At 68.9% G+C, this 55,895-nt stretch carries 57 protein-coding genes (2 of these 57 cut by a window edge); 11 read left to right on the top strand and 46 right to left on the bottom strand.

Going from position 1 to position 55,895, the window contains the following annotated elements:
* A protein-coding gene (locus tag DNK54_RS03220; protein ID WP_110205475.1) for a class I SAM-dependent methyltransferase crosses the window boundary here: on the bottom strand, positions 1-743 show its 5' portion. 7 nt of this gene lie to the left of the window's left edge; the window shows 743 of its 750 coding nt (coding positions 1-743); it begins with the start codon at positions 741-743; the stop codon falls past the left edge of the window.
* Positions 744-759: 16 nt separating this feature from the next.
* A complete protein-coding gene (locus DNK54_RS03215; protein ID WP_110205474.1) occupies positions 760-2,010 on the bottom strand; it encodes a glycosyltransferase family 4 protein in 1,251 nt (416 codons plus the stop codon).
* A 195-nt stretch (positions 2,011-2,205) separates the two neighbouring features.
* Here DNK54_RS03215 and DNK54_RS03210 point away from each other — a divergent pair, with 195 nt between their 5' ends.
* A complete protein-coding gene (locus DNK54_RS03210) occupies positions 2,206-2,808 on the top strand; it encodes a TetR family transcriptional regulator (protein ID WP_110205473.1) in 603 nt (200 codons plus the stop codon).
* A 60-nt stretch (positions 2,809-2,868) separates the two neighbouring features.
* On the opposite strand, the gene DNK54_RS03205 is transcribed toward DNK54_RS03210, so the two are convergent.
* The 15 genes from DNK54_RS03205 to uvrB all read right to left on the bottom strand — a co-directional run bounded on the left by DNK54_RS03205 (position 2,869) and on the right by uvrB (position 18,407).
* A complete protein-coding gene (locus tag DNK54_RS03205) occupies positions 2,869-3,624 on the bottom strand; it encodes a glucose 1-dehydrogenase (RefSeq protein ID WP_110205472.1) in 756 nt (251 codons plus the stop codon).
* Between the two features lie 9 nt (positions 3,625-3,633).
* Complete coding sequence (locus DNK54_RS03200) at positions 3,634-4,542, bottom strand: 3-oxoacyl-ACP reductase (protein WP_110205471.1); 909 nt, start codon at positions 4,540-4,542, stop codon at positions 3,634-3,636.
* A 7-nt stretch (positions 4,543-4,549) separates the two neighbouring features.
* On the bottom strand, positions 4,550-4,744 hold the full coding sequence (locus DNK54_RS03195) for a ferredoxin (RefSeq protein WP_110205470.1): 195 nt from the start codon (positions 4,742-4,744) through the stop codon (positions 4,550-4,552).
* Between the two features lie 95 nt (positions 4,745-4,839).
* Positions 4,840-5,808 (bottom strand): NAD(P)/FAD-dependent oxidoreductase, encoded by a 969-nt coding sequence (locus DNK54_RS03190; RefSeq protein ID WP_204164392.1) that lies wholly within the window; start codon positions 5,806-5,808, stop codon positions 4,840-4,842.
* Positions 5,809-5,969: 161 nt separating this feature from the next.
* On the bottom strand, positions 5,970-6,767 hold the full coding sequence (locus DNK54_RS03185) for a hypothetical protein (protein WP_162602289.1): 798 nt from the start codon (positions 6,765-6,767) through the stop codon (positions 5,970-5,972).
* Positions 6,764-7,333: a hypothetical protein gene (locus tag DNK54_RS03180; protein WP_110205468.1), complete on the bottom strand. Its 570-nt coding sequence runs from the start codon at positions 7,331-7,333 to the stop codon at positions 6,764-6,766. The genes DNK54_RS03185 and DNK54_RS03180 overlap by 4 nt, the downstream gene beginning before the upstream one ends.
* Before the next feature lie 37 nt (positions 7,334-7,370).
* The gene (locus DNK54_RS03175) at positions 7,371-8,633 is read right to left on the bottom strand and encodes an MlaD family protein (RefSeq protein WP_110205467.1); all 1,263 of its coding nucleotides are present in this window, start codon (positions 8,631-8,633) and stop codon (positions 7,371-7,373) included.
* On the bottom strand, positions 8,630-9,931 hold the full coding sequence (locus DNK54_RS03170) for an MCE family protein (RefSeq protein ID WP_110205466.1): 1,302 nt from the start codon (positions 9,929-9,931) through the stop codon (positions 8,630-8,632). Before DNK54_RS03170 ends, DNK54_RS03175 begins: the two co-directional genes overlap by 4 nt.
* Positions 9,931-11,127 carry an MCE family protein gene (locus tag DNK54_RS03165; protein ID WP_162602288.1) on the bottom strand — a complete coding sequence of 399 codons (1,197 nt, stop codon included), beginning with the start codon at positions 11,125-11,127 and terminating at the stop codon, positions 9,931-9,933. Before DNK54_RS03165 ends, DNK54_RS03170 begins: the two co-directional genes overlap by 1 nt.
* Positions 11,124-12,104 (bottom strand): MCE family protein, encoded by a 981-nt coding sequence (locus DNK54_RS03160; RefSeq protein WP_110205464.1) that lies wholly within the window; start codon positions 12,102-12,104, stop codon positions 11,124-11,126. Before DNK54_RS03160 ends, DNK54_RS03165 begins: the two co-directional genes overlap by 4 nt.
* Positions 12,101-13,174, bottom strand: a complete 1,074-nt coding sequence (locus tag DNK54_RS03155; RefSeq protein WP_110205463.1) for an MCE family protein — start codon at positions 13,172-13,174, stop codon at positions 12,101-12,103. Before DNK54_RS03155 ends, DNK54_RS03160 begins: the two co-directional genes overlap by 4 nt.
* Positions 13,171-14,478, bottom strand: a complete 1,308-nt coding sequence (locus tag DNK54_RS03150) for an MCE family protein (RefSeq protein WP_110205462.1) — start codon at positions 14,476-14,478, stop codon at positions 13,171-13,173. Before DNK54_RS03150 ends, DNK54_RS03155 begins: the two co-directional genes overlap by 4 nt.
* A gap of 3 nt (positions 14,479-14,481) precedes the next feature.
* Positions 14,482-15,321 carry an MlaE family ABC transporter permease gene (locus DNK54_RS03145; protein WP_110205461.1) on the bottom strand — a complete coding sequence of 280 codons (840 nt, stop codon included), beginning with the start codon at positions 15,319-15,321 and terminating at the stop codon, positions 14,482-14,484.
* The gene (locus DNK54_RS03140) at positions 15,321-16,094 is read right to left on the bottom strand and encodes an MlaE family ABC transporter permease (protein ID WP_476739112.1); all 774 of its coding nucleotides are present in this window, start codon (positions 16,092-16,094) and stop codon (positions 15,321-15,323) included. The genes DNK54_RS03145 and DNK54_RS03140 overlap by 1 nt, the downstream gene beginning before the upstream one ends.
* A gap of 192 nt (positions 16,095-16,286) precedes the next feature.
* Positions 16,287-18,407 carry an excinuclease ABC subunit UvrB gene (gene uvrB, locus DNK54_RS03135; protein WP_110205460.1) on the bottom strand — a complete coding sequence of 707 codons (2,121 nt, stop codon included), beginning with the start codon at positions 18,405-18,407 and terminating at the stop codon, positions 16,287-16,289.
* Between the two features lie 48 nt (positions 18,408-18,455).
* Here uvrB and DNK54_RS03130 point away from each other — a divergent pair, with 48 nt between their 5' ends.
* Positions 18,456-19,715 (top strand): phospholipase D-like domain-containing protein, encoded by a 1,260-nt coding sequence (locus DNK54_RS03130; protein ID WP_204164391.1) that lies wholly within the window; start codon positions 18,456-18,458, stop codon positions 19,713-19,715.
* 93 nt (positions 19,716-19,808) lie between these two features.
* On the opposite strand, the gene DNK54_RS03125 is transcribed toward DNK54_RS03130, so the two are convergent.
* The 11 genes from DNK54_RS03125 to DNK54_RS03075 form a co-directional block, all read right to left on the bottom strand.
* Positions 19,809-20,366 carry a carboxymuconolactone decarboxylase family protein gene (locus tag DNK54_RS03125; RefSeq protein WP_110205459.1) on the bottom strand — a complete coding sequence of 186 codons (558 nt, stop codon included), beginning with the start codon at positions 20,364-20,366 and terminating at the stop codon, positions 19,809-19,811.
* Positions 20,363-21,250, bottom strand: coding sequence for an SDR family oxidoreductase (locus DNK54_RS03120; protein ID WP_239459884.1), 888 nt, complete (start codon positions 21,248-21,250; stop codon positions 20,363-20,365). The genes DNK54_RS03125 and DNK54_RS03120 overlap by 4 nt, the downstream gene beginning before the upstream one ends.
* A 55-nt stretch (positions 21,251-21,305) precedes the next feature.
* Positions 21,306-22,412, bottom strand: coding sequence for an MlaD family protein (locus tag DNK54_RS03115; RefSeq protein ID WP_110205457.1), 1,107 nt, complete (start codon positions 22,410-22,412; stop codon positions 21,306-21,308).
* Positions 22,409-23,395: an MCE family protein gene (locus DNK54_RS03110; RefSeq protein ID WP_110205456.1), complete on the bottom strand. Its 987-nt coding sequence runs from the start codon at positions 23,393-23,395 to the stop codon at positions 22,409-22,411. The genes DNK54_RS03115 and DNK54_RS03110 overlap by 4 nt, the downstream gene beginning before the upstream one ends.
* Positions 23,392-24,468, bottom strand: coding sequence for an MCE family protein (locus DNK54_RS03105; RefSeq protein ID WP_110205455.1), 1,077 nt, complete (start codon positions 24,466-24,468; stop codon positions 23,392-23,394). The genes DNK54_RS03110 and DNK54_RS03105 overlap by 4 nt, the downstream gene beginning before the upstream one ends.
* Positions 24,465-25,442: an MCE family protein gene (locus DNK54_RS03100; RefSeq protein ID WP_162602287.1), complete on the bottom strand. Its 978-nt coding sequence runs from the start codon at positions 25,440-25,442 to the stop codon at positions 24,465-24,467. Before DNK54_RS03100 ends, DNK54_RS03105 begins: the two co-directional genes overlap by 4 nt.
* Entirely contained in the window at positions 25,439-26,458 is a 1,020-nt protein-coding gene (locus DNK54_RS03095) for an MlaD family protein (RefSeq protein WP_162602286.1), read from the bottom strand. Before DNK54_RS03095 ends, DNK54_RS03100 begins: the two co-directional genes overlap by 4 nt.
* Position 26,459: 1 nt before the next feature.
* Positions 26,460-27,485 (bottom strand): MCE family protein, encoded by a 1,026-nt coding sequence (locus DNK54_RS03090; protein WP_110205452.1) that lies wholly within the window; start codon positions 27,483-27,485, stop codon positions 26,460-26,462.
* A complete protein-coding gene (locus tag DNK54_RS03085; RefSeq protein ID WP_110205451.1) occupies positions 27,485-28,303 on the bottom strand; it encodes an MlaE family ABC transporter permease in 819 nt (272 codons plus the stop codon). The genes DNK54_RS03090 and DNK54_RS03085 overlap by 1 nt, the downstream gene beginning before the upstream one ends.
* A 10-nt stretch (positions 28,304-28,313) precedes the next feature.
* Positions 28,314-29,159, bottom strand: a complete 846-nt coding sequence (locus DNK54_RS03080) for an MlaE family ABC transporter permease (RefSeq protein ID WP_110205450.1) — start codon at positions 29,157-29,159, stop codon at positions 28,314-28,316.
* 130 nt (positions 29,160-29,289) lie between these two features.
* Complete coding sequence (locus DNK54_RS03075) at positions 29,290-30,219, bottom strand: DNA-3-methyladenine glycosylase family protein (protein WP_239459883.1); 930 nt, start codon at positions 30,217-30,219, stop codon at positions 29,290-29,292.
* Positions 30,220-30,302: 83 nt separating this feature from the next.
* On the opposite strand from DNK54_RS03075, the gene DNK54_RS03070 reads away from it, so the two are divergent.
* The gene (locus DNK54_RS03070) at positions 30,303-30,974 is read left to right on the top strand and encodes a TetR/AcrR family transcriptional regulator (RefSeq protein ID WP_110205448.1); all 672 of its coding nucleotides are present in this window, start codon (positions 30,303-30,305) and stop codon (positions 30,972-30,974) included.
* Between the two features lie 167 nt (positions 30,975-31,141).
* On the opposite strand, the gene DNK54_RS03065 is transcribed toward DNK54_RS03070, so the two are convergent.
* Entirely contained in the window at positions 31,142-32,425 is a 1,284-nt protein-coding gene (locus tag DNK54_RS03065; protein WP_204164390.1) for an acetyl-CoA C-acetyltransferase, read from the bottom strand.
* A gap of 197 nt (positions 32,426-32,622) precedes the next feature.
* On the opposite strand from DNK54_RS03065, the gene DNK54_RS03060 reads away from it, so the two are divergent.
* Together DNK54_RS03060 and DNK54_RS03055 are read left to right on the top strand one after the other, a co-directional pair.
* On the top strand, positions 32,623-33,954 hold the full coding sequence (locus DNK54_RS03060; RefSeq protein ID WP_110205446.1) for a 3-oxoacyl-ACP reductase: 1,332 nt from the start codon (positions 32,623-32,625) through the stop codon (positions 33,952-33,954).
* Between the two features lies 1 nt (position 33,955).
* Positions 33,956-34,828 carry a MaoC family dehydratase gene (locus DNK54_RS03055; RefSeq protein WP_239459882.1) on the top strand — a complete coding sequence of 291 codons (873 nt, stop codon included), beginning with the start codon at positions 33,956-33,958 and terminating at the stop codon, positions 34,826-34,828.
* A 124-nt stretch (positions 34,829-34,952) separates the two neighbouring features.
* Here the strand turns inward: DNK54_RS03055 and DNK54_RS03050 are convergent, their stop codons facing one another.
* The 8 genes from DNK54_RS03050 to DNK54_RS03015 all read right to left on the bottom strand — a co-directional run bounded on the left by DNK54_RS03050 (position 34,953) and on the right by DNK54_RS03015 (position 43,420).
* A complete protein-coding gene (locus DNK54_RS03050; RefSeq protein ID WP_110205445.1) occupies positions 34,953-35,822 on the bottom strand; it encodes an acyl-CoA thioesterase in 870 nt (289 codons plus the stop codon).
* Entirely contained in the window at positions 35,823-36,743 is a 921-nt protein-coding gene (locus DNK54_RS03045) for a PAC2 family protein (RefSeq protein ID WP_110205444.1), read from the bottom strand.
* A 94-nt stretch (positions 36,744-36,837) separates the two neighbouring features.
* Positions 36,838-38,325, bottom strand: coding sequence for an amino acid permease (locus tag DNK54_RS03040; protein ID WP_110205443.1), 1,488 nt, complete (start codon positions 38,323-38,325; stop codon positions 36,838-36,840).
* Positions 38,326-38,375: 50 nt separating this feature from the next.
* Entirely contained in the window at positions 38,376-39,635 is a 1,260-nt protein-coding gene (locus DNK54_RS03035) for a gluzincin family metallopeptidase (protein WP_110205442.1), read from the bottom strand.
* Complete coding sequence (dxs, locus tag DNK54_RS03030; RefSeq protein WP_110205441.1) at positions 39,616-41,520, bottom strand: 1-deoxy-D-xylulose-5-phosphate synthase; 1,905 nt, start codon at positions 41,518-41,520, stop codon at positions 39,616-39,618. The genes DNK54_RS03035 and dxs overlap by 20 nt, the downstream gene beginning before the upstream one ends.
* Before the next feature lie 50 nt (positions 41,521-41,570).
* Complete coding sequence (locus DNK54_RS03025; RefSeq protein WP_110205440.1) at positions 41,571-42,500, bottom strand: SMP-30/gluconolactonase/LRE family protein; 930 nt, start codon at positions 42,498-42,500, stop codon at positions 41,571-41,573.
* Complete coding sequence (locus DNK54_RS03020) at positions 42,497-42,949, bottom strand: NUDIX domain-containing protein (RefSeq protein ID WP_239459881.1); 453 nt, start codon at positions 42,947-42,949, stop codon at positions 42,497-42,499. Before DNK54_RS03020 ends, DNK54_RS03025 begins: the two co-directional genes overlap by 4 nt.
* A 27-nt stretch (positions 42,950-42,976) precedes the next feature.
* Positions 42,977-43,420, bottom strand: a complete 444-nt coding sequence (locus DNK54_RS03015; RefSeq protein WP_110205439.1) for an NUDIX domain-containing protein — start codon at positions 43,418-43,420, stop codon at positions 42,977-42,979.
* 184 nt (positions 43,421-43,604) lie between these two features.
* Here DNK54_RS03015 and DNK54_RS03010 point away from each other — a divergent pair, with 184 nt between their 5' ends.
* Together DNK54_RS03010 and DNK54_RS03005 are read left to right on the top strand one after the other, a co-directional pair.
* Complete coding sequence (locus DNK54_RS03010) at positions 43,605-43,829, top strand: hypothetical protein (protein WP_110205438.1); 225 nt, start codon at positions 43,605-43,607, stop codon at positions 43,827-43,829.
* On the top strand, positions 43,826-44,638 hold the full coding sequence (locus DNK54_RS03005; protein WP_162602285.1) for a hypothetical protein: 813 nt from the start codon (positions 43,826-43,828) through the stop codon (positions 44,636-44,638). Before DNK54_RS03010 ends, DNK54_RS03005 begins: the two co-directional genes overlap by 4 nt.
* A 34-nt stretch (positions 44,639-44,672) precedes the next feature.
* Here the strand turns inward: DNK54_RS03005 and DNK54_RS03000 are convergent, their stop codons facing one another.
* The 4 genes from DNK54_RS03000 to DNK54_RS02985 form a co-directional block, all read right to left on the bottom strand.
* On the bottom strand, positions 44,673-44,969 hold the full coding sequence (locus tag DNK54_RS03000; RefSeq protein ID WP_110205436.1) for a thiamine-binding protein: 297 nt from the start codon (positions 44,967-44,969) through the stop codon (positions 44,673-44,675).
* A 78-nt stretch (positions 44,970-45,047) separates the two neighbouring features.
* A complete protein-coding gene (gene acnA / locus DNK54_RS02995; RefSeq protein ID WP_110205795.1) occupies positions 45,048-47,723 on the bottom strand; it encodes an aconitate hydratase AcnA in 2,676 nt (891 codons plus the stop codon).
* A 270-nt stretch (positions 47,724-47,993) separates the two neighbouring features.
* Positions 47,994-49,178 carry a class I SAM-dependent RNA methyltransferase gene (locus tag DNK54_RS02990; protein ID WP_204164389.1) on the bottom strand — a complete coding sequence of 395 codons (1,185 nt, stop codon included), beginning with the start codon at positions 49,176-49,178 and terminating at the stop codon, positions 47,994-47,996.
* A 22-nt stretch (positions 49,179-49,200) separates the two neighbouring features.
* Positions 49,201-51,252: an APC family permease gene (locus DNK54_RS02985; protein WP_110205434.1), complete on the bottom strand. Its 2,052-nt coding sequence runs from the start codon at positions 51,250-51,252 to the stop codon at positions 49,201-49,203.
* A gap of 62 nt (positions 51,253-51,314) precedes the next feature.
* Between DNK54_RS02985 and DNK54_RS02980 the strand changes: the two genes are divergently transcribed.
* Positions 51,315-51,977, top strand: coding sequence for a potassium channel family protein (locus DNK54_RS02980; RefSeq protein WP_110205433.1), 663 nt, complete (start codon positions 51,315-51,317; stop codon positions 51,975-51,977).
* Positions 51,977-52,648, top strand: a complete 672-nt coding sequence (locus DNK54_RS02975) for a potassium channel family protein (RefSeq protein WP_110205432.1) — start codon at positions 51,977-51,979, stop codon at positions 52,646-52,648. The genes DNK54_RS02980 and DNK54_RS02975 overlap by 1 nt, the downstream gene beginning before the upstream one ends.
* Before the next feature lie 8 nt (positions 52,649-52,656).
* Here the strand turns inward: DNK54_RS02975 and DNK54_RS02970 are convergent, their stop codons facing one another.
* Genes DNK54_RS02970 through dut form a run of 4 tightly spaced genes read right to left on the bottom strand, consistent with a single transcriptional unit; the run spans position 52,657 to position 54,934 of the window.
* Positions 52,657-53,391, bottom strand: coding sequence for a DUF3159 domain-containing protein (locus DNK54_RS02970; RefSeq protein WP_110205431.1), 735 nt, complete (start codon positions 53,389-53,391; stop codon positions 52,657-52,659).
* On the bottom strand, positions 53,388-53,759 hold the full coding sequence (locus DNK54_RS02965; protein ID WP_110205430.1) for an OB-fold nucleic acid binding domain-containing protein: 372 nt from the start codon (positions 53,757-53,759) through the stop codon (positions 53,388-53,390). Before DNK54_RS02965 ends, DNK54_RS02970 begins: the two co-directional genes overlap by 4 nt.
* A gap of 9 nt (positions 53,760-53,768) precedes the next feature.
* A complete protein-coding gene (locus tag DNK54_RS02960) occupies positions 53,769-54,458 on the bottom strand; it encodes a DUF3710 domain-containing protein (RefSeq protein WP_110205429.1) in 690 nt (229 codons plus the stop codon).
* Entirely contained in the window at positions 54,455-54,934 is a 480-nt protein-coding gene (gene dut, locus DNK54_RS02955) for a dUTP diphosphatase (RefSeq protein ID WP_110205428.1), read from the bottom strand. Before dut ends, DNK54_RS02960 begins: the two co-directional genes overlap by 4 nt.
* A gap of 52 nt (positions 54,935-54,986) precedes the next feature.
* Between dut and DNK54_RS02950 the strand changes: the two genes are divergently transcribed.
* Positions 54,987-55,451 (top strand): DUF3093 domain-containing protein, encoded by a 465-nt coding sequence (locus DNK54_RS02950; protein WP_239459879.1) that lies wholly within the window; start codon positions 54,987-54,989, stop codon positions 55,449-55,451.
* Positions 55,451-55,759 (top strand): DUF4235 domain-containing protein, encoded by a 309-nt coding sequence (locus tag DNK54_RS02945; RefSeq protein ID WP_110205426.1) that lies wholly within the window; start codon positions 55,451-55,453, stop codon positions 55,757-55,759. Before DNK54_RS02950 ends, DNK54_RS02945 begins: the two co-directional genes overlap by 1 nt.
* Positions 55,760-55,844: 85 nt before the next feature.
* Here the strand turns inward: DNK54_RS02945 and DNK54_RS02940 are convergent, their stop codons facing one another.
* Positions 55,845-55,895: the end of a DUF4193 domain-containing protein gene (locus tag DNK54_RS02940; RefSeq protein ID WP_110205425.1), read on the bottom strand. 240 nt of this gene lie beyond the right edge of the window; 51 of the gene's 291 nt are visible here — the last part of the coding sequence; its start codon lies off the right edge, out of view; its stop codon occupies positions 55,845-55,847.

Below are 55,895 nucleotides of genomic sequence, written 5' to 3'. Positions count from 1 at the left end.
GCCTCCGGCTTCCTGAAGTAGAGCACCATGCTCTTGCCGATCAGCGGGTCGAGCACCTTGTCGGCGATCCGCAACGGCAGCGGGTTCTTCATGATCTGCCACTCGAGCAGCTTCTGGTAGCCACGGGCGAGCGGGTGCGCGTTGTTCTCGACGCCGACCGCGCACTTGATCCACCAGTACGGCGCATGCAGACCGTGGGCGTAGTCCTTGCCCTCGAAGATCATCGCGTCGCCGTCGGTGCCGTCGTTCGGCCGACCCGCCTTCGTGATCTTGTCGACCAGCTCGTGGTCGGTGTAGATCCGGATGTGCCCGCCGGTCGCGTTGTGGTAGTCCGCGGAGAGCTTCCAGTTGATCACCTCGGGCAGCCAGCGTGGCACGGAGACCGCCAGGGTGCCGCCGGGACGCAGCACGCGGACCAGCTCCTTGATCGCCTCGACGTCGGCCGGGATGTGCTCCAGCACCTCCGCGCAGACGATCCGGTCGAACTCGGCGTCCGCGAAGGGCAGTGAGAGGGCGTCCCCCTCCTTGATGTCCGCCTCGGCACCCACCGGAACCTCGCCGGCCTCGGCCATCGCCACGAAGAGCTCACGCACGCCGGCGAGCTCGTCGGCGTCCTGGTCGAAAGCGATCACATCGGCGCCGCGGCGATACATCTCGAAGGCGTGGCGGCCGGCGCCGCAGCCCATGTCGAGCACGCGCTCGCCCGGGCGCAGCCCCAGTCGGTCGAAGTCAACGGTCAGCATGGATGCTCCTGTGCTCTCAGTCGGTGGTCTTGTCGGTGCTGCTGCGGAACTCTGCGATGGTCTCCTGGTAGGCCTCGGCGACCGCCTCGGCCACCGCCCGCCAGCTGAAGCGCTCCTGGGCGCGCCGGCGACCCGCCCGGCCCATCCGCTCGCGGCGCTCCGGGGCGTCGAGCAGCGCGGCGATCGCGGTGCGCAGCTCCTCCACGTTGCCCGGCTCGACGAGGTCGGCGCACTCGCCGTCAGGTCCGACGACCTCCGGGATGGCGCCGGCGCGGCTGACGACGAGTGGGGTCTCACAGGCCATGAGCTCGGCGGTCGGCAACGAGAAGCCCTCGTAGAGCGAGGGCACACAGGCCAGCTCCGCTGAGCCCATGACGGCGACCAGCTCCGCGTCGGAGATGCCGTGCACGAAGCGGACGGAGTCACCGATGCCGAGCTTGTCGATCAGCTTCTCGGTGCGGCCGCCCTCCTGGGGCTTGGTGACGAGCAACAGCTCGACGTCGCGCTCGGTCCGTAGCTTCGCGAAGGCTTCGAGCAGGGTGTGCACTCCCTTGATCGGAGCGTCGGCACTGGCCATCGCGACGATACGGCCGGGCACTCGAGGCTCGGTCGGAGGCTGGAAGATCTCGTCCACGCCCAGCGGGATCACCTGGATCACGCCCGGGTCGACCCCGAAGTCGGTCACGATGTCGCGTGCGGAGGACTCGGAGGGGGTCAGCACGCGCGTCGCGGCGCGAGCGACCCGGCCCTGCATCCGCAGGAAGCCGTACCAGCGCCGCAGCGTGAGCTTGCGGCGCAGGTTGGGTGCGGCAGCGAGGTCGACCCGCCGGTCGAAGGTGATCGGGTGGTGCAGCGTGGTGACCAGCGGGAAGTGCTCCATCAGCTCGACCATGCCGGTGCCGAGCACCTGGTTGTCGTGCAGCACGTCGAAGTCTTCTTGGCGCTCCTTCAGCAGCCGGGCGACCCGACGGCTGAAGGTCTTCGGCTCGGGAAAGCCGGCCACGCACATCGTGAGGAACTCCTCGACATCGATGAGGTCGCGGAACTCGCGCGGCTTGGGGATCCGGAACGGGTCCGGCTCGCGGTAGAGGTCGAGGCTCGGCACCTTCGTGAGCCGGACGCCCTCGTCGAGCTCCGGGTAGGGCTGGCCGGAGAAGACCTCCACCTCATGTCCCAGCGCGACCAGCTCGCGGCTGAGATGCCGGATGTAGACCCCCTGGCCCCCACAGTGGGGCTTGCTCCGATAGGACAGCAGCGCTACTCGCACAGGCGACTTCCTTCTCTCTCCGGCCGGTCAACTTGCGCACCGGGACACGCCGCCCAGCTACCACCCAAATTGAAACGTGTTCCTATTATGGACCATCACCAGTAGCGTAGGCGATGGAAGAACATCCTCGGGTCTCCGCACATGCCGTCGGTATGACGTGAGGCCGATCACAGTCGGCGACAACAAGGAACAGCGATGAACGCCATGAACTCCCTCACGAACGAGGAGCTCGGCTCGACGGCACAGCGCGAGCGGCGCCGCCGCATCCTTGCCGCCACCATCGAGCTGGCCTCCCAGGGCGGCTTCGACGCGGTACAGATGCGCGCGGTCTCGGAGCGGGCCGACGTGGCGCTCGGGACGCTCTATCGGTACTTCCCCTCCAAGATCCACCTGCTCGTCTCTGCCCTGCAGGTCCAGTTCGAGCTGAGCGCAGCAGCCATGGAGGGCAAGGAGATCCCCGGCGAGACCGCCGCGGATCGCGTGCTCTTCATCCTGAATCGCAACACCAAGATGATGCAGCGCGACCCCAACCTGACCGAAGCCCTCACCCGCGCCTTCATGTTCGCAGACGCGACGGTCTCGACCGAGATCCATGCCGTCGGCATGATGCTCACCGGCGTGCTGAACCGTGCCATCGACCCTGCTGCGGGTGCGATCCCCACCGATGACCAGGTGGCGGTCGCTCGCGTGATCGGCGACGTGTGGCTCGCCCTGCTGGTGGGCTGGGTCACCGGACGCACCTCGACCGAGGAGGTCTCCCGCAACCTCTCGGTCGCCATCCACCTGCTGTTGCGCTGAGCCGCAGCAAGCAAGAAGACCCCCTCCAAACCGGAGGGGGTCTTCTTCGCTGGTGCCGGGTCAGCCGCCGAAGACGTGGGTGGCGGTCGCGCCGCCGTCCACCGCGATCTCAGCGCCGGTGACGAAGCCGGACTCGTCCGAGGCCAGGTAGACGTAGAGCGGGGCGATGTCGGCGGGGTGCCCGACACGCTTCAGCGCGACCTTCGAGGCGCCGTACTCCATCGCCGCGTCCCCACCGTGCGGCCGCGTCATGGGCGTGTCGATCATGCCGGGGTGAACCGAGTTGACCCGGATCCGGTGCGGCCCGAGCTCCACCGCGGCCGCCTTGGTCATCCCGCGGATCGCGAACTTCGTCGCCGTGTAGCCGGCGCAGTGCGGCATGCCGGCCAGGCCCTCGATCGAGGAGGCGTTGACGATCGACCCACCGCCGTTCTCCCGCATCACGGGCGCAACATGCTTCATGCCCAGGAAGCAGCCGAGCTGGTTGACCCGGAACAGCAGCTCGAACTCCTCCACCGACATCTGGTCGATGGCCGCGAAGCGCAGGATGCCTGCGTTGTTCGCCAGCACGCTGACCGGGCCGAAGAGCTCACCCGTGCGGGCAACGACCTGCTGCCAGGACGTCTCGTCGCTCACGTCGTGATGCACGTACGCTGCGGCGTCGCCCAGTTCGTCGGCGACTGCCTGACCAAGCTCGTCCGCGACGTCGGCGACCACGACGCGAGCGCCCTCCGCGACGAACTGGCGGGCGATCTCGGCGCCCTGCCCCTGGGCGCCGCCAGTGACGATGGCGATCTTGCCGGTAAGTCGATCCATTTCAGCTCCTCAGACCGTGAGCTTCATGAAGGTGTCGGCCGAGAAGGTGCGGCTCTTGTCGTCCCGGGCGGCGAAGTAGCCGCCGACCTGGCCCGCAAGGTCAGGCAGCTCCCAGGTGTCGCCCGTGGCGTCGAAACGCTGCTCCACGACCGGCGCGCCGACCAGGGCGACCATGCCGCCGTAGACGACGAAAACCTGTCCGGAGATCTCCTGGGCGGCCGGGGAGGCGAGGTAGGCGACCAGCGGGGCGACGTGCTCGGGCGAGTACGGGTCGATCGCCTTGCCGGAGTCGTCGGGAGCGAAGACCGCCTCGGTCATCGCCGTCCGCGCTCGGGGGCAGATCGCGTTGGCGGTCGCGCCGTAGCGCGAGAGGGCCCGCGAGGCGGAGACGGTCAGGGCGGTGATGCCGGACTTGGCAGCGGCGTAGTTGGCCTGGCCGGGCGCCGCGGTCAGGAACGCCTCGGAGGAGGTGTTGACGATGCGGCCGTAGACCTGGCCCTCCGTCTCCTTCGCCTTGGCCTTCCAGTACGCCGCCACGTTGCGCGTCAGCAGGAAGTGCCCGCGCAGGTGGACCTTGAGCACGAGATCGAACTCCTCGTCGCTCATGTTGAAGAGCATCTTGTCGCGGGTGATGCCGGCGTTGTTGACGACGATGTCGAGCGAGCCGAACTCGTCGACGGCCGTCGCGAGCATCGCGTCCGCGGTGGAGCGCTCCCCCACGTCACCGGTGACGATCCGCACCTCCGTGCCCAGGGCCCGGAGCTCCTCGGCCGCCTCGTCTGCGGCACCGGGGAGGTCGTTGAGCACGATGCGGGCTCCGGCCCGGGCGAGAGCGCGCGCCTCGGCGCGTCCCAGTCCCTGTCCGGCTCCGGTGACGACGGCCACGCGGCCGTCGAGGTCCAACTGCTGCTCTGACATGGGTGTTTCAGTCCTCCACGATGGAAATTGCTGACTTCGGGCAGGCGGCCGCGGCGCGCTGGACCCGGTCGCGGTTCTCGTCCACGACGTCCTCGGTGAGCACCACCAGGTAGTCGTCGTCGTCGAGCTCGAAGACATCCGGAGCCATCGCCACGCACAGCGCGTTGGACTCACAGAGGTCGAAGTCGACCTTCACCTTCATCTCCAGGCACCTCTCTCGTCGGCTGGCCAGCCCGACGGGCTTGGCCAGTGTGGTGGGTGGACCCAAGGCTGTCGGCCCTCGGTCCCGATCAGTGGTCACCCCTCGCTGGAGTGACCGGGGAAGACGTGGGCGGTGGGGTCGATGACGACGGCGGCGTTGTTGACCGCGGTCGCCGCCTCGCCGAACCCGACCGCGATCAGCCGTACCTTGCCGGCGTACTCGGTGATGTCGCCGGCGGCGAAGACCCGCGGCAGATTGGTGCGCATGCTCGAGTCGACGACGACGTGTCGCTTGTCGAGCTCCAGGCCCCACTCCTTCATGGCGCCGAGGTCGGCGACGAAGCCGAGGGCCGCCACCACCCGCTGCACCGGCAGCAGCTGCGGCTCCGCACCGTCGACGGTGACTTCTGCCTGCTCCACGACACCGTCACCCAGCATCGCGGTCACCTGCGCCTTGGTGATGATCCGCACCGAGGAGTCCCGGACCGCCTGCACGGTGCGCTCATGAGCTCGGAAGGCTTCCCGGCGGTGCACCAGCGTGACGCTGCGCGCCAGCGGCTCGAGGTGCTGGGCCCAGTCGAAGGCGCTGTCACCACCGCCGACGATCAGCACGTCCTGGTCGTGGTACGGCGTGAAGTCGGGGACGAAGAACTCCACCCCACGGCCGACCCAGCCCTCGGCCGCAGGCAGCGGACGAGGGCTGAACTTGCCGATTCCGGCCGTGATCAGCACCGCGCCGGCCCGGACCACGGTGCCGTCGTCCAGACGCAAGGTGGCCCCGTTCTCATCGGACTCCAGCTGCAGCGCGGTCCGACCGAGAAGATAGGTCGGAGCGGCGGAGGCCGCCTGCTCCACCAGGCCGGCCACCAGCTCCCGCCCCTTCACGGTCGGGAAGCCCGCCACGTCGAGGATCGCCTTCTCCGGGTACATCGCCGTGATCTGGCCGCCCAGTTCCGGCAGCGAATCGACCAGACATACCCGCAGTCCGCGGAATCCGGCGTAGTAGGTGGCGAAGAGCCCGGTTGGCCCCCCGCCGATCACCACAACGTCACATTCGATGTCCACCCAAGGGCTCCTGACTCTCGATCGACCAGTTGTGGAACGTGTTCTAGTTTGTCACAGAAGGTGGCGTGACGCGAGACACGTTCCACGTGTCATCCAATCGACTCACCGGCCGAAAGACGAGGAGGCCGGCCCGGTGTCTCGAACCCTGGGCCCGGCTCCGATCAGAACGGCTCGAGGCTGTCCAGCTGCCAGGTGTCACCGTCGCGCAGGGCCCGGCTGATCACCCGCACCTGGAAGACCTCGGGCGTTCCGTCACCCTTGGTGACGTACTGGTTGAGGAAGAGCAGCGTGTTGACCTCGTCGGAGGTCGCCGAGACCACCGCCTGATTGACGACCTCGAACTGGTAGTCCGCCTTCTGCGCGAGGAACTCCTCGCGCGAGCTCGCCGCACTCTTCTCGTAGTCCGCCAGGAAGCGTTCCGTCACCAGGTCCTTCACCTGGGCGAGGTGCTCGTCATAGGTCTTCCAGTTGACCGTCAGTACGTCGGTCACCGCCTTGGCGGTGGCGTCGACACCGGCCCGCCATTCGACGAACGACGTCCGGACCGGGCGCTCCGGGACCTTCCATGCCTGACCGGCAACGTACTGCCAAGGCGCGGCTTCCGCGTCGGCCGGCTCGTCGTCGCCGCCCCAGTGCAGCCATGCCAGCACAACCGCACCGACCACCAACAGGGCGAGTACGCCGGCCAGGACCCGCGTCGTACGCGCGCTGGCCAGGAGGCCACCCGGCTCCTCGGACGAGGTGTCGGTCGTGGTGTCCACCAGCTCCGGGGCCGACGTCGTCGCCTGCCGCCGTGGCGCAGCGCCGGGGCTACGCGGGGAGGTCGGCTCCGGCCGAGCTTCGCTCGCCTCAGGCGACGGCTCATTCTCGGGGCGCCGCGTCGCGTGGCCGGCGAGACGCCGCGGGCGGGCACCGCCCTGCTGGCCGCGACGACGGGGGTTCGGGGTGGTTCCGCTCATCGGGAGATCCACACCTCCTGCAGGTCCGAGGTCAGCCAGGCACCGTCCACGTAGTCCAGATCCAGGCGGAAGCCCAGGTTCCGCTCCTTCGCGGCGCCGCCCGTCTCCTTGCCGGTCACCTCGGTGCGCACGGCGACGAGGGCGGTTGCCTGGTCCTTGTTCGCCGCGACGACGCCCGCCGAGAGCACCTCCCCGGTCATCACGAGCTCGCCGCGCTTGGTGATCTTCTCGAGCTTGTCGGCGGTCTCGCCGAACTCCTTCTTGAACTGCCCGGTGGCACCGTCCAGCACCGACTGCCGGTGGGTGTCGAAGTCGGCATGATCGACGTTGATGAACGCCTGTGTCTCCTGGGTGGCCGCCTCCAGCACGCGCTGGTGCAGATCTTCGCCGGAGCCGTCGACGGCGATCTCGCCGCCCGCCAGACGGCCGTGCGCTGTCGCCTCCCCGTCGTCGGTGACGACCAGGTAGGCCAACAGGCCCACCACGCACACGGCGATCACGCACGCGACGTACAGGATCGTGTTGAGGGTGCGTCGCCCGTTCGCTTGGTCCACCTGCTCGCTCACGTCTCCAGCCTGCCTCGTCGGTCTGCGTCCATGGAAATCACCGACCGGCCAGCGGCGCGCTCAACAGCCACTGCAGTCCCGTCCCCTGCTGCCCGGTCGGCGGTCGGAGCGAGGAGGTACCGGCGTAGGCCGGTCCCGCCACCCGTGCATCGAGCGCCGACGCGGGCGCCACCCGGCGCACTCCGGTGACCGAGTTCGCTGCGGTCGGCGAGTACTTCGATCCGCGCTGGTTGAACGGCGCCCCCTTGAGGCACTGGGCGGGGTACGCCGGCGGACCGTCGGTCAGGTCGTGCCCGCTGCGCCACTCCGAGGCCGGCTTGTACCCGGAGCCGGCACCAGTGCACGGCATGACGGTCTGGTCGAGCTGGAGGTTGACGTGACCCCAGCCGTCGCCCGGTGTGCCGGTGAACCCGGCGGCGATCGCCAGCGGGAAGTTCACCAACAGCGTCTCCACGCCGGGCAGGTGCGCGACGACGACCTGCGTGGCCGACACCATGTTGCTCAGCAGCACGGGCAGGCTCGGCGCCAGCTCCTGCAGCAGACCGTCGACCTCACGTACGGCGGGCGGTGCGTCGGTCAGTACGTCGCGCAGCGCACCATCGCTTCCGGCCAGAGCCTGGGTGAGCAGGTTGAGGTTCTTGCTGAAGGCTCGGATGTTGTCGCCGTTGCGACGCTGGGTCGCCAGGACGTCGCGCGCGCTGTGCAGCAGGGCGATCGTCTCGTCGGTGTGCGCCGTCGCCTCGTCGATCAGGATCGTGCCGCTGTCGAGCAGACGCTGCATGCTGTGCCCGGTGTCGCGGAAGAGGTTGCCGAGCTCGGCGACCACGGTTCCGAGGTTCTCCTTGTCGACGGAGTTGACGAGCGCGTCCAGGTCGACCAGCAGGTCGTCCTCGGCGACCGGGAGCGAGGAGGCGTCACCCCGGAAGGTGTGCCCCTCCGAGGCGTACGGCCCGTCAGCCGAGGCCGGCTCGAAGTCGAGGTACTGCTCCCCGACGGCAGAGAGGTTGTGCACGAACATCTGGGCGTCGGTAGGCAGCTTGGTGCCCTCCTTCAGGTCCAGATCGAGCTTCGCTCCATCGGTGCTGACCTCCATCTTGGAGACACGACCGATCTTGACGCCTCGGTAGGTGACCTCGCTGCCCTCGAAGAGACCGCCCGACTCCGGCAGCGTCGCGTGCACGGTGTAGCCCCGCCCGAGGATCCGGTCGACCAGGCCGAGGTAGTTGCCAGCGACATACACGATGCCGATCGCGCTGAGGATCACGAACGCGATCAGCCGGACCTTGATCCCCCGCGTCATGTCAGTCCCTCCCCGTAGAGATCGGTACTGCTCGAGCTGCTGACACCGGAGAGCATCGACTTCTGCAGGCGTCCGACACCACCAGTGCCGGTGATGCCACCGAGCAGGGAGCCCAGATCGGGCAGCAGCTGGATCACCCGGCAGACCGGATTGTTGCGCAGCGCCCCGGCGTTGCAGGCCCGCTTGAGCTTGGCGAACAGGTCGACGTCGCTGATGAACTTGCCGCAGGCCTTGCTGAAGAGGCTCCCGCTCTGCAGGCACTGCTGCAGGTCACTCAGCGTCTCCCCCGGGTTGATGATCGGGTCCTTGCCGATGAAGTTCTCCAGGTTGATGTCGAGCCGGATCTCCGCGTTGGCATAGTCGCCGAAGACGATGGTGCGCGCCTTGTCGGGGAAGGGGAAGCTCAGCAGCAGCGAGAGGCCGCGCGGCAGCGACTCCCCCGCCTCGTTGAGGCGGTAGAGGATCGGCCGGAGGTCGTCGAGCACGGCCAGCAGATCCGTCTTGCTGGCGCGAATCACCCGGGTGCCCACGCGTCCGAGCTCGTCGAGCGAGCGGAGCATCGTGACCAGGTTCTTCTGCTGGTCGGCCAGCACCTCGACGGCCGGGCCCATCGTGTCGAGTGCCGCCCCGATCACACCGCGCTCCTGGTTGAGCTTGGCGGTGAGCCGGTTGAGCGATTCGAGTGCGTGCACGATGTCGATCTTCTGGTCGTCGAGGATGCCGACCACGTTGTCGAGGGAACCGAGCAGGCTGCGCATCTTGTCCGTGCGGCCGTTCATCACCTCGTTGAGCTCGTGAGTGATGGTGCCGAGCTGCCCGACGCCGCCGCCGCTGAGCAGGAACGAGAGAGCGCCGAGCACCTCCTCGACCTCCGGGTTGCTCCCGGTGGCGCTGCGCGGGATCCGATCGCCGTCCTTCAACCTGCCGACCGGCGGCTCGGTCGGCTCGTCGAGTGCGACGTACTTCTCGCCGAGCAGGCTGGTCTGCCGGATCTCGGCGATGGTGTTCTGCGGAAGCTCGACGTCTTGGCGGATCTTCATCGTGATCCGGGCGTCCCAACCGACCCGCTCCACGTCGGTGACCGTGCCCACCGGCACGTCGTCGACCATGACCGGCGACTTCGGCACGACGTTCATCACGTCGTCGAAGTCGGCGGTGAGCTCGTAGGTGGGTCCGCTGACGCCGCCACCGGGCAGCGGCAGGTCCGCTGCGCCGTCGAAGTCGCAGGCGCCGACCCCGGTGAGCAGGGCGAGGGCCAGCCCGGTTCCGACCAGGCGGGAACTCCAGCTGCGGGCCATCATCGTGCTCCCACCAGGTCGTCGAGGCTGGTCGTGGTGCCGTCGCCCACCCGCACCCGCTGGCCGACCTCCTGGATCCTGGCCTCAGGCTTGCCGGGACCCGAGATCATGTCGGAGATGCCCTTGCCGAGCGGTTCGAGCAGCGCCTTGAAGAGCTGGCATGCCGTGTTCGCCAGCGCGCGCGGCATACCGGTCTGCTGGATCACGCCGCAGAGGAAGCCGTCGACGTCGGCCAGATTGCCCTTCACGCCGATCCGGGAGCCGATGGTGCCGGTCTCGGCGTCGAAGGCGATGTTGAGGTTCTGGAGGGCGACGGGGCCGGTGCGCAGGGCTCGCTCGATCGAGGCCCGCTCGGCGGAGAACGCCTTGGCGACCTTGGTCAGGCGCTTCACGTTGCCGGCCAGCTGCTTGCGGTTGTCGTGCACGAAACCACGCACCGTGCCGACCGCGCGGGCAACGGACGCCAGCGCCTGACTGAGCTCCTCACGCTCGTCGGCGAGATCCTTGCTCACTGTCGCCAGGTCGCCCAGGAACGCCGTCACGAGCTTGTCGTTGGCGGCCAGCACCGACGAAAACTCGGCAAGGTTCGAGACCGTCTCGAAGAGATCGCCGCTCCCGTTGGCGAAGGTCTCCGCGGCGGCCGAGAGGTCGTGCAGCATCTTGTTGCCCACCACACCCCGGCCATCGAGCGCCTTCGCGGCCCGTGTGAGCAGCGAGTTGAGCGTGCCCTCCTTGTTGACGCCGTTGGGACCCAGGGTTCTGGCCAGGTCCTGGAGGCCGGCGTAGATCCGGTCGAGCTCGACCGGAACCCCGGTCTTCTTGCGCACGATCTCGCCGCCGTCCTCCAGCTTCGGCCCGCCCTCGTACGCCGGCGTCAGCTGCACGAACCGGTCGGCGACCAACGTGGGGGTCACGATCACGGCCTGCGCGTCCGCCGGGACCGCGTACTTGCTGTCGTACTCCATCTCGACCCGCACCGAGTCGCCGTCCGGCACCACGTCGAGCACCTTGCCGACGGTCACCCCGAGGATCCGCACCTCGGACCCCGGGTAGATGCTCACTGCCCGCGGGAAGTGGGCGGTGACGGTCTTCTTCTCCTTGCCGTCGTCTCCGCCGACGACGAAGAAGGCGCCGAGCAGCAGCGCGAGCACGAGGCCGGCGCCGAGGATGCGGACGTTCAGGTTCCCGAAGCTCACGACTGCGTCACCTTCACGAACTCGCCGGTCGGCACGCCGAGCAGGTTGACGACGTAGGCGTCGAACCACGGCCCAGTGCCGATGATGTTGCCCAGGATGTCTGCGTAGGGCCCGTACGCGTTCAGCAGGGCGCGCAGCTGCTTGTCACGGTCGTTGAGGAAGGTCAGGGTCTTGTCGAGCTCCCGCAGCGCCGGGCCGATCTGCTCCTTGTTCTCGGCGGCGAGCGCGTGCAGCTCGTCGGCCATGGCGCGGGCGTTCACCAGCAGGCGGTGCACGGCTTGCTTGCGCTTGTGCAGCTCATCGAAGACCTGCGTACCGCTCTTCATCAACGAGACCAGGTCGTCACTGCGCTTGTTGAGCAGCTCGGTGACGCCCTTCGAGCTCTCCAACAGCGTCTGCAGCTCGGCATCGCGGCTGGCGATGGTCGAGGAGAGCCGCGAGATCCCGTCGAACGCCTTGCCGAGGGCCGGCTCCGACTCCTCGAGCGTGGAGCCCACCGTGTCGAGTGCGGTCTTGAGCTGCTCGACGTCGATCCGCTCGGTCGTGCTGGTGAGATCGCCGAGCACGCCCACGATGTCGTACGCCGACTCGGTGCGGTCGAGGGGGATGGTCGACTCCGCGGCCATCTGGCCGTCGCCGGCGGGTGTCAGGTTGAGGTACTTCTCCCCCAGCAGGTTCAGCACCTCGACCGACGCACGGCTCTCCTTGCCGAACTCCACGCCCGGCTTCACCTCGAAGGTGACCAGGACCCGGTCGCCCTTCAGCTCCAGGTCCTTGACCCGCCCCGAGCGCATCCCGCCTACGAGCACCATGTTTCCCTTGCGCAGACCGCTGGCGTCGCTGAACTCCGCCTGGTAGGTGCTGCCACGCAGGCCGGGGAACTTGCTGAGGTTCATGGCTGCGGCGATCACGAGCATCGCCACGACGATCGTGATCGCTCCGATCCGCAGGATCTGCGCGTCGCTGTACTTCCTCACAGGGAGCACCTCTTCGCGGTCGACTTGAGGCTGAAGCTGCTCAACAGCTTCTGGAGCTGGTCCAGGGCAGGGATCTCGGAGAGGATCGGCAGCTTGATGGAGCCGCCGACGCTGCAGAGGTAGTAGCTGTACCAGGAGCCGTAGGTTCCGGTCCGGACCTGGTCGGTCATCGCCTCGGGCAGGTTCTTCAGCAGCTCGTCGAGGATCGCCTGGTTCTGCGGCTGGTTGAGCGTGCGCGTCACCTTGCGGAGCAGCGCCACGTCGTCCTTGAGGAGCGGGCGGCCGCTCTTCAGCAGTGAGGCAACCTCCTCGGTCAGGCCCGAGATGTTCTCCAGGGAGTTGCCGATCACCTGCCGGTCATCGGCCAGGTCCTTCATCCACCCCTTCAGCTCGACCACCAACGTGGTGAGCTCGTCGGAGCGCTCGTTGACGGTATCGAGCGTCTGGGACAGGTTGGTGATCACCTCGCCGATGAGCTCGTCTCGGTCGGCGAGTGTCTGGGTGAGCGATCCGGCGTTCTCGAGCAGGCTGCGGACCGTGCCTCCCTCGCCCTGGAGCACCTGGACGAGATTCATCGACAAGTCGTTGACCTGATCCGGTTGGAGCGCGGTGAAGAGTGGCTGGAAGCCGTTGAACAGCACCGTGAGGTCCAGCGCCGGACTGGTCCTGATGTTCGGGATGGTGTCGCCTTCGTCGAGCGGCTCGGACCCGTCGGCGTCGAGTCCCTCCTCGAGCGCAAGGTAGCGATCGCCCACGAGGTTCTTGAAGCGCACCTCGGCCCGTGAGGCCTCGGTGAGCTTGACGTCGGCCTTCACCCGGAAGGTGACCAGCGCCTTGGAGCGCTGATAGTGCTCCACCTTCTTGACCTCGCCGACCGAGACGCCCGCGATCCGGACGTCGTCGCCCTTCTCCAGCATGCTGGCGTTGGAGAAGACGGCCTTGTACTCCTTGCCCGGCCCGAAGCCGACGTTGCCCATGATGGCTGCCAGCAGCCCGGTGACGAGCACCGACGTGAGGGTGAAGATGCCCAGCTTCACCGCGGATGCGGTGGTCTGGCTGTTGCGGCTCATCCGGCCACCTCCCGCTCCGGGCCCTTGACCAGCGGTCCGTAGAGCAGCGACGTCATCGCCGGCACCTCACTCATCGCGACGCCGGTACGGGCCGACAGGAGAGCACTGACGATCTGCTGCTCCGGACGGGTACCGGAGAAGCCGACGCCGAACGCCTGGCCGGTGAGGATGTTGAGCGGGCTGGTCTTGTCGATGCTCCGGTTGTCGCCGTCGTTCATCACGACCGTCGGGTACGGCACCTCGGGATAGGGCAGCCCGGCGCACCACGGACCGTGCCCGACATCGCCGTACTTCGGGCGGTCCTCGACCTTGTAGGGCTCCCGTTGCACCGCACCCAGCTCCACGTACTGCTTGACCCGCCCGCCGGCGAACATGTCGTTGAGGTTGTCGGTGTAGCGGTCCAGGCCCTTGAGCAGGCAGGGAAACTCCGGAGAGTACGTCGCCAACAGGCTGGTCACCTTCTCGGCGAGGTCGCCGACCCGGATCAGGTTCGCCTCGTTCTCGGCGAGCACAGACGTCGAGGTGCGCGCCAGGCCGGTCAGATCCGTGAACAGCGTCTCGAGGTCACTCTTGTGGTCGAGCACCGTCTCGCCGGTCACGGTCAGCTGGCGCAGGGTGGAGAGCAGATCGGGTGCGGCCAGGTCGTAGGTGTCGGCCACATCGGCCAGGAGCACCAGGTCGTCACGCAGCGCCGGAAGGTCCTGGTCGATCGCCGACAGGTAGCCGGAGAGCTTCTCCAAGGACGTGCCGATCTCCTCGCCCCGCCCGGCGAGGGCCGTCGCCAATGCGTTGAGTGTTGCCTGGAGGTCGGCCGGCCGGATCGAGCGGAGCAGCGGGAAGAGGTCGGCCAGGATGCGGCTCAGCTCCACGTTCGTCTCGACCCGCTCGGAGGGGATCACGTCCCCGTCCGCGATCGCCTTCCGCACCGGCGACTCCGGCGGCACCAGAGCGATGTACTTCTGGCCGAAGAGCGTGGTCGGCAGGATCTGGACCTCGATGTTCTCCGGGATCTTGCGCGCCGACTCCGGGTCGAGCCCGACCTTGATGGAGGCCTCCTTGCCATCCTGCTCGATGGCGCGGACCTGCCCTACGAGCACGCCGTTCATCCGGACGTCGCCGAACTTGGCCAGTTGCAGACCCGCGCGGTCGGCCTTGATGGTCACCATCGTGGTGCTCTCGAAGACCTTGCTGTAGACGGCGATGGAGAAGCCGATGAACCCGGCGATCAGGCTGAGGAAGAGCACTCCACAGATCAGCAGCCGCCGGTGCTCAGCGGCGTTCCCGTGGTGAAGGTTGATCAGCATCGGCTACCCCGTGATCCGCACGGTCGTGGTGGAGCCCCAGATCGCGAAGGTGAGGAAGAAGTCAGCGACGACGGTCCAGACGATCGAGGTACGGATCGCGCGTCCGACGGCCATGCCGACGCCGGCCGGACCGCCCGAGGCCGAGTAGCCGTAGTAGCAGTGGATCAGGATGATCGAGACCGCCAGGAAGAGCAGCTTGAAGAAGGACCAGAGCATGTCGATCGGCGGCAGGAACTGGATGAAGTAGTGGTCGTAGGTTCCTGCCGACTGCCCGTAGTAGAGCGTCGTGATCAGCCGCGGCGACAGGAACGCCGCGGAGAGCGCGACGATGTAGAGCGGGATCACCGCGATGAAGGCCGCGATCATCCGGGTGGTCACCAGGAACGGCAGGGACGGCACTCCCATGACCTCCAGGGCGTCGATCTCCTCCGAGATCCGCATCGCACCCAGTCGTGCCGTGTAGCCGCAGCCGACGGTGGCCGCCAGGGCGATCGAGGAGACCAGCGGCGCCACCTCTCGGGTGTTGAAGTACGCCGAGATGAACGCGGAGAACTTGGCCACGCCGATCTGGCTCAGCGAGGCATAGCCCTGGATGCCGACCTCGGTGCCAGCGAAGAAGGAGAGGAAGGCGATGACGCCGACCGATCCGGCGATGACCGAGAGGCCACCGGCGCCGAAGGTCACCTCCGCCAGCGTGTTGAGGATCTCTCGGCGGTAGCGCCGGATCGCGCGCGGGGTCCAGGCGAGCGCCTTCACGTAGAAGAGGAACTGGTCGCCGTACGACTCCAGGCTGTCGCGGCGACCTCGCACGAAGGAGGAGCCCATGGACGTAAGGAGAGACATCACACTCCCGGGGGCGGAACGATCTGGAAGTAGACCACGGTGATGACGGCGTTCATGAAGAACAGCAACATGAAGGCAATGATCACCGACTCGTTCACGGCGCGGCCGACGCCGCTGGGCCCGCCGCCCGCGTTGAGGCCCTTGTAGGCCCCGACGATGGCTGCCAGCCATCCGAAGATCACCGCTTTGACCATGGCGATGTAGAGGTCGGGAAGCGTGGCCAGGGCAGTGAACGACGAGAGGAACGCGCCCGCGGACCCACCTTGGATGATCACCGTGAAGAAGTAGCCACCGCCGATGCCCGCCGCGATGACCAGGCCGTTGATCATCAGCGCGACGAAGACCGTGGCGAGCACGCGCGGGGCGACCAGACGCTCGAGCGGGTCGATCCCGAGCACCTCCATGGCGTCGATCTCCTCCCGGATCTTCCGGGCGCCCAGGTCGGAGCAGATCGCCGATCCGGCCGCACCGGCGATGATCAGCGCAGCCGCGATGGGCGCTGCCTCCCGCACGACGGCGAGCACCGCGGTCGCGCCGGCGAACGACTGCGCCCCCAGCTGGCCGGTGAGGTTGCCGACCTGGAGCGAGATGACCGCGCCGAACGGGATGGAGACCAGGATCGTGGGGAGCAGTGTGACGCTGGTGATGAACCAGGCCTGCTCGATGAACTCGCGGGTCTGGAAGGGCCGGGTGAAGATCCGCTTCGTCACCTCGATGACCATGGCCGCGATCTCACCTGGTCCACGGATGACGGAGACCGCAGAGAAGCCCACGCCGGCTCACCTCCCTCGTCCCTCGTCGGCGTCGCCGTGAGCGTCTCGTCACACACGGCACGCATTATTAGAACGTGTTCTCGTTCCGTACGCAAGCATGTGGGTCGCTCGTCTTGCACAACGAGAGGCGTGGGCGAAGGTGACGCCGCGTGGATCCCTGCCGACCCGGCGCCGGAGCAGTCGCGGACCCGGTTAGCGGGTCGCCTCCAGCATCTGCCGCAGCTCCTTCTTGAGGTCGGAGACCTCGTCGCGGAGGCGGGCTGCCACCTCGAACTGCAGGTCTGCCGCGGCGGCGTGCATCTGGTCGGTGAGCTCCTGGACCAGTTGGGCCAGCTCGGCCGACGGGAGCCCGGCCGTGCCGTTGCCGGCCTCCTCCTTCATCCGGCTCAGACCGGGCACCGGCGCGACCTTCTTGCCCCCCTTGCCGCGTCCCCAGGTGGCGAGCAGCTCCTCGGTGGTCTCGTCCTCCCGGGCGAGCATGTCGGTGATGTCGGCGATCCGCTTGCGCAGCGGCTGCGGGTCGATGCCGCGCTCGGTGTTGTAGGCCTGCTGGAGCGCACGCCGGCGGTTGGTCTCGTCGATCGCCTCCTCCATCGACGGGGTGATCCTGTCGGCATACATGACCACCTGGCCGGAGACGTTGCGAGCCGCGCGACCGATCGTCTGGATCAACGACTTCGACGACCGTAGGAAGCCCTCCTTGTCGGCATCGAGGATCGCCACCAGCGACACCTCGGGCAGGTCGAGGCCCTCGCGAAGCAGGTTGATGCCGACCAGGACGTCGTACTCCCCCATCCGGAGCTCGCGGAGCAGCTCGATGCGGCGGAGGGTGTCGACCTCGGAGTGCAGGTACCGGGTGCGGATGCCGGCCTCGAGCAGGTAGTCGGTGAGGTCTTCGGACATCTTCTTGGTGAGCGTGGTGACGAGCACCCGCTCGTTGCGGTCGACACGCTGCCGGATCTCGTGGATCAGGTCGTCGATCTGACCCTTGGTCGGCCGGACGATGACCTCGGGGTCGATCAGCCCGGTCGGCCGGATGATCTGCTCGACGACGTCGGGCGGGCCGCCTCCGGCACTGACCCGGTCGAGCTCGTAGTCGCCCGGGGTGGCGGAGAGATAGATGGTCTGACCGATGCGCTCCAGGAACTCCTCCCACTTGAGTGGGCGGTTGTCCATCGCGCTGGGCAGCCGGAAGCCGTGCTCGACCAGGTTGCGCTTGCGCGACATGTCGCCCTCGTACATGCCGCCGATCTGTGGCACCGCGACGTGCGACTCGTCGACGACGAGCAGGAAGTCCTCCGGGAAGTAGTCGAGCAGACAGTTGGGGGCACTTCCCCGCTCCCGGCCGTCGATGTGCATCGAGTAGTTCTCGATGCCCGAGCAGGAGCCCACCTGTCGCATCATCTCGATGTCGTAGCTGGTGCGCATCCGCAGTCGCTGCGCCTCCAGCATCTTGCCCTGCCGCTCGAAGGTGGCCAGCTGATCGGCCAGCTCCGCCTCGATCCCGGCGATCGCCCTCTCCATCCGCTCGGGCCCGGCGACGTAGTGCGTGGCCGGGAAGACGTGCAGCTCGTCGTCTTCGGTCACGACCTCGCCGGTGATCGGATGCAGGGTCATCAGCCGCTCGATCTCGTCGCCGAAGAACTCGACCCGCACGGCGTGCTCCTCGTAGACCGGGAAGATCTCGAGCGTGTCGCCCCGCACCCGGAAGGTGCCCCGCGTGAAGCTCAGGTCGTTGCGCGTGTACTGGATGTCGACCAGCCGGCGGAGGACCGCATCGCGCTCGACCTCCTGCCCTACCTTGAGCTTGAGCATCCGGTCGACGTACTCCTGCGGGGTGCCCAGGCCGTAGATGCAGGAGACCGTCGACACGACGATGACGTCGCGCCGGGTCAACAGGGAGTTGGTCGCGGAGTGGCGCAGCCGCTCGACCTCCTCGTTGATCGAGGAGTCCTTCTCGATGTAGGTGTCGGTCTGGGGGACGTAGGCCTCGGGCTGGTAGTAGTCGTAGTAGCTGACGAAGTACTCGACCGCGTTGTGCGGGAAGAGCTGACGCAACTCGTTGGCGAACTGCGCGGCAAGCGTCTTGTTGGGCTGTAGCACCAGCATCGGCCGCTGCAACTGCTCGGCGACCCAGGCGACGGTCGCCGTCTTGCCAGTGCCGGTCGCTCCCAGCAGCACCACGTCGGAGACCCCGTCCTTGATCCGCCGGGAGATCTCGGCGATCGCCGCCGGCTGGTCGCCGGAGGGCTGGTAGTCGGAGATCACCTGGAAGGGTGCCACCCGGCGTTCGAGGTCGGTCACGGGACGCATGTGGTCAGCCTACGAGCAGGGTCCGACACGACATGCTTGGATTGACCCGTGCTCCGGAGTCTGCCCCTGCGAGAGCGGGTCTTCCCTCTCCTACGCCGCGTCCTCTTCACCGTCGTCGGCGCGCAGCTCTTCCTTGCCCTCACCCTGACGCTCGTCGACTCCTACCGGCGGCGCAACCGCAAGCCCAAGCCGTTCCCCACCGCTCCCCCCGCCAGCGCCGAGGTGGGCGGCGGCACGATCACGACCTACACCTTCGGTCAGGACCTGTACGACGACATGCTCGCCGCGATCGAGGGCGCCCGGCGGCAGGTGCTCCTGGAGACCTACATCTGGAAGGGCGACGAGGTCGGGGAGCGCTTCAAGAGCGCTCTCGTCGACGCTGCGGAGCGCGGGGTCGACGTGCACATCGTCTACGACTCGTTCGCCAACCTGGTGGTGAGCCCGCGGTTCAAGCGGTTCCCTCCCAGCCTCAAAGTGCTGCCCTACCCGGTCTACACCGCCGGACTCCGCTTCTTCGACCTCAGCCGCTACGGCCGCAACCACCGCAAGATCCTGGTCGTCGACGAAGAGGTCGCCTTCGTCGGCGGCTACAACATCGGGACGCCGTACGCCACCGAGTGGCGTGACACGCATGTGCGGATCACGGGTCCGGGCGTCTGGGACCTCAAGCGGGCCTTCGCCGACTTCTGGAACCTGAACCGCCGCAAGCGGTTCCGGCGCAGCGAGCGCCCGTTGCTGCTCGAGACGGCCTCGGAGTGGGAGCCTCGGATCCGGCTGCACCGCAACGTGCCGAGGCTGTGGATGTTCCCCATCCGCGGCATGTACCTCGAGGCGATCAACCGGGCCACTCGCAACATCTGGCTCACCCATGCCTACTTCATCCCCGACCAGGACTTCGTCGACGCTGTGGTCGCCGCGGCTCGCCGGGGTGTCGACGTACGCCTGCTGCTGCCACGCAAGTCCAACCATATCGTCGCCGACTGGCTCTCCCGCGGCTACTTCAGCCAGCTCCTCGACGCCGGCGTGCGGGTCTTCCGCTTCCGCGACGCGATGGTGCACGCCAAGACCGCCACCATCGACGGCAACTGGTCGACCGTCGGCACCGCCAACGTCGACCGCCTCTCGATGACGGGCAACTACGAGATCAACGTGGAGGTGATCGATCCCGGGATGGCTGCGGTGATGGAACGCATCTTCCAGATGGATCTCACCAACTGCGTCGAGCTGACCAGCGGCGAGTGGGAGTCCCGCGACATCTACCGCCGCTTCACCGAGTCGGTGCTGGCGCCGCTCCGCCCGCTCCTGTGAGCGCCCGAGCGAACCAGACAGCCCTGTGAGCGCCCGCGCGAAACCAGGCAGCCCGGTGAACAGCCGGGACGTCCTCCGGCCCGGCGGCCCCGGCTACCGGCTCCGTGGCCGGTCCGGGCGGACCCGGAAGGTCTGCAGCGCCGTGGCCAGCATCCGGTAGTGGCCGACCAGCATCACCAGCTCGATGCACCGACGCTCGTCGAGGTGCCCGGACATCAGCGCCCAGGTGTCGTCGGAGAGATCCTGCTCCGTCAGCAGCTCGTCGGTGACGCGGAGCAGCATCGCGTCGCGCTCCGGCCAGGGGTACTCCGCCTCACCGGTGAGATCGCGCAACGCCGCCAGCTCCGCCTGCGAGAGGCCGGCACGAGCGCCCATCCCGGCGTGCTGCGTCCACTCGTACTCCGAGCCGGCACTGGCCGCGACCCGCAGGATCACCAGTTCGGTCTCGCGGCGCGGGAGCCGGCCTCCCGGCATCAGCCGACCGGCGAAGTGCAGCCATCCCCAGAAGAGCCGCCGGTTCCGGCCCAGGGTCAGGAAGACGCCGGGCGGCTCGCTCCGGGCCACCCGGCCGGCGGCCCGCGAGAAGGCCCAGACGAAGGGGCCGACCTGACGCAGTCGACCGGGCGCGATCCGGGGCTCAGCCGAGGTCACTGCAGCGACCTCCGACGGCCCCGCTCCACGTCGGGCAGCACCTTGTTGGCGCCGTAGTTGAAGACCCGCATCGCCAGGTCGTAGCCGGGAGGGAAGTAGCGCTGCAGCAGGTGCGCGAGTCGGATGTCGAGCGAGGTGTAGACCCAGTACCGGTTCCGGCGCACCCCACGCCAGAGCGCAGCGGCCGCTTGCTCCGGGGTCACCGCCCGCTTCTTGAAGTGGGCGCGCGCCCGCTCGAAGGAGCGCGAGGACTTGTCCACTCCGGCGATGTCGAGCGTGTCGGTGAGTCCGGTGTCGACACCGCCCGGGCAGACCAGGCTGACGCCGATCCTGTAGCGACGCAGGTCGAAGCGGAGCACCTCCGAGACCCCGCGCAGGCCGAACTTGCTGGCCGAGTAGGCAGCATGCCAGGGCATCCCGATGATGCCGGCGGCCGAGGAGACGTTGACCACGTGACCGCCCCGACCTGCCTCGATCATCGGCGGCACGAGCTCTTCGATCACGTGGATCGGGCCCATCAGGTTGACGTCGACCAGACGCTGCCACTGCTCGGGCTCCAACGAGCGCACGGTTCCCCAGGTCGAGATGCCGGCAACGTTGGCGACCACGTCCATAGCGCCGTACGCCCCGGTGAGCTCGGTCGCCAGGGCGGCGACCGCGGCGTGGTCGCTGACGTCGCACGGGCGCACCAGCCCGACGCGGCCCCCGAGCTCACGGACGGCCGCCGCCGTCTCCTCCAAGGGGGCTGCGTTGCGGTCGGTCAGGTGCAGCACGGCCCCCTCCCGAGCTGCCTGGAGCGCGGTCGCGCGCCCGATACCGCTTGCCGCTCCGGTCACGAAGACGTGCTTCCCGGAGAGGTCCTTCACACCTCGGCGCCCGAACACGGGCATCACTCCTTGCTCGTAAGACAGGTTGGGGAGGGCGCGCGGCACGCGCCTCTCAGCGAGACAGGGCCGGCGGCGCGTGGTTCGCACCACGCCACGGAGCGCCCGGACCACACTGGCCCGAGAGGTTCGGGCTCCCGCGGTCTACATGGGTCGGGTTGCGGCGCGTGGTGCCGTAGTCGCACACCTTCTGGCCGTTGAAGTTGGCGGTCACGTTCATGTAGCCGCCGCGCATCACGCTCGCGAACCGGCCGATGCCGTAGGGCACCGTCTGCAACGTCGCCTGCAGGCCCGGCGCATGGGTAGCCAGGAGCAGCCCGAGGCCGTTCACCTCGGTGAGGAACGCCGGCAGCCTGCGGTCGACGTCGTCCACGAGCGTGTTGAAGTACTTCAGGTCCCCGGGCACCTGCGTGAGCAGGGTGCGAACCCGCGGGTCCCAGTCGACGTACCAGGTGCCGATCCGCGCCGCGGCGGCTGCGAAGTCGATCAACGTCGCCCGGTTGTCCACGAAGATCTGGAGGGTGGTGCGACCGTTGCGGAGCACTCGTTCCATCGTGGGCAGGTTCGTGTCGATCGTCTCGAGCAGATCCTCGGTGTTGGCGACGAGCTCGTGCAGATCGTCCGCGCTGCCGGCGAAGGCGACATTGACCTCGTGCAGCACGGTGCGCACCTTGTCCGGATCCACCTGCCGCAGGGCCGCCTGCAGTCCGGAGACCATCTTGGCGATCGACACCGGGAGGTCCTCCGCCGTGGCACTCACCCGGTCGCCGTCGGCCAGGTAGGGCCCGTCCGACGTCTTCGGGCGGAAGTCGACGTACTGCTCCCCCACCGGCGACAGGCTGCGGACCTTCGCCTCGGAGTCGCGGGGTACGTCGGTACCCGGGTCGAGCCGGACCGTGACGTCGATCCCCTCCCCCTTCTTGCTGAGCTCGATCTTGGTGACTCGACCCACCTCGACCCCGCGGTACGTCGCCGCCGACCCCTCGAAGAGCCCCCCGGTGCGCGGCATGGAGACCGTGATCTCCGGCCGCTCCCGCCCGATCGGCGCCTTGAGGATCCAACCGAGGATCAGCGCCACGCAGAGGAAGAAGACACCCGCCAGGATGACCGCGCCGATGATGAGCTTGCGCAGCGACGCCTGGGCTGCCGCCTTGTTCTTCATCGCTTGCTCCCCTCCACGCGATTGGCCGTGAGCGCTTCCGCCGACATGGTCAGCACCAGCATCAGGTTGAGGTAGTCCGTGGGCACCGCGTTGTCGAGCGCCGGGGCCAGCTTCGTCACGTTGAGGAGCGCGGTCTTCGCCTCCGCCTTGCTCCCCACGATCCCGGCAACCACCGGTGCGAGCTCCTTGAGGGTCCGGGTGAGGTCGGAGCGCGTCGCCTTCACCAGCGAGTCGACGGTCGCGCTCATGTCGGTGATCCGGGTGAGCAGCTTCGTGACATCGGGCGAGTTCCGGGCCAGAACCTTGGCCGCAGGGGCAGCGATCTCGATCGCCTCGTTGATCTCCTTCTCCCGCTGGTTGAGCAGCTTGCTGGTCGTGCCCAGTGCACGAAGCAGGCCATCGAGATCCTCTCGCCCGTCGTTGAGGCTTGCCAGCAGCGCGTTGGTGCTGTGCAGGAACTCCTTCACCGTGCCGGTCCGGCCGTCCAGGGAGTCGTTGATCTCGCTGATGATCGTCTTGATCTGGCTGAGCGAACCGCCGTTGATCAGCAGCGATGCTGCCGCGAGGCCGTCCTCCACGGTGGGTGCACTCCGGGTGTCGCCCACGGGGATGGTGGTGCCAGGCTTGATCCGCTCCGGGCCGTCCCCGCGGAGCACCTCGACGAAGAGCTCACCGAGCGCCGTGGTCGGCCGCAGCCGGAAGACCGTCCCCTTCGGCAGCGGCGTCTTCCCGTCGATCACCAGGGTGACCTTCGCCTGGAAGTTCTCGGTCGAGACGTCCTTGACCTTGCCGACCTTGGCGCCGTCGATCTTGACGATGGCGCCGTCGGCGAGGTTGAGCGCGTCCGGGAAGAAGACGGTCAGCTCGTAGCCGTCCTCGATCCCACTGCGGGTCGGGATGTTCTCGGCGTTGAGCGCCGAGCATCCGGTCAGGGCAAGTGCCAGCGCGATCACGCCCGCGAGGCTCGTCCAGATCCGCTTCATCGTCCACCTCCGCCAAGGAGAGCCCGGATGATCTCCATCAGGTCCATGTCGGGTCCGAGCGCGTCGCACAGGCCGGCCGGCAGCATCTTGCAGAGACCGTCGATCACGCCGGCTCCCGGCAGCAGCTTGAGGAACGGGAGCTTGACGTCGAGCCGACCCTGGCCGTTGATCGCGCGGCCGAGGTTCTCCATCGCAACCGGCATCACCCGCAGGCCCTCGGAGAGGGACTTCTCGTGTTTGCGGATCCGCTTGGAGAGATCCTCGACCCGGGTCGCTGTGCCGCCCAGCTTCTTCTCGTTGCGCTTGACGAAGACACCGAGCAGCCGGATGGTCTCGGCAATGCTCTCGGTGGCGTCGGTGAGGTTCTGCTTCTCCTGGTCGACCAACGCGGTGGCCTGGGCGACGTTCGAGATGAACCGGCGAGCCACCTGCTGGTTGTCGGCGATCTCCTTCGTCAGCACGTCGAGGTTGTCGAGCGCGTTGACGAAGGCGTCGCGATGCTCGGCGAAGACGCCCGTGCCGGTGACCAGGTTCGTGATGGTCTCGCGCACGACCGAGCCGTTGCCGTCGAACAGCTCCGCCGTCCGGTCGATCAGGCGCTTGATCGGCTTGCCGTTCTTGCCGGTGCCGTTCAGCCCGTCGGCCAGGGTGTCGATCGCACCGAGCACCTCGTCCCACTCCACCGGCGTACGGGTGCGCTCCGCAGCGATGACCGTGTTGTCCTTCATCGTCGGGCCCTCGGTCCAGGCCGGCGTCAGCTCGACGTACCGGTCGGTGGCCAGGGAGCGGGAGACGATGACCGCACCGGCGTCCTGGGGGACCTTCACATCGGCGTCGACCTCGAGGGTGACCTCCACGTGGTCGCCCTTCGGCTCGATCGCCGTGACCTCGCCGACCGGGACCCCGAGCACGCCGACGTCGTTGCCGATGAAGAGACCCGAGGAGTCCTCGAGCTCGACCTTGATGGTGAGCGGGTCGTCGCCGATCAGGCCGCAGCCTGCCGTGCCGACGACCGGCAGGAGGAGGCACGTAGCCACCAGGCCGGTGACTCTCCGGCTGAAGGGAGTCCTCATCGGCAGTTCCCTTCTTGGATGCAGCGCAGGCCGTCGGGCGTCATCTCGGGCATGTACTGGTCGAGCCACGAGCCGGCGCCGGTGGCGTTCGCCAGGTAGCGCGCGGTGGGGCCGAGCATGTCAGCGACCTGGCCCAGCGTCTTGTGGTTGCGAGTCAGCAGGTCGATGGTGGCGTTGAGGCTGTCGAGCATCGGGCCGACCTTGCCGCGGTTCTGCTTGAAGAGGGTCGTGAGCTCCTGGCCGAGTGAGCGCAGGTCGACGAGCATCTCGTGGAGATCCTGGCGCCGGGACAGCAGAGCGGTCAGCAGCACGTTCGACTGACGCATCAGGCCGGTGATGTCGTCGGTGTTGCCGGCCAACTGGTCGCTGAAGCTGCTGGTGGAGTCGAGGAGCGTGCCGATCTCCTCCGACCGCCGAGCCAGGACCTTCGAGAGCGAGGAGATCCCCTCCAGCGCAGGCAGGAACTCCTCGCTGGTGGCGCTCATCGTGCGGGCGACCTCGTTGAGCGCCTTGCTGATGGTGTCCACATCGAGTCGCTGCGACAGGTCGCCGGTCTCGTTGATCACGTCCTGCAGGTTGAAGGGCACACGCGTCTGGGCGAGCGGGACGGTCTGGCTCTTGAGCTCACCACCTCCTTGCGGCGAGACCAGCAGGAAGTGGGTGCCGAGCAGGGTGGCGACCTTGACCTCGACCGTGGTGTCGCGACCGAGGTCGATCGACTTGTCCACGGTGAACTGGACCTTCACGTGCTTGCCGTCCAGCTCGATCTTCTGCACCTCGCCGACGCCCACGCCCGCCACCTGGACCTCCTCCCCGACCCGGAGCCCGGCGGTGTGCTCGAGCTCTGCGGTGTAGGTCTCCTTCCCGAACGGGAAGGTGGAGGTCGCCGCGATCAGCCCGGCGAGCAGCGCCACGACGGCGAGGCCGATCAGCCCGATCCGCCGGTATCCCTGGGGGGTCTTCGCGAGTTTCACTTGCACGCCTCCGAGTGGGGTCCGTCGGGCCGGCCGATCCACAAGGGCCTCTCCCCGATCAGCTTGATGCCGAAGGAGCAGTTGTAGACCTGCAGGTGGCTGCCGTAGGACATCGAGCGCACGAAGGCGCCCGTCATCAGTGGCAGCACGTCGAAGGACTTGGTGATGATCGGGGAGCCGCGCCGGATCGTGTCGCCGAGCGCCCGGATCTGGGCGATGCTCTCGGAGACCGAGGGACGCAGGTCGCTGATCAGCTCCGTGGTCGCGTCGAGGTTGTTGCGGATGCCACTGAGTGCACCGAAGAACTCGCCGCTGCCCTCGTTGAGCCCGGCGACGAGCTTGCGCAGCTCCGTCAGGGCGGTGTCGAACTCGTCGGAGTTGCTGGCCAGGTTCTCCACGACCGGGGTCAGGTTGGTGACCACCTCGTCGAAGACCTCGTCACGGTCGGCGAGGAAGGAGGTGAGGTCGGCGGTCTGCGACAGCAGGGACTCCACGCTTCCGGACTCGCCCTGCAGCACCGCCACGATGTTCTCGGCGAGCAGGTTCATGTCGCGGGGCGAGAGCACGTTGAAGAGCGGCTCGAAGCCGTTCAGCAGCGCGGTGAGGTCGAACCCGGGGCTGGTCTGCTCCAGGGTCATCGTGTCCCCGTCCTTGAGCCGCTTGCCCGTCTCCTTGTCGGGCGTCAGCGCAAGGTACTTCTGGCCGAGGAGGTTCTGATAGCGCATGGTCACGTGCGTGGTGTTGGTGATCTGCTGGTCCGACTGCACCTTCATCGTCACCCGCGCGAGGTGGTTGTCCTTCACCTCGATGCCCTCGACCCGGCCGACCTTCACACCGGAGATGCGGATGTCGTCGCCCTGGCGCAGGCCGCTGATGTTGGTGAAGTCCGCGTAGAGCGTGTGCTGCTTGCCACCCACGTCGTTGGTCATGGTGTTGAACAACGCGATGAAGAGAAGCACCGCGATGAGGGCGAAGATGCCGAACTTGACGGCGATCGCCTTGACGCCCTTCTCCATGTCAGCACCCCTTCCCGCGGAGACCGGCATACGTCGGGCAGTCGCCCGGTCCGTAGTTGGGCTCGTCCCGAAGGCGGATGTTGGCGTCGATCCGCATGTAGGGACCGAAGCTGAGCGCCGGCAGCGCGCCCGTGGCGAGTGCCGTGACGGCCCGGAAGGTCCGTGGTACGTCGGCCCGTGCGACGTACAGGGCGCTCACCACGCGGCGGATGTAGGGGATGCCCTCGCGCAGCGCCTTGTCGTTCTTCTTCACGACGCCCTTCAGGCCGTCGCTGGCCGAGCTGAAGCCGCTCAGCACCTCCTGGAACGCCTTCTCCTTGTCGATCAGGGTGCGGCTGACCGAGACCAGGCCGCGCAGCGCGGTGAACATGTTGGGCGTCATCTGGCTGATCGTGGTCGCGGTGACGGTCGCCAGCCTCAGGTCCTGGCGGATCAGCGGCATGAGCGGCTCGATCCGCTGCACCGCACGGTTGGCGGTCTCGATCATCTCGCCGATGTCGTCGCCACGACCGTCGAGAGTGCTGGCGAAGGTCTCGAGCGCCGTGGCCAGCTCGGCCGGGCCGAGGGCGTCGACCAGGGCCTGCGTCTCCTCCAGCAGGTCGCCGAGCTCGATCGTGGTGGACGAGGTGTCCTGGTGCAGCACCGTCTTGGCCGTCACGTGGCCCTCGGCTCGCTCCGGCCGGAGCAGCTCGACGTACGCCGCCCCGAAGATGCTGATGGGCAGCACCCGCACCGTCACGTTGGCGGGGACACGATCGACGCGCTCGGGGTCCATGTCGAGCTGCAGCTCGATCCCCTTCTCGGCCGGATCGATGGAGCGCACCTTGCCGACCACCACGCCGTCGAGCTTGACCTCTGCCCCGACCTCGAGCGCGCCACCAGCGCTGTCGAGCTTCGCGACGACGGGAACCCGATCGTCGAACTTGCCGAACGAGTAGGCGAGGAGGAGGCCGATCAGCCCCAGGAAGACCACCAGGATCACGCCGGCCCGCACGGCCTGCGTCTGCTTCGATGCCTGCCCGCTCATCAGCCGGCCACCCGGAAGCCGGGATCCGAGCCCCAGAAGGCCAGGGTCATGATCATGTCGCAGAGGACGACCGAGACGATGCTGGCCCGGATCGCCCGGCCGGTCGCCTCGCCCACGCCCTGGGGTCCGCTGCCGGCGCGGTATCCGTACCAGCAGTGGATCAGGGCGACCACCAGGGAGAAGACGAGGATCTTCACCACGGAGTAGAAGATGTCGCGCGCGTCGATGAACGAGTAGAAGTAGTGCTCGTAGGTGCCGCGTGACTGGTCGAAGAGCACGACCACCGAGAGCTCCGAGGCCGCGTAGGCACCCAGCAGGCCGATCAAGTAGAGCGGCAGGATCGCGAACATCGCGGCGAGCACCCGCGTGGACACGAGGTAGCGCATCGGCTCCACCGCCATCACCTCGAGTGCGTCGATCTCCTCCGAGATCCGCATCGAGCCGATCTGCGCGGTGAAGCGGCAGCCGACCTGGCCGCCAAGCGCCAGCGCGGCGACGAGCGGGGCCAGCTCACGGGTGTTGACGCCGGCGGAGACGAAGCCGGTGAGGGGCGCCAGCCCCAGCAGCTCCAGGCCGTTGAATCCCTCGATGCCGAGCGAGGTGCCGGCGGAGAGGGAGAGCAGGATCATCACGCCGACCGTGCCGCCGCCGACCAGGAGTGCCCCGGTCCCCCAGCTGATGTCGGCGAGCTGGCGCAGCACCTCCTTGTAGTAGCGCTGCAGCGTGAAGCGCGCTCCGGTGAACGTGGTCCAGGAGAACCACGCGAAGTCGCCGAACCTGACCAGGGTGTCCTGGAGTCCGCTGGTTGCCTTCGCCATACCCCGCCTCCTACGCGATCCTCGTCGGGGCCAACATGACGTAGGCCTGGGTGAGCGCGACGTTGACCACCGCCAGCGAGATCACGCTGATGACGACGGACTCGTTCACCGCGTCGGCGACGCCCTTGGGGCCACCGCTGGCGGTGAGTCCCTTGTGACAGGCGACGATCGTGGCGATGAAGCCGAAGATCACTGCCTTGAAGCTCGCCAGGAAGAGATCCGTCGGCTGCGCGAAGGAGACGAACGCGCCGATGTAGGTGCCTGAGCTCACCGCTCCACCGCCGACATTGAGCGTGTAGCCGGTGATGATCGACGTAGCGGCCACCACCACGTTGAGGAAGAAGGCCACGACCAGCGCGGCGACGATGCGGGGCGCGACGAGGCGCTGCACCGGGTTGATGCCCATCACCTTGAGAGCGTCGACCTCCTCGCGGATGGTGCGCGCGCCGAGGTCGGAGGTGATGGCGGCTCCGACCGCACCGGCGATCATGATCGAGGTGACCAGCGGTGCACCCTGCCGGAGCACGCCGATGCCGTTGACCGCACCGGAGAAGGACTGGGCGCCGATCTGCCCCGCGACGCCACCGATCTGGATCGACACGATGATCCCGAACGGGATGGCGACCAGGATCGTGGGAAGCACGGAGACGCGGCTCATGAACCAGGCTTGGAGCAGGAACTCCGACCAGGAGAACCGCCTGGAGATGATGTCTCGTACGGCGATCGTCACGGCCTCGATGGCCAGGACGATCATCGCGCCTGCGGTCTCCAATGCCGTCCGACCCCGTCCGACCAGATCACTCGTGATCCGAGCCGGAAGGCTGGACGACAGGCCACCGCTCACCTGTGACGCCATGGGTTCTCGCTTCCCCTCATCGTGCGGGCACCTCGGGTAACGCGCGTCGTAAACGTTGGTTACGTTTGGCGACGCACAGGGCACTCTGCCATACACGTGACCGCTGTCACGGTCATCTTGAGAACGAAGATCAGCGCGGTAGGTGATGCCGCGGCGCCATCCGGGGCCCGCGCCGCGGTCGGCGACCGCCGGCCAGGGCCAGCAGCACCGTGACCCGGCGGCGATGACCGCGCCACGGCTCCAGGAGCCGCTCCAGGCCCGCGTCGTCGACGGGCGCGCCCGTGAGCGCCCAGCCGACGTCCTTCGCAACGTGGTAGTCGCCGAAGCTCACCGCATCGGGGTCGCCGAGTGCGCGAGCCCGGGTCTCGGCACTGGTCCAGACACCCAGCCCGGGCAACGAGCGGAGCGCCGCGTCCAGGGCCGCCGAGCCGCGCACCTGGGCCTGCTCCAAGCGGCTCGCGACGCGGGCCGCCGTCACGGCGCTGCGGGAGCGCGCCGGGTCGACGGGCAGACGCAGCCACTCCCAGCTGGGGATGCGGGCGACCACCTCCGGAGGAGGCGGGCACCACAGGTCGTGACCGGCTCCGGCTCCCGGTGCCGGCGTCCCGTAGCGCCGGACCAGGCGCCGGTAGCCGGCGAACGCCTCCTGACCGGTCACCTTCTGCTCCAGGATCGCCGGCAGGAGTGCGTCGAAGACCAGGCCGGTGCGCCCCATCCGCCAGTGCGGATGCGCGCGCAGAGCCTCCTCGATCATCCGGTGCCCCGGCTCGAAGCCCGACCAGTCGTCGTCGGCGCCCAGAAGCGCGGGCATCTGCTCCAGCAGCCACGCGGCGCCGGGCCCCCAGGCCGTGCCCCGTACCGTCCCCTCGCCGCGGCGGGGCTCGATCCTCAGCGTGCCGGGGCCCTCGGGCGAGAGGGCGCTGCGCCAGTGCGACCCGTCCGGAGCGACGGCGTACGTCGGATCGCCGGCGCCACGCCGTAGCGGTGCCAGCACCGGGCCTACCGGAACCGGCCGGCCGGGCGTCCAACTGCGCTCGAGGGCAGGAGACGGCACGGACACCGGGCCAGCGTAGTGGCGCTCCGATGCGACACCTGTCCACAGAGTGTGCGACAGCCGGTTACACGGTCAGTATCATCGTGCTCATGACTGAGGCCACCGTGGACGGACGCAGGTCTGCCGCAGCGACCCGCCGTCGCAAGCGCGAGAAGGAGATCATCGCCGCGACCCGGTCGCTCTTCGACCAGCGCGGCGTCCGGGACGTGCATATCGACGACATCGCCAAGACCGTCGGCACGAACCGGGCGATCATCTACCGCCACTTCTCCGGCAAGGAGGAGCTCTTCGCTCTCACCCTGGTCGGCTACCTGGACGAGCTGCTGGCAGAGATGTCGGCCAGCGGCGGAGAGGACCCCGAGGCTCAGCTCGCCGCCATGGTGGGCGCCTTCGTCGACTACGGCGTCGCCCACCCCGCCTTCGTGGAGTGTGCGCAGATGCTCATGCGTCGGCCCGGGCCGGAGCTCTTCGACGAGATCTCGGAGTCTGCGCTCTTCCGGCTGGGCCGCGGGATCGCCGGCTGCCTCTCGGTGCTGACCGCAGTGCTGGAGGCGGGCGTGGAGGCGAAGGCCTTCCGGATCGAGGACACCGATGTCCTGGCCAACTACATGTACGCGACCGGACTCGGCGCGCTCCAGCTGGCACGGGTCGGCCTCTTCGTGATGGAGGTGGCGCCGGGAATCCCGGGCACCAAGAGGCTCTCCACCGATGCCGTGCGCGACTACCTGGTGCAGACGAGCCTCACCCTCGCGCGCGGCTGACCCCACCCCGGCGGTCGGGCCTCCAGAGCCCCCGCACGGAGGTCGAGCCTGTCGAGACCCCGCACGGAGGTCGAGCCTGTCGAGACCTCGCACGGAAGTCGACGCGGAGGTCGAGCCTGTTGAGACCACCGGTCTCGACAGGCCCGACCTCCGCAGTCAGACAGCGATCAGGGGCGCTCGAGGATCGCGACGACGCCCTGGCCGCCGGCAGCGCAGATGGAGATCAGGCCGCGACCCGAACCCTTCTGTGCCAGCAGCTTCGCCAGCACCGGAACGATTCGGCCGCCCGTCGCCGCGAACGGGTGCGCCGCCGCGAGCGAGGAGCCGTTGACGTTGAGCTTGTCCCGGTCGATCGAGCCGAGCGGCGCATCGAGACCGAGCCGCTCCTTGCAGAACACCGGAGACTCCCAGGCTGCCAGCGTCGAGAGCACCTGCGAGGCGAAGGCCTCGTGGATCTCGTAGAAGTCGAAATCCTGCAGCGTCAGCCCCTCACGGGTCAGCATCTGGGCCACGGCGTAGGCCGGAGCCATCAGCAGCCCCTCGTCGCCGCCGACGTAGTCCACGGCCGCGGTCTCGTAGGCGGTGAGGTAGGCCAGCACCGGGAGGTTGCGCTCGGCGGCCCACTCCTCCGACGCCAGCAGCACGACCGAGGCGCCGTCACTGAGCGGGGTCGAGTTGCCGGCGGTCATCGTCGCCGCCTCGCCCTTGCCGAAGACGGGCTTCAGCTTGGCCAGCTTCTCGACGGTGGAGTCGGGACGCAGGTTGTTGTCTCGCTCCACGCCGCGGAAGGGCGTGATCAGGTCGTCCTGGAAGCCGGCCTCGTACGCCGCCGCGAGCTTCTGGTGCGACGCGGCGGCGAGCTCGTCCTGAGCCTCCCGCGTGACGCCCCACTCCAGCGCGGTCAATGCCTGGTGGTCGCCCATGGAAAGGCCGGTGCGCGGCTCGGAGTTCTGGGGGATCGCCAGCGAGATGTCCGCTGGGCGGATCTTGCTGAGGGCAGCCAGCCGGGCCTTGGTGTCCTTGGCCTGGTTCACCTTGATCAGCTTCTTGCGGAGCTTCTCGCCGACAGCCAGCGGAGCATCGGAGGTCGTGTCGGAGCCACCGGCCACGCCCACCTCGATCTGGCCGAGCGCGATCTTGTTGGCGACCTGGATCACTGCCTGGAGACCGGTGCCACAGGCTTGCTGCAGGTCGTAGGCCGGGGTCCGCGCGGAGAGCTTCGAGCCGAGCACGACCTCGCGAGCGAGGTTGAAGTCGCGGCTGTGCTTCAGGACGGCACCGGCAGCGAACTCGCCGAGCTGCTCGCCCTCGAGGCCGAAACGCTCCACGAGGCCATCGAGGGCCGCGGTGAGCATCTCCTGATTGGAGGCGTCGGCATAGACGGTGTTGGAACGCGCGAAGGGAATGCGGTTGCCGCCGATGATGGCGACCCGGCGGGTGCTGGCCTGCATGCTGTGACTCCTGTGGATCTGGACGGAGCTCGAGTTCGAGCCGATGTTGACTATCCTTCCGGCTGGTTACTCGTTGGTAAAGGAATGAGTCGGAGATCACGAACTTCGAACTCTGAGTTACACCACATGTTCTCTACCATCGAGAAGGGCTCCCCGCGGGCCCGCCCCCTGAACCCGACGTCAGACGAGGACAGCAGATGAGCGACCGCTACCAGGCCTTCAGCAAGAGCCCGATCGGCAAGATGCTGGTCAAGAACCTGGGCCTGCCCAACCCGACCGCCCTCGAGCGGTGGACCGAGGGAGCGCCCCTGGTCAACGGCACTGTCGTCGTCGGTGGCGACGGCCGACTCAGCAGCGGCCTCGGCGCCACGCTCGACGGCCTCGGCATCACCCACACCGACGCACTCGGCGCGGACGACAAGGCGAAGGGTCTCGTCTTCGACGCGACCGGCCTGCGCAGCAGCGCCGACCTGGTCGCCCTCCAGCGCTTCTTCACCCCGCTGCTCCGTCGCCTCGAGACCTGCCCGCGGGTCGTCGTACTCGGTACGCCGCCGGAGCAGGTGAGCGGCGGCGAGCGGATCGCCCAGCGCGCGCTCGAGGGCTTCACCCGGTCGCTCGGCAAGGAGATCGGCAAGGGCGGGTGCGTGCAGCTCGTGTACGTCGCCGAGGGTGCGGAGCGCACCGTCGACTCGACCCTGGCCTTCCTGCTCTCCCCCAAGTCCGCCTACGTCTCCGGCCAGGTGGTGCGCCTCGGCGTCACCGGCGCCACCACGGCGCCCAGCGTCGACTGGCAGCGACCGCTGGCCGGCAAGATCGCCATCGTCACCGGAGCCAGCCGGGGCATCGGTGAGCAGATCGCCCGGGTCCTGCACCGCGACGGCGCGACCGTTCTCGGCGTCGACGTACCGCAGGCGGCCAGCGAGCTGCAGTCGGTGATGAAGGAGCTCAACGGCGACAGCCTGACTCTCGACATCACCCACGCCGATGCGCCGCAGCGGATCGCGCACCATGTCAAGGAGAAGCACGGTGCCGTCGACATCGTCGTGCACAACGCCGGCATCACCCGCGACAAGAAGCTCGCCAACATGGCCGAGGACCGCTGGGAGTCGGTCATCGCGGTGAACCTGACCGCACCCGAGCTCATCACCCGCGCGCTGCTCGAGGCCGACGCGATCAACGAGAACGGCCGCATCATCGGCGTCGCCTCCATCGCAGGCATCGCCGGCAACGTGGGCCAGACCAACTACGCGGCCTCGAAGGCCGGCGTGATCGGCTTCGTCGACTCGCTGGCCGGCGAGCTCGACAAGGGCATCACCATCAACGCCGTTGCTCCGGGCTTCATCATCACGCAGATGACCGCCGCGGTGCCGTTCGCCACCCGCGAGGTCGGCCAGCGGCTCAACGCGATGAGCCAGGGCGGCCTGCCCGTCGATGTCGCCGAGACCATCGCCTGGTACGCCAATCCGGCCTCCGCGTCGGTCAACGGCAACGTGGTGCGGGTCTGCGGCCAGATGATGCTGGGTGCCTGAGATGACCGAGACCCGTGTGCTGCACGGCGAGGGCGGCGGCGTCACCGGCATGCTCCGGGCGGCGCTGCCGACCATCCCCGGTGTCAACCAGCTGCCCGGCGTACGCAAGACGAGCCGGACGCTCCCCGACCTGGCACTGCGTCGTGAAGGCGTGCAGGTCGATCCGGCACACGTCCGCAGGTACGCCGAGGTCTGCGGCTTCCCGCCCCACGACGTGCTCCCGCTGACCTACCTGCACATGATCGCCTTCCCACTGCACCTGGCGCTGATGAGCGACGCGTCGTTCCCCTTCCCCGCGATCGGGACGGTGCATCTGGAGAACGCGATCACCCGGCACGCCCACGTCGGCCTCGACGCCGTCGTCGACGTGCACCTGCAGGCGCAGAACCTGCGCGCGCACACCAAGGGCACCGCCTTCGACATGGTGGTGAGCATCGAGGAGGCCGGCCGCACCGTCTGGACCAGCACCTCGACGTACCTGCGTGTCGGCACCGGCAAGTCCGAGGACGGCGATCGTGGCACCGACTTCGGTGAAGCGGTGCCCGGCGCAGCCCAGTGGCGGTTGCCGGCCAACCTCGGCCGCGAGTACGCCGCAGTCTCGGGCGACAGCAACCCGATCCACCTCTACCCGGTCACCGCCAAGGCGTTCGGCTTCCCACGGCAGATCGCGCACGGCATGTGGACCAAGGCGCGCGCGGTCGCCGGCATCGAGAACCGCCTTCCCGAGCAGGTCGAGGTCGCCGTCGGCTTCAAGAAGCCCGTCTTCCTCCCCGGCGCCGTCCGCTTCGGCTTCCGCGAACAGGACGGCGGCCTCCAGTTCGCCGTCACCAACCCCCGCACCGGCGCCCCCCACCTCGTCGGCCGGAGTCGCTGAACCTCACCAGCCCCACGCGCCTCAAGATTCCCCGCCCGAGCGGTGAAACTTGCGCTTGTATGCCGTAGCTACAGCCACCAAGCGACAAGTTCCCCGCTCGGGCGGGGAATTGCCATCCTTGGAGTCATTCAGAACGACGGCGAATCAGGCCCTCCTGGGCGACGGTGGCGACGAGTTCACCGGACTGGCTGAAGACGCGGGCCAGGACGAGGCCGCGGCCACCGGAGGCGGAGGGCGAGTGCTGGTCGAAGAGCCACCACTCGTCGGCGCGGAAGGGCCGGTGGAACCAGATGGTGTGGTCGAGGGAGGCGACCTGCATGCCCGGCGAGGCGGTGCGCAGGTTGTAGGGGACCAGCGCGGCGCTGATCAGCGTCATGTCGCTCGCGTAGGTGAAAGTCGCGACGTGCTCGAGCGGATCGTCGGAGAGGCGTCCCTGGACCTTCACCCAGACCTGTGCGCGTGATGGTCGCTCGCCGTCGTCGGTGACCCCGCCTTGGAGGGAGTTGCCGAGGTAGCGGACGTCGAGCGCCGCCCACTCCTGCTCCCACTCCTTCATCGCCCGCGCGTCGTCGCCCTCGCGGCCGCCGAAGAGCTGGGGAAGCGTCAGCCCCTCTTCCGGAGGACGTACGGCGGGCATCGCATCCTGGTGCTCCAGCCCCTCCTCGAACACCTGGAAGTTCGCCGACAGCAGGTAGATCGGGCGGCCGTGCTGCCGCGCCACCACCCGCCGGGTGCTGAAGGAGCGTCCGTCGCGAAGCTTCTCGACGTCGTACACGATCGGCACCGACGTGTCGCCGGGACGCAGGAAGTAGGAGTGCATGGAGTGCACATGCAGTCCCGGCGTGGTGCGGGCCGCTGCGATGAGCGCCTGCGCCGCCACCTGACCGCCGAAGACCCGCTGGAGGTGCGTGTCGGGCTGACGTCCGCGGAACAGGTTGCCGTCGATGTCCTCCAGGTCGAGCAGCTCGACCAGCTCGGCAGTGGATCTGGGCACTCAGTTGCCTTCCCGTGGCTGGTCCGGACCATCCAGTCCGGCCAGGAACCGTTCGAACTCCGCTCCGAGCTCCTCGCCTGTCGGCAGCTCGGTGCCCTCCGCGAGCAGGCTGCGACCCGACTCCTCGGCGGCACGGAATGCGTCGTACTGCTGCTCGAGCCCCTCGACCAGCGTCGCGACCTCGGGGTTGCCCTCGATGTGCTCGGCCACGCGCCGGTCGTGTGCCTGAGCCGCCTGGTCGAGGTCAGCGAGGTCGAAGACGAGGTCGGTCGAGGCCTGGATGCCCTGCACCAGGGCGCGAGCAGCGGCGGGATTGTCGAACTCGGCCAGATAGTGGGGTACGTGCACCACGTAGCCGGTGACGTCGTGTCCCCACTCCCCCAGCCGCACCGACAGCATGGCGTGCGCCGAGGCCGGCACCCGCAGGTCGGAGTCCCACACGTTCGTGCGCACCATCCGCTCCGGGTTGTTGGCGTGCTGGGTCATCGGCAGGGCACGGGTATGCGGCGTGGTCATCGGTACCGCGTCGAGCGTCAGCACCACGCCGACGTCGAACCGCTCGACGACCGCGCGGACAGCCCGAGCGAACGCCTCCCAGCGCGAGTCGGGCTCAGGCCCGGTCAGCAGCAGGTACGGCGTCCCTACCTCGTCCCGGGCGAGCCGCACGACCAGGCGGGGCGCGGCGTAGTCGGTGTAGTGGTCGCGGGAGAAGGTGACCGCCGGGCGCCGAGCGCGGTAGTCGTGGAAGGCGTCGACGTCGAAGGTCGCGACCACGGGTGCGGGCTCGGCGCGGTTGATGTGCTGGGCCGCCAGCGATGCGGCATGGCCGGCATCCAGGAAGCCGTCCAGGGCGACCACGAGCGGAAGGTCGGGCCGCGCCTCGAGCTCCGGAACGTCGTCGACGATGTGGACGTACTTCAAGGCGACTCACCCTTCCCTCGACCCGGCATCCGGGTCTGCTGCCTAGCGGACATTCAGGGCAACAGCGCCGCGGTCGCGGGTGTTCCCTGCTCCATCATCCCGCTTCGGTTCTCTCCGCCTGCGCCAGCCTGCTGCGCCGGGCGCCGTAGAGCGCGTAGACGACAAGCCCGAGCGCCATCCAGACCAGGAAGCGCAGCCAGGTGCCGCCGGTCAGGTTGAGCATCAGGTAGACGCACAGCAGCACGCCGAGCGTTGCCACGACCAGCACCCCAGGCGTCCGGAAGGCACGCGGCAGATCCGGGCGGGTACGTCGCAGCACCACGACGCCGACCGACACCAGCACGAACGCGAAGAGGGTGCCGATGCTCACCAGGTGGCCCAGGGTCTCGAAGCTGACGAAGCCGCTCATCCCGGCGACCAGGACGCCCGTCGCCACCGTCACCACGTACGGCGTCCCGAAGCGGGGATGCACCTTCGCGAGGGCCGGAGGCAGCAGGCCGTCGCGCGCCATCGCGAAGGCGACGCGGCTCTGCCCCATCATCAGGATCAGCACGACCACGGTGAGGCCGATGCACGCGCCGACGGCGATCAGATCGCTCATCCAGTTCAGGCCCACCGCCTCGAACGCGGTGGCCAGCGGCGCCGGGTCCTCCGGATCGATGTCGCGGTAGTCCTGCATGCCCGTGATGACCAGGCTCACGGCGATGTAGAGGCCGGTCACGATGGCCAGCGAGCCGAGGATGCCGATCGGCACGTTGCGCTGCGGGTTGCGGGTCTCCTCCGCGGTGGTGGCGACGACGTCGAAGCCGATGAAGGCGAAGAAGACGATCGCCGCACCCGCCACCACGCCGGCGAAGCCGAAGACCGCCGGCTCCATGCCGAAGATCGAGGTGATCAGGGGCAGGTCGAGGAAGCCACCGGTGCTGTCGCTGGTGGGCTGCGACGCCGGGACGAAGGGCGTCCAGTTGCCGGGCTTGATGTAGGCGATGCCGGCCACGATCACGATCGCCACCACGGCGAGCTTGATGGCGACGACGATCTGGTTGACCCGGCTGGAGAGCCGGATCCCTCCCACGAGCACGAGCGTGACCAGCGCAGTGATGACGATCGCCGGGAGGTCGACCCAGCCGTCGGTGGAGTTCGCGAGCTCGGCCGGAATCTCGAACGGCGTACCCGCCAGCACCTTGGAGAGATAGCCGGAGAAGCCGACCGCCAGCGCGGACGCACCCACCGTGAACTCCAACACCAGGTCCCACCCGATGATCCACGCCACCAGCTCGCCCAGTGTCGCGTAGCTGAAGGTGTAGGCGCTGCCGGCCACCGGCACGGTGGCCGCGAACTCGGCGTAGCACAAGGCCGCGAGGGCGCACGCCGCGCCGGCGATCAGGAACGAGATCGCGATGGCCGGGCCCGAGTTCGTCGCCGCCACCTGCCCGGTGTAGACGAAGATTCCGGCACCGATGATCACGCCGACTCCGAAGACGATCAGGTCGACTGCCGAGAGGTTCCGGCGCAGTGCGTGCTCGGGCGCCTCCGTGTCGGCGATGGACTGTTCGATCGACTTCGTTCGGAACAGGTGCATGTTCGGCATCGTAGTGCGGGCGTGCCGCCGTGGGCGGGAGGCGAAGGCGGTCAGCCGAAGACGGAGAGGATCCGTGCCCCGGTCGCGCGCGCGAGGGTCGCGGCATCGACGCCGAGGACCCGGACGAGCACGGTGTCCTGGTCGGCGTCCGACACGCCGCCGTCGGCGCGCATGTCGTCGAAGAGCCGCCACAACGCCGCCTCGCCGTAGACGCTGGCGATGTACTCGCAGGCGTACCAGGCGATGCCGTAGTTGGCGGAGGACTGTTGGCCGTTGAAGGTGGCGTCGGCCGGAAGGCCGGTCAGCCCGTTCCGCGCCGCCGCCACCGCGTCGCGCGAGATCAGCCGCTCCTGTGGCGCGAGCGGGCGCACCGAGACGTACTCCGCTAGTCCCTCGGAGAGCCAGGTCGGGACCCGGTCGTCGGTGCGACCGAGGGCGACATGCACCAGCTCGTGACGGATCAACCGTGACCGCATCACCGGCGAACGCTCGAGGATGCGCGGGTGCAGGAGGAACCGGGTGCCGGCGTACTCGTCGGCCCGCGGGCGGATCGGCACCGGGAACGCCACGCCATCCAGCTGCTCCGGGTCGCCGCCCGGCAGGTCGGGGAGCCGGGCGAGGAAGCTGGTGTCGGAGAGCGCATAGACGACGACATGGCGCGACCACGCATCGGGGAGCTCGGCGGAGACTTCGGCGATGCCCTGCTCGACTTCGTCGACGATCTCGTCGGCGTGCCGCCAGCTGTCCCGGTCGAAGACCCCGAGGACGCCGCTGCCCTGCCGGATCTGGACCGGCACCGTGTCCCACGGCTGCGGCACCGCGTGCCGCTCCCGCTCGTACTCCTCGTCACGCGCGGCGACGATCCGCAGGACTCCGTCCTGCTCGCGGACGAAGGTCATCCGGGTCGGCGTCCGCACCGGGGCGTCGTCGAAACCGTCGAGCTCCATGACGATGTCGACCTGCGCGGTGATCCGGCCCGGCGCACTGGTCACCGCGTCCTCACCGAGCGCGTAGCCGAACCGGGCCAGCGGCAGCTGGGCGAGGTTGGCGAAGTAGTCGCGCTGGTCACGTCGGAGCAGCGGGTCGTCGACCAGACGGTCCAGGAACGCCGCCTCGTCCCCACGCCGCACGGCACGCACGCGCTCCTTCAGCAGCTGTCGCACCTCGGCCTGCAGCTCGGTCTGCGACGCGGTCGTCGTACCGTCCGGGTAGTCGTCTCCACCGAGACCGCACCCGGTCAGCACGGCGGCCAGCAGCACCAGCCCGGCTACGGCTCCCTCCCAGCCGGCCCTACCGCCGCCGATCCGCATCGGCGAGCGTCCTCGTCTGCTCGAGCGCGGCCAGCTCGCCCGTGATCTCGCGCGCCAGATTCGGGCCGGTCAGCCCGATCCGCTCCAGGATCGCCGCGCGCTTGGCGTGGTCGAGGAACTCCTGCGGCACGCCCCGGATCCGGAATGGGGTCCGTACCCCGTGGGCGTTGAGGGTCTGCAGCAGCACTGCTCCGACACCGCCGATCACGCCGTTGTCCTCGAGGCAGACGGCGAGTCGGTGTTGGCCGACGAGGTCGACCAACGCGGGATCGACGGGCTTCACCCACCGGGGATCGACGACGGTGACGCCGATGCCCTGGGCGTCGAGCCGCTCGGCGACCTCCATCGCCGTGGCGGCCATCGCCCCGACCCCGACCAGCAGCACGTCGGGCGCTCCGCGCCGATGGAGTACGTCGACCCCACCGATCCGTTCGAGTGCCGGGATCTCCGCGGGCGGCGGCCCCTTCGGGAAGCGCACGACGGTGGGGGCATCGTCCACGTTCGATGCCTCCTCGAGCAGCTCCACGAGACGTGCGGCGTCGCGGGGAGCAGCGAGACGAAGGCCCGGGACGACCTGGAGGATCGACATGTCCCACATGCCGTTGTGGCTGGCGCCGTCGTCACCGGTCACGCCGGATCGGTCCAGCACGAAGGTGACTCCGCAGCGGTGCAGCGCGACATCCATCAGCACCTGGTCGAAGGCGCGGTTGAGGAAGGTCGCGTAGACGGCCACGACGGGGTGCAGACCGCCGAGGGCCATCCCCGCGGCCGAGGTAGCTGCGTGCTGCTCGGCGATGCCGACATCGAAGGTGCGCTCGGGGAAGCGCCGGGCGAAGGCATCGAGGCCGACGGGGTGCATCATCGCGGCCGTCAGGGCCACGACGTCGGGCCGCCGCTCGCCGAGGTCGACCATCGCGTCGGAGAAGACGTCGGTCCAGATCCGTCCCTTGGGGCGCTCCTCGCCCGACGCGATGTCGAACGGTCCGGGCGCATGGAACTGGTCGGCCTCGTGGTTCTCCGCCGCGTCGTAGCCGTGTCCCTTGCGGGTGATCGCATGCACGATGACAGGCCCGCCGAACCGCTTGGCCTGCGTCAGCGCCTGCTCCATCGCCGCGCGATCGTGCCCGTCGACCGGGCCGACGTACTTCAGGCCGAGGTCCTCGAAGAGGCCCTGCGGGGCGAGGGCGTCCTTCATCCCCTTCTTGATCGCGTGCAGCGCGTCGTACGCCGCCGGGCCGACACCGGGCACAGCGTTGAGCCGCCGCTTCACCTGGTCGAGGACCGCCTCGTAGCGCGGGTTGGTGCGCAGCGACGTGAGGGCCGTCGCCAGCCCGCCCACCGTGGGTGTGTAGGAGCGCTCGTTGTCGTTGACGACGATGACGAGCCGGCTGTCCTTGGCGATGGCGATGTTGTTGAGCGCCTCCCACGCCATGCCGCCGGTGAGGGCGCCGTCGCCGATGACGGCCACGACGTGCCGGTCGTCGCCCTGCACCCGGTAGGCCTTGGCGAGGCCGTCGGCGTAGGAGAGCGAGGTGGAGGCGTGAGAGTTCTCGACGATGTCGTGAGCCGACTCGCGCTGACTCGGGTAGCCCGAGAGCCCGCCCTCCTGACGGAGGCCCTCGAAGCCTTCGGACCGCCCGGTGAGCAGCTTGTGCACGTAGGTCTGGTGGCCGGTGTCGAAGACGATCCGGTCCCGGGGCGAGTCGAAGACACGGTGGATGGCCATGGTCAGCTCGACGACGCCGAGGTTCGGCCCGAGGTGGCCCCCGGTGCGCGAGCAGACGCTCACCATCCGTTCCCGGATCTCCGCAGCCAGGGCAGTCAGCTGCTCCTCGGACAGTCCACGCAGATCACTCGGGGTCGAGACCGACGCCAGGTAACCCATGTGTTGATGTCCTCCAGTCCGGGGCAGGTGCGCGAGGCCGCGACCACCCGTCAACTGTACCCGGACCCCACACCATCCAGCACCGCGACGGCGCCCTCGTGCAGGCTGCCCAGCCACAGGCGCCCCTGGTGCTCGCGGACGCCGGTGACCATGTGGAACTCCGAGGTGGTGACATCGACGTCGTGCACCAGCCGTCCCTCTCCGTCGAACGCCTGGGCGCGCACCGTCTGCTTGGGAGCGGGCTGGAGACGCTCGGGGATCTTCGTCGCGAGCCGGCGGACGAACATCGGCGCGGCCTGCAGCCGCGCGACCACCGGGTCGACGGGCGACGCCAGCGAGACCCAGACGAGCCCGTCACTGCCGAGCGCGATGTTGTCGGGGTAGCCGGTCAGCCCCTCGACAAGTTGCTCGCGGCTCCCCGCGCGTGGTCCGCGCAGCCAGTGCCGCACGAGGGTCCGCGCACCGGTCTCGGCGACGACCACCCAGGACTCGTCGGCAGCGAGCGCGACGCCGTTCGCGAAGGCGAGCCCGTCCAGCACCACACGTACGGTGCCGTCGGGCGCCCGGTGCAGGAGCCGGCCGGTCCGGGTGTTCTGGAGGAAGTCGTCCTTCCAGCGCTCGATGGAATACCGGGTTGAGGAGTCGGAGAACCAGATCCCGCCGTCGGCGGCGACGGCCGCGTTGTTGCAGAAGACCATCGGCCGCCCCTCCACCTCACGGAGCAGCTCCTCGACGGCTCCGGTGGAGACCTCGACGCGCAGCAGACCCCGGTGCGCGTCACAGACGAGGAGAGCGCCATCCGGGAGCCACTCGAGTCCGAGCGGTCGGCCGCCCGTCCGGGCCACCCGGCGTACCACCTGGGCGTCGGGTTCGATCCGCCAGATGCTGCCGTCCTCGGTGCCGGTCCAGACCGCCCCGTCGGAGCCGACGAGGACATCCTCCGCGCCGTGTGCGGGAACCGGGATCACCGTGAGTGTCATGCGACCTCCTCCTGGAGTCGACGGTAAAGCGGGGAGCCGAGGAAGTCCGGCAGGATCAGCCCTGCCGACCGGGTCAGCCGCAGGCCCAGCGCGAGCCCAGGATCGACGAAGACCATCTGCCTGCCTTCGCGGCAGTCGATGTCAGCATCCACCAGGCGGGTGGCTGCGGCATAGGTGTGCACGACGTCCTCGGTGCCGTACTCCGCATGGAAGACCGGCTGGTCGCGCCAGTGCCACAACCGGCCCTCGAAGTGCACCCCCGTCTCCTCTGCCAGCTCGCGCCGGGCGGCGTCCTCGGGCAGCTCGCCCGGCTCCATGTGCCCGCCGGGGAGGCCCCAGCAGTCGGGGTCGAGGACCGGGTTGGCGTCCCGCTCCTGCAGGAGTACGGCGCCGGCCGGGTCGACGAGGAGCACGTTGGCGAAGTGGTGCACGAGGTGGAGCGTAGCCACGGAGCCGGCTCCTGGGAACAGGCGCCGTCAGCTCCCGGTGAGCGCTGCGTACCGCTCCGAGGCCAGCAGCAGCCCGAGGAAGTGGCGCGTCGACTCGGTGAGGTCGAGCTCCCCGAGGCGGGCTGGCAGAACGAAGACGATCTGGCGTCCCTCGTGGCAGGTGATGTCGGCGTCGGTCAGGGTGACGCCGGACGTGAACAGGTGGTAGTCGACCTCGCCCACGCCCGGCACGGTACGGCGCTCCTGGTGCCACAGGCTCAGGGCGCCTTGCGGAAGCACGACCTCCGTCTCCTCCGTGGTCTCCCGGTACGCCGCCTGCTCCGGCGTCTCCCCCGGCTCCACCTGTCCGCCGGGCATCGACCACTGGTTCGGATAGCGGGGCGCACCCTCGTCCCGCTCCTGGAGGAGGATCGCGCCCCTCTGGTCGATCAACAGGTAGCAGGCCACCGCACCGATGCCGTCCGCGCTCATGAGCCGAGGCTATCGGGCCGGGCTGCTCGCTCGGCGGGCCGCAGCACGGTGAGCGAGCGACGGAACCGGTGCCCTGGGAGGGCTGGCACCGAGCACGAGATGAGGCCCCATGTCCTGTGCCTGCAGCGTTTCGGACATAAGGTGTGACTCCGAGTTACCACCGAAGGAATCAGGAGTCGCGCGCGTGACCTCAGCTGACGACCTTGCTCGAGCCGTCGGGCTCTCCGACGGCAGCCTCGCCGGCCTCGGCGGACTCCAGGCCGAGCATCTGCAGGCGTTGACCACGCTGGCCCAGACCGCGATCGACCGCGAGGACGCTCTCGTGCAGGAGTCACTGGAGGCAGCGCTGGCAGCGCTCCCCCGCCCCCTGCGCGGCCGCGCACGCGCCCTGCTGCTGGAGGAGTCATGAGCATGCTGGAGTCACGGCGCGAGGTGGCGCGGCTGGCCGGTGCGCTGCACGTGGAGGAGCGCGAGCTCGCCTACCTGCGCGATCAGCCGGCCGAGGCGCTCCGCACCCTCCGCGTCGGGCTCAGCGAGCATCTCTTCGAGCGGCATCGCCGCACGTTCCGACGGATCGGAAAGCTGGCCGGCTCCGTCCCCGCGCCGCTGGCCGGGCGGATCGCCCAAGCCGCGCTCGGGCCCGCCGTCTCGGCGCGGGCCGCGGCCACGATGGAGCCGCCGCTGGCGGTGAAGCTCTCCAGCTCCCTGCCCGCCGGGTTCCTCGCGGAGCTCAGCGTCCAGCTGGATCCGGAGCGGGCCCGGCCGATCATCGCGGGGCTTCCCGAGCGCACCATCCTCGACGTCTCCGCGATCCTGCTGGAGCGCGGCGAGCACCTGGCGATGAGCCGGTTCATCCCGGTGATCAGCGCCGACCTCGCCGTCCGCGTGATCGAGCAGGCCGAGCGTCGGGTGATCCTGGCGATCGCCAACCTCGCCGAGGACAACGCCGCCGTCGAGCAGATCCTCGAGCGGCTGCCGGTCGCGGACGATGCCCACCTCGCCGCTGCGGTGACGGACGAGGAGGTCGCACTTGACGCGCTCTCCCTGGCCGCCCGCGTCTCGCCGGCGAACGGCGCGCGGGTGCTGCGTGCGGGTCTCGACCGCCCCGACGTCGCGGGGCTCGTCGCCGGGGCGATCACCACCTACGGTTTGGCCGACGAGCTCAAGCAGGCGCTCGACGAGCTCAGCGACGACGAGCGGTCGGCCCTCGGCGCCTGAGTACGCGTGCTGGCGCTGGCAGACGTCCGATGCCTCAGCCCAGCGCCGACTCGATCCGCTCGACCTTCGCGGTGAGCTGGCCCTCGTAGCCGGGGCGGATGTCTGCCTTGAGCACGAGGCCTACGCGCGGCGAGCGCTCGGCGACGATGTCGACCGCGCGCTTGATCACCGCCATCACCTCGTCCCACTCACCCTCGATGTTGGTGAACATCGCGTTGGTCTCGCACCGGAGGCCGGACTCCCGGACCACACGTACGGCGGCGGCGACCGCCTCGGTGACCGAGCCGTCGGGCTCGCTGCTCATCGGGCTGATGCTGAAGGCGACGATCATGGCCCCACCGTACAAAAAGTTCCGGAGACGCCAGCGTGGCCGGCCCCCTGAAGGGACCGGCCACGCTGGTGGAGCTGATCAGGCGTTGCGCAGGTTGCGCAGCACGTACTGCATGATGCCGCCGTTGCGGTAGTAGTTCGCCTCGCCCGGGGTGTCGATGCGGACGACGGCGTCGAACTCCTTGTCGCCGGCCTTGACCTTGACGGTCTTCGGCGTACGACCCTCGTTGAGCTCGGTGATGCCGGTGATCGAGAAGGTCTCCTCGCCGGTCAGACCCAGCGACTCGGCGTTCTCGCCCTCGGGGAACTGGAGCGGGATGACGCCCATGCCGATGAGGTTCGACCGGTGGATCCGCTCGTACGACTCGGCGATGACCGCCTTGACTCCCAGCAGCGAGGTGCCCTTGGCAGCCCAGTCACGCGACGAGCCCGAGCCGTACTCCTTGCCGGCCAGGACGACCAGCGGGATGCCCTGCTCGATGTAGTTCACGGAGGCGTCGTACACCGTGGTGACGGGGGCGTCCGCGACGGTGAAGTCGCGGGTGAAGCCACCCTCCGTGCCCGGCGCGAGCTGGTTGCGCAGCCGGATGTTGGCGAAGGTGCCGCGGATCATGACTTCGTGGTTTCCACGGCGCGAGCCGTAGGAGTTGAAGTCGCGCTGCTCGACGCCGTGCTCGGCGAGGTACTTGCCCGCAGGCGAGTCCTTCTTGATCGCGCCGGCCGGGCTGATGTGGTCGGTGGTGACCGAGTCGGCCAGCTTCAGGAGCACCCGCGCACCGTCGATGTCGGTGACCGGTGCCGGGGTCTCCGGCATGCCGTCGAAGTACGGCGCCTTGCGGACATAGGTCGAGTTCTCGTCCCACGCGAAGGTGTTGCCCTCCGGGGTGGGCAGCGAGCGCCAGCGCTCGTCGCCCGCGAAGACGTCGGCGTAGTCCTTGGTGAACATCTCGGAGGTGATCGCCTGGGCGATGGTCTCCTCGACCTCCTGCGGCGACGGCCAGATGTCACGCATGAAGACGTCGTTGCCGTCGGTGTCCTGACCCAGCGGGTCGTTGAACAGGTCGACGTTCATGTTGCCGGCGAGCGCGTAGGCGATGACCAGCGGCGGCGAGGCCAGGTAGTTCATCTTGATGTCGGGGTTGATCCGACCCTCGAAGTTCCGGTTACCGGAGAGCACCGAGACGACGGCCATGTCGTGCTCGTTCACCGCAGCGGAGACCTCGGGGATGATCGGGCCCGAGTTGCCGATGCAGGTGACGCAGCCGTAGCCGACCAGGTTGAAGCCCAGCTTGTCGAGGTACGGCGTCAGCCCGGCCCGCTCGTAGTAGTCGGAGACGACCTTGGATCCAGGAGCGAGCGTGGACTTGACCCACGGCTTGCGCTGGAGGCCCTTCTCGACGGCCTTCTTCGCCAACAGCGCCGCGCCGATCATGACCGACGGGTTGGAGGTGTTGGTGCAGGAGGTGATCGACGCGATCGTGACGGCGCCGTTCTCCAACTCGAAGGAGGTGCCGTCGGCGAGGGTGACCGGAACCTTGACGTCGGGCGTCTCGGAGTAGGTCGGCAGCTGCTCGGCGAAGCTGGGGGCAGCGGCGGAGAGCTCGATGCGGTCCTGGGGACGCTTCGGGCCTGCGATCGAGGGCACCACGGTGGCGAGGTCGAGCTCGAGCTTCTCGGAGAAGCGCGGCTCGGCGCTCGGGTCGTGCCACAGGCCCTGGGCCTTGGCGTAGGCCTCGACCAGGGCGAGCTGCTCGTCGGAGCGACCGGTCAGGCGCAGGTAGTTGACGGTCTCGTCGTCGATCGGGAAGACCGCGATCGTGGAGCCGAACTCCGGGCTCATGTTGCCGATGGTGGCGCGGTTGGCCAGCGGGAGCGCGGAGACACCGGCGCCGTAGAACTCGACGAACTTGCCGACCACACCGTGCTTGCGCAGCATCTCGGTGATGGTGAGCACGAGGTCAGTGGCGGTGGAGCCCTCAGGGAGGTCGCCGGAGAGCTTGAAGCCGACGACGCGCGGGATGAGCATGGAGACGGGCTGACCCAGCATGGCCGCCTCTGCCTCGATGCCACCCACACCCCAGCCGACGACGCCGAGGCCGTTGACCATGGTGGTGTGGGAGTCGGTGCCGACGCAGGTGTCGGGGTAGGCCTGCAGCACACCGTCAACCTCGCGGGTGAAGGCGACGCGAGCCAGGTGCTCGATGTTGACCTGGTGCACGATCCCGGTGCCCGGGGGGACGACCTTGAAGTCGTCGAAGGCGCCCTGGCCCCAACGCAGGAACTGGTAGCGCTCACGGTTGCGCTGGTACTCGATCTCCACGTTGCGCTCGAAGGCGTCCGGCGTGCCGAACACGTCGGCGATCACCGAGTGGTCGATGACCATCTCGGCGGGAGCGAGCGGGTTGATCTTGGTGGCGTCGCCACCGAGGTCGGCCATCGCTTCGCGCATGGTCGCCAGGTCGACCACGCACGGCACACCGGTGAAGTCCTGCATGATCACGCGGGCCGGCGTGAACTGGATCTCCTTGCTGGGCTCCGCGGCGGCGTCCCAGCCGGCCAGCGCACGGATGTCGTCGGCGGTGATGTCCGCGCCGTCCTCGGTGCGAAGCAGGTTCTCCAGCAGCACCTTCAACGAGAACGGGAGGCTGGCGACGTCCAGGCCCTCGCCCGTGACGGCGTCGAGCCGGAAGATCTCATAGGACTTGCCGTCCACGTCCAAGGTGCTCTTCGCACCGAAACTGTCCTGACTGGCCATCAGCCACATCTCCTCAGGTGTCCTCGGGTGTCCTGCCCCAATCTTGCCCATCACTCCACGGCGACGGAAAGGAAGGCTCACCTACATTCCACTCAATATCTCTTGATATCAAGATACATCACTTCAAGGCGTCTTGCGACTTCACCACCCCGCCCGCCTCCTCGATGGAGCATGAGGGCTGTCGGAACGCGGGAAAGGAGCCCGTGCGCTCCATCGAAGCGCCTTGGCAGCCGGCGGGCGTCGCCGCCGCCCGAACCGGCCCGCCGCGCATCACCGTGGACCAGGGCCCGCCTTCGTCAGCAGCGCGACGCACTCGACGTGGTGGGTCATCGGGAAGAGGTCGAAGCCACGCAGTGCGCTCAGCTCCCACCCCGACTCCCGGAAGATGCCCACGTCCCGAGCCAAGGCAGCCGGGTCGCACGCGACCAGCGCAACCGCACGCGGTCGCCGGCGCAGCACCTGCTCGATCACCTCCCGCTTCGCCCCGGCCCGCGGCGGGTCCAGGACGACGACGTCCGCGGCGGCCTCTCGCTGTGCGAGCACCTGGGCCACGTCGCCGGCCTCGGCCACGGCCCACGGCAGATCGGCCAGGTTGGCCCGGGCGTGCTCGACGGCGCTTCGGCCACCCTCCACCGCCAGCACCGCCCCGTCCGCTCCGACCGCATCGGCGAGGAAGGCAGAGAAGAGACCGACCCCGGCGTAGAGGTCGAGGACCTGCTCACCGGCGCGCGGCGCCAGCAGCTCCAGCACCGTGTCGACCAGCACCGCGGGAGCACCCGGGTGGACCTGCCAGAACCCGTCGGAGGCGACCTGGAAGGTCCGGACGCTCCCCGCGCCCACGACGCGCTCGGTGACCACCTCGGGGCCACCTTCGCCAGGCTGCCGGGCGTGCGGCGCCGCGATCAGACAGTCCTCGACCGGGACCACCTCGTGCGAGCGGTGCCTGCGCATCCCGCGCCGCCCCTCGCTGTCGGTGACGAAGGTGCTGCGGCTCCGCCAGCGCAGCCCGTCCCGGTCTCCCGGCACGGCGACAACCTCGAAGCCCGCCAACGCCGGATGATCGGAGGGCAGCCGTCCGATCCGATGCAGTTGCTCGAGCACGACAGCGGTCTTCAGCGCCCGCTGCTCGGGCAGCGCGACGTGCTGGAAGTCGCAGCCGCCGCAGCCGCCCGGCCCCGCGACAGGACACGGCGCCTCCACCCGAGCCTCGGAGCGGACCAGTACGTCGACGGCGTCACCGCGCAGGAAACGGTCTCCCTCGGTGCCCTCGGTCACCTCCACGACGACCCTCTCCCCCGGCAGGGCATGCCGCACGAAGACGACCCGGTCGCCGAGCTCCGCGATCCGCGCCACGCAGTGGCCGCCGTGCGCCACCGGGCCCACGAGCACCTCGAAGCGTCGCCCACGCAGTGACGCGCCCTTCGGCCGACGCCTGCGGTTGTGACGCTCTGCCATCCGGGCGCGCCTCCTCATTCCTCTAGTCGACCTGTCGATAGCCGCGACGATCCGGCGCCGACGGTGCCCCGCGGCGTACGTCGCCGGCCTTGGCCCGCTTGGCGCTGCGGGTCTTGCGCTCCAGGGCCGCAGCGGAGGAGCGCAGCTGATAGGGCACGGAGGTGACCATCACGCCCGGCGTGAAGAGCAGCCGGCCCTTGAGCCGCAGCGCGGTCTGGTTGTGCAGCAACTGCTCCCACCAGTGACCGACGACGTACTCGGGGATGTAGACCGCGACGACGCCACGCGGGTTGGCCGCACGGATCTCGCTGGCGTACTCGACCACCGGCCGGACCAGCTCCCGATAGGGCGAGTAGAGCACCTTCAACGGTACGTCGATGCCTCGCTGGTCCCACTCCGCCAGCAGGCCGTCGGCCTCGCCGACGTCGGTGCTCACGTAGATCGCCTCGAGCACGTTCGGCCGGGTCGCCTTGGCGAACGCCAACGCGCGCAGGGTCGGCTTGTGCAGCTTGGAGACCAGCACCACCGCATGCACGCGGGTGGGCAGCACCTTGTCCTGGTCATCGGCAGCCAGCTCGTCGGATACCCGCTGGTAGTGACGCCGGATGCGGAACATGATCGCGATGAAGACGCCCATCGCCAGCAGCGTGATCCAGGCACCCGCCAGGAACTTCGTGATCAGCACGACGACCAGCACCGTGCCGGTGAATCCGAGCCCGATCGTGTTGATCAGCCGGGAGCGCTGCATCCGGTGTCGCTCGGCGGGATCCTTGACCTTCTCCAAGTGGCGCGTCCAGTGCCGGATCATGCCGAGCTGCGAGAGCGTGAAGCTGATGAAGACACCGACGATGTAGAGCTGGATCAGCCGCGTCACCTCGGCGTCGAAGACCCAGATCAGCACGATCGCCATGACCGCCAGGAAGACGATGCCGTTGCTGTAGGCGAGACGGTCGCCCCGAGAGCCCAGGGCGCGGGGCGCATAGCCGTCCTTGGCGAGGATCGAGCCGAGCACCGGGAAGCCGTTGAACGCCGTGTTGGCCGCCAGCACCAGGACCACGCCGGTGACGACCACGACGAAGTAGAAGCCCGGCGAGAAGCCGTCGAAGATCGCGCGCGCGAGCTGGGCGATCACGGTGTGCTGGTCGTAGTCGGCAGGCACCGGCGAGCCGTCGGCGAGCCGCAGCCGGTCGAGGTGGTGCGGATCGACGTACCGCAGGCCCATCTGGTGGGCGAGGGTGATGACACTCAGCATCATGGTGATGGCGATGAGCCCCAGCAGCAGCAGCGTCGACGCCGCGTTGCGCGACTTCGGTCGCCGGAACGCCGGCACGCCGTTGGAGATCGCCTCGACACCGGTGAGCGCGGCGCAGCCCGAGGAGAAGGCGCGCGCGAGAAGGAAGATCAGGCCGATGGTGGTCAGCTCCTGCTCGTATCCCGAGGACGGGATCACCTGCAGGTCGGCGGTCTCCACGGTGCCGAGGTGGCCGGTGACGAGCTGGAACATGCCGACGCCGCACATCACCAGGATGCCGGCCATGAAGGCGTAGGTGGGGATCGCGAAGAACGTCCCCGACTCGCGCACCCCGCGCAGGTTCATCGCGGTCAGCGCGAGCACCAGCCCGACGGCGAACGTCGCCTCGTGCCCCGAGAGCGCCGGGATCGCCGCGGCGGCGTACTGCGCCCCTGAGGAGATCGACACCGCCACAGTGAGCACGTAGTCGACCAGAAGCGCGGCCCCGACAGTCATCCCGGCACGTTCCCCCAGGTTCACCTTGGCGACCTCGTAGTCGCCACCCCCGCTGGGATAGGCGTGCACCGTCTGTCGGTAGGAGGCGATCACGGCCGCCATCACGACCGCGACGGCCAGCCCGACCTTCCACGACCAGGCGTACGTCGTCGCCCCCGCCAGCGACAGCATGATGAAGATCTCGTCGGGTGCGTAGGCGACCGACGAGAGCGCGTCGCTGGCGAAGACAGGAAGCGCCACGCGCTTCGGCAGCAGGGTCTCCCCCAGCTGCGAGCTGCGGAGCTTGCGCCCCAGCAGGATCCGCTTGGAAACGTCTCCGACACCCACGACGGATCAGGCTAGTCCACACCGGCGGCTATTCATGCTTTTGCTGCGGTAGCCTCTGCGACGTGCATGTCGTGATCATGGGCTGCGGCCGGGTCGGCTCGACGCTCGCCAGGAGCCTCGAGGAGCGCAACCACACGGTCTCGGTGATCGACAGCAATCCGGACGCCTTCCGACGTCTCGGACCGTCGTTCAACGGTGACAAGGTGACGGGCTACGGCTTCGACCAGGCCGTGCTGACCAAGGCCGGGATCGGCCGCGCCGACGCGTTCGCCGCGGTCTCGAGCGGTGACAACTCCAACATCATCGCGGCGCGGGTCGCCCGGGAGAGCTTCGGCATCCAGACCGTCGTCGCCCGGATCTACGACCCTGGCCGCGCCGAGGTCTACCAGCGGCTGGGCATCACGACCGTCGCCACCGTCAAGTGGACCTCCGACCAAGTGCTCCGCCGGATCCTGCCGGCCGGCGCCGAGCCGACGTTCCGCGACCCGTCCGGCACGATCCGACTCGACCAAGTCTCCGTGCCGGACGCCTGGGTCGGCCAGCGCACCATCGACCTCCAGGAGCAGGCCAGCATCCGGATCGCCTGGATCGACCGCCTCGGCGAGGGCATGCTGCCGACCCGCGAGTCGGTGCTCCAAGAGGGCGACATCCTGCACCTGGTCATGCGCGAGGAGTCGGCGGCGCGTGCCTACAAGGTCGTTCAGCGCGGACCGGAGGAGATCTGATGCGAGTCGCCATCGCCGGTGCGGGCGCCGTCGGCCGTTCGATCGCCACCGAGCTGATCGAGAACGGTCACACCGTCCTCCTCATCGACAAGAACGCCGTCTCCATCCGGCCCGAGGCCGTGCCCGAGGCCGAGTGGCTGCTTGCCGACTCCTGCGAGCTCTCCTCCCTCGAGGAGGCCCGCCTCCAGCACTGCGACGTCGTGATCGCCGCGACCGGCGACGACAAGGCCAACCTGGTGACCTCGCTGCTCGCCAAGACCGAGTTCGGGGTGCCCCGCACCGTCGGCCGGGTCAACCACCCCAACAACGAGTGGCTCTTCACCGAGGCATGGGGCGTCGACGTCAGCGTCTCGACCCCGCGCATCATGTCGGCCCTGGTCGAGGAGGCGGTCTCGGTCGGTGACCTGGTGCGGCTCTTCACCTTCCGCAAGGGCAACGCCAACCTCGTCGAGATGACCCTGCCCGACGACTCGCCGTACGTCGGCACCCCGGCGGGTCTGGTCCCGTGGCCGGAGAACTGCGCCCTGGTGACGATCCTGCGCGACGGCAACGTCTACACGCCCGAGCGCCAGGAGCCCCTGGAGTCCGGCGACGAGCTGCTCTTCGTGGTGCCGGCGACGGTCGAGCCGGAGCTGCAGCGGCTGCTGGCACCCCGCCCGGACCACGCCTGACCCAGGCGTCAGGCGCCTTCGTCGGCGGGCTTCAGGCGCACCGGCGTCGCGTTGCGGGCCAGCAGCCAGACCATGACCGCCAGTGAGGCCAACTGCAGCGGCCAGCCCATCGCGATCTTGGAGATGCCGAGCGCCGCCACGGCCGCGCCCGGGTCCATGCCACCGCTCTTGCCCAGCACGTAGAACGGCGTCTGCACGAGCACCCGGGCGAGACAGGGCAGGACCAGCATCCAGGTGAGCCGGGAGCAGAGACGCACGATCTGGGGGTCCTTGCGCCATTCGGTCAGGTCGCCGGTGACACTGCCCACCATGAAGCCCATCAGCGGCCACCGCACCAGATTGGAGAGGGTCAGCCCCACTGCGTAGGCGGAGTTGTAGAGCAGCCCAGGAAGGAAGTAGGCGAGGGCCTGGTCGTTCGCGTCGCCGCCCGCCTTGGCAGCCCGCAGCGCGAAGGCCGCGCCGATGGCGATCCCGATCAGGGCGTTGACACAGAACTGCACGGAGGAGCGCTGTACGAGCCGCACGAAGAGCGCCAGCAGCGCCGCGGCCAGGCTGATGCTCAAGGAGAGCTTCAGGTCCTTGAACGCGATGAACGAGAAGGTGAACATGATCGTCGGCACCGCGGCCTCGAGCATGCCGCGGCGGCCACCGAGCGCCTTGGAGAGCTGGGCGCGGACCACCGCCTCGACGGTGTGCTCGTCGGCGGGCTGGGGCTGACCGTCCTCGGTCGTCGACTCGGTCATGGGCGCAGCTCGTATCGGGGGTTGAACATCACGCGGTGCCCGTCCTGCAGGCCGATCCGGCCGCCCACGGTCAGGGTCCGTCCGGCGCTGATGCCGATGATCCGGCGTCGCCCCAGCCAGAGGAGCGTGATCACGCCACTGCCGTCGTCGAGCTCTGCCTCCAACGCGGGCACACCGCCGCGCGGACGCAGGGTCACCGAACGGACCGTGCCGGAGAGCCGGACCATCTCGCGGTCCGGCGCGTCCGCAATGCTGACCTGACCGGACGTCGCATGGGCTCGACGCAGGTCACGGGCGTGCTGATCGCTGCTGTTGGCCCAGTCACTGATCCGGCGGCTCATCCGGGACCGCCAGGTCCCCTCCTCCATCGGCTGCCCTCACTCAGCGGGGGCCATCCGCCGCGCCTGCGGCGGGAGGTTGATCGGCAGGGCCTCACCGGGCGCCATCGGGCCTTCGCCGCGGCGTACGACCAGGGAGTTGACGGCCTCCTCGAAGATGCCGGCCGTCTCCGGCTGGACCGCGGGGCGGCCCAGGTAGGTGGCCCGGAGGAACCAGCGGGGCCCGTTGAACCCCACCACGCGGGTCGGCTGCACGCCGGTCCGTCCGTCGGGGGTGCGCACCGTCATCTGACAGTGCAGCTCCGTGCCGTGCGGGCCCTCGGACTCCGTGGCGGTGCCGCCCTGGCGCGACGTCTCCGCCGCGATCTGCCTGCGTACATCGCTCCACATGTCGCCGCCTCGGGAGGCGGCGAAGGCGCGCAGCTCCACGGCGCCGTCCTCTCCGGTCAGCAGGATGCTCTGCACCGAGCCGTCGGCCTCGTTGACCTGGAGGCGCAGCTCCAGCCCGTCGGCGGGGGCGATCAGCAGACTGGTCAGGTCGACGCGCGGCACTCCGTCGCCCTCGAGGTCGACCTCGCCGGCGTCGCGCGGACCGGCGGACACCGACGCCTCGTCGGCCGGGGTCTCGACCTCGACCGGGGTCTCGACCTCGTCGGCGGGAGTCGGCGCGGCGGCGTCGACCGACTCCTCGGTCGTCTTGGCCTTGGTGGACTTGCGTCCGAACTTCACAACGAACTCCTCTGTGGGTCTGCGCCGGCGAAACCGCCGGTGGAACCGTAGCCCCCCGCACCGCGTGCCGAGTCGTCGAGGGCCTCGACCTCGACGAAGTGCGCCTGCTCGTAGCGCTGGACGACCAGCTGAGCGATCCGGTCGCCGCGCCGCACCTGGAAGGGCTCGGTGCGATCGGTGTTGAGCAGGAGCACCTTGATCTCGCCGCGGTAGCCGCAGTCGACGGTGCCGGGCGCGTTCACGATGGTGATCCCGTGCCGAGCCGCCAGGCCCGAACGCGGATGGACCAGACCGACGTGTCCCGGCGGCAGCGCAAGCGCGACGCCGGTCGGCACCAGGGCGCGCTCCCCCGGCCCGAGCACCAGGTCCGCTGCCGACATCAGGTCGGCGCCAGCGTCGCCCGGGTGGGCGTAACGCGGCAGCGGAAGCCCAGGATCGAGCCGCACCAACGGCACCGCGACACCTGCGTCAGTCATGCTGCTGACCCTACCCGTGCGCTCCCACCTCCGGTCTGGGAAACTCATCATCGTGGAGTACGCCGAACGTCTGTCCGTGCCGCTGCGGTGGTGGGCCCAGGGAGCGATGCTGCTCGTCAGCCTCTTCCTGGTCCTGGCCGTGGTCGATGCACTCTCGGGTGCTGCCATCGGCGGCATCGTGCTGGGTGCCGGCGTCCTGCTGGCCGGAGCACTGGTCCAGTTCGGGTCGGCCCGCATCGAGGTGGTCGACGGGGAGCTGCGCGCGGGCCGCGCTCACATCCCGCTCGCCCTCCTCGGCGAGGCCACCGCGCTGGACCCCGAGGCTGCGCGGCGGGCAGCGGGAGTCGAGGCCGACGCCCGGGCCTACCTCCTGCTGCGGCCCTACCTGAAGCGGGCCGTCAAGGTGCAGATCGACGACCCGGCCGACCCCACGCCGTACTGGCTGCTCGCGACGCGGCACCCCCAGCGACTGGCCCACGTCCTCAGTTCCGTCTCCGAACCCACAGGAGGTCAGTGATGGCCAAGAAGTCAGGGGCCGCAGAGTCCAGCTCCAAGATCTGGTCCGTCATGGCGCTCGGTACCACGGTGGCGAGCACCGTGCTGGCCAAGAAGTCGATGAACGCGACCTGGAAGGCGGCCACCGGCCGCAAGCCACCGGAGAACCCCGCCGATCCCGACGTGAGCCTTCGTGAGGCCGTCGCGTGGGCGGCATTCAGCGGCACCTTCGTCAGCGTGGTCAAGATGCTCGCCTCCCGCAAGGCTGCGCACTACTACCAGGCCTCCACCGGAGAGCTGCCGCCCGGTCTGCGGGCCGACGGCCAGTAGGCACCCGCGCCGGCTCGCAGAAGCCGTGCGACACGGAGAAGCCCCGTACCAGCCTGCAGGCTGGTACGGGGCTTCCGCTGTTCGGTCAGGCGCAGTCGCGGCAGATCATCGAGCTGGCGTCGGCCAGCTGGCTGCG

This window comes from Nocardioides daejeonensis, from assembly GCF_003194585.1.
Classification (GTDB): domain Bacteria; phylum Actinomycetota; class Actinomycetes; order Propionibacteriales; family Nocardioidaceae; genus Nocardioides; species Nocardioides daejeonensis.
This window is presented reverse-complemented; position numbering and strand designations above follow the sequence as displayed.

Excerpts from the sequence above, each read along its gene's own strand:
- dut (WP_110205428.1), bottom strand. The coding sequence starts at position 54,934 with ATGACTGACGCAGGTGTCGCGGTGCCGTTGGTGCGGCTCGATCCTGGG.
- DNK54_RS03085 (WP_110205451.1), bottom strand. The coding sequence starts at position 28,303 with ATGGCGAAGGCAACCAGCGGACTCCAGGACACCCTGGTCAGGTTCGGC.
- DNK54_RS02975 (WP_110205432.1), top strand. The coding sequence starts at position 51,977 with ATGCGAGTCGCCATCGCCGGTGCGGGCGCCGTCGGCCGTTCGATCGCC.
- DNK54_RS03195 (WP_110205470.1), bottom strand. The coding sequence starts at position 4,744 with ATGAAGGTGAAGGTCGACTTCGACCTCTGTGAGTCCAACGCGCTGTGC.
- uvrB (WP_110205460.1), bottom strand. The coding sequence starts at position 18,407 with ATGCGTCCCGTGACCGACCTCGAACGCCGGGTGGCACCCTTCCAGGTG.
- DNK54_RS03185 (WP_162602289.1), bottom strand. The coding sequence starts at position 6,767 with ATGAGCGGAACCACCCCGAACCCCCGTCGTCGCGGCCAGCAGGGCGGT.
- DNK54_RS03035 (WP_110205442.1), bottom strand. The coding sequence starts at position 39,635 with ATGCGGATCGGCGGCGGTAGGGCCGGCTGGGAGGGAGCCGTAGCCGGG.
- DNK54_RS02945 (WP_110205426.1), top strand. The coding sequence starts at position 55,451 with ATGGCCAAGAAGTCAGGGGCCGCAGAGTCCAGCTCCAAGATCTGGTCC.
- DNK54_RS03175 (WP_110205467.1), bottom strand. The coding sequence starts at position 8,633 with ATGACGCGGGGGATCAAGGTCCGGCTGATCGCGTTCGTGATCCTCAGC.
- DNK54_RS03040 (WP_110205443.1), bottom strand. The coding sequence starts at position 38,325 with ATGCACCTGTTCCGAACGAAGTCGATCGAACAGTCCATCGCCGACACG.
- DNK54_RS03070 (WP_110205448.1), top strand. The coding sequence starts at position 30,303 with ATGACTGAGGCCACCGTGGACGGACGCAGGTCTGCCGCAGCGACCCGC.
- dxs (WP_110205441.1), bottom strand. The coding sequence starts at position 41,520 with ATGGGTTACCTGGCGTCGGTCTCGACCCCGAGTGATCTGCGTGGACTG.
- DNK54_RS03065 (WP_204164390.1), bottom strand. The coding sequence starts at position 32,425 with ATGCAGGCCAGCACCCGCCGGGTCGCCATCATCGGCGGCAACCGCATT.
- DNK54_RS03060 (WP_110205446.1), top strand. The coding sequence starts at position 32,623 with ATGAGCGACCGCTACCAGGCCTTCAGCAAGAGCCCGATCGGCAAGATG.
- DNK54_RS02965 (WP_110205430.1), bottom strand. The coding sequence starts at position 53,759 with ATGGAGGAGGGGACCTGGCGGTCCCGGATGAGCCGCCGGATCAGTGAC.
- DNK54_RS03105 (WP_110205455.1), bottom strand. The coding sequence starts at position 24,468 with ATGAGGACTCCCTTCAGCCGGAGAGTCACCGGCCTGGTGGCTACGTGC.
- DNK54_RS02970 (WP_110205431.1), bottom strand. The coding sequence starts at position 53,391 with ATGACCGAGTCGACGACCGAGGACGGTCAGCCCCAGCCCGCCGACGAG.
- DNK54_RS03055 (WP_239459882.1), top strand. The coding sequence starts at position 33,956 with ATGACCGAGACCCGTGTGCTGCACGGCGAGGGCGGCGGCGTCACCGGC.
- DNK54_RS03090 (WP_110205452.1), bottom strand. The coding sequence starts at position 27,485 with ATGAGCGGGCAGGCATCGAAGCAGACGCAGGCCGTGCGGGCCGGCGTG.
- DNK54_RS03080 (WP_110205450.1), bottom strand. The coding sequence starts at position 29,159 with ATGGCGTCACAGGTGAGCGGTGGCCTGTCGTCCAGCCTTCCGGCTCGG.
- DNK54_RS03200 (WP_110205471.1), bottom strand. The coding sequence starts at position 4,542 with ATGTCAGAGCAGCAGTTGGACCTCGACGGCCGCGTGGCCGTCGTCACC.
- DNK54_RS03170 (WP_110205466.1), bottom strand. The coding sequence starts at position 9,931 with ATGGCCCGCAGCTGGAGTTCCCGCCTGGTCGGAACCGGGCTGGCCCTC.
- DNK54_RS03210 (WP_110205473.1), top strand. The coding sequence starts at position 2,206 with ATGAACGCCATGAACTCCCTCACGAACGAGGAGCTCGGCTCGACGGCA.
- DNK54_RS03025 (WP_110205440.1), bottom strand. The coding sequence starts at position 42,500 with ATGACACTCACGGTGATCCCGGTTCCCGCACACGGCGCGGAGGATGTC.
- DNK54_RS03150 (WP_110205462.1), bottom strand. The coding sequence starts at position 14,478 with ATGCTGATCAACCTTCACCACGGGAACGCCGCTGAGCACCGGCGGCTG.
- DNK54_RS03015 (WP_110205439.1), bottom strand. The coding sequence starts at position 43,420 with ATGAGCGCGGACGGCATCGGTGCGGTGGCCTGCTACCTGTTGATCGAC.
- DNK54_RS03145 (WP_110205461.1), bottom strand. The coding sequence starts at position 15,321 with ATGTCTCTCCTTACGTCCATGGGCTCCTCCTTCGTGCGAGGTCGCCGC.
- DNK54_RS03000 (WP_110205436.1), bottom strand. The coding sequence starts at position 44,969 with ATGATCGTCGCCTTCAGCATCAGCCCGATGAGCAGCGAGCCCGACGGC.
- DNK54_RS03110 (WP_110205456.1), bottom strand. The coding sequence starts at position 23,395 with ATGAAGCGGATCTGGACGAGCCTCGCGGGCGTGATCGCGCTGGCACTT.
- acnA (WP_110205795.1), bottom strand. The coding sequence starts at position 47,723 with ATGGCCAGTCAGGACAGTTTCGGTGCGAAGAGCACCTTGGACGTGGAC.
- DNK54_RS03205 (WP_110205472.1), bottom strand. The coding sequence starts at position 3,624 with ATGGATCGACTTACCGGCAAGATCGCCATCGTCACTGGCGGCGCCCAG.
- DNK54_RS02990 (WP_204164389.1), bottom strand. The coding sequence starts at position 49,178 with ATGGCAGAGCGTCACAACCGCAGGCGTCGGCCGAAGGGCGCGTCACTG.
- DNK54_RS03095 (WP_162602286.1), bottom strand. The coding sequence starts at position 26,458 with ATGGAGAAGGGCGTCAAGGCGATCGCCGTCAAGTTCGGCATCTTCGCC.
- DNK54_RS03155 (WP_110205463.1), bottom strand. The coding sequence starts at position 13,174 with ATGAGCCGCAACAGCCAGACCACCGCATCCGCGGTGAAGCTGGGCATC.
- DNK54_RS03005 (WP_162602285.1), top strand. The coding sequence starts at position 43,826 with ATGAGCATGCTGGAGTCACGGCGCGAGGTGGCGCGGCTGGCCGGTGCG.
- DNK54_RS03115 (WP_110205457.1), bottom strand. The coding sequence starts at position 22,412 with ATGAAGAACAAGGCGGCAGCCCAGGCGTCGCTGCGCAAGCTCATCATC.